This window comes from Curtobacterium sp. L6-1, from assembly GCF_018885305.1.
Lineage (GTDB): Bacteria > Actinomycetota > Actinomycetes > Actinomycetales > Microbacteriaceae > Curtobacterium > Curtobacterium aetherium.
This window is the reverse complement of sequence record NZ_CP076544.1, coordinates 2,928,529-2,984,303: the sequence shown is the minus strand read 5'-3', so window position 1 is coordinate 2,984,303 and position 55,775 is coordinate 2,928,529. Positions and strand designations below refer to the sequence as shown.

Sequence of the window (55,775 nt, the reverse complement as noted above, 5' to 3'; positions counted from 1 at the left end):
CAGGACGTGACGCTGCCGAACGACGTCGTGTTCTACTCCGCCAAACGCTCCGGGCCGTCGGGCCGGAAGGGCGACACCGTCGGCACCCTGGTCTGCCAGGACTTCCAGTGCTCGCGCAACGTCCGGCGGACCCCGCCACCGGCGTACGAGGGCCACGACGCCGCGGCGGCACGCCTCCGGCGGATGGAGGACCTGCAGCTCCGCGTCGCGGCGTTCGCCGCCGACGTCTGAGGTCGAGTCCCGAGATCGGGTCCCGGCGCGAGCCGTGACGGACGGGAGGCCCGGTACCAGCTGGTACCGGGCCTCCCGTCCGACCGGTGGTCGCTTCAGCGGCCGATGCTCGACATGTCGGGGTAGCGGTCCCCGGTCGGCAGCGGCAGGGCCGAGAGGCGCTCGACCTGGTCGGCCGTCAGCGTGACGTCGGCCGCGCCGACGTTCTCCTCGAGGCGCGAGACCCGCTTGGTGCCCGGGATCGGCACGATGTCGTCGCCCTGGGCGAGCAGCCACGCGAGCGCGACCTGGGCCGGGGTGCCACCGACCTCGTCCGCGATGCCCTTGACGGCGTCGACGATGCGCATGTTCGCGGCGAAGGCCTCCTCCTGGAAGCGCGGGTTCGCGGAGCGGAAGTCGTCCTCGCTGAGGTCGGACGGCTTCGTGATCGCGCCGGTGAGGAACCCGCGGCCGAGCGGCGAGTACGGCACGAGACCGATGCCGAGCTCGCGGAGGGTGTCGAGCACGTCGCCCTCGGGGTCGCGCGTCCACAGCGAGTACTCGCTCTGCAGCGCGGTGATCGGGTGCACGGCGTGGGCCTTGCGGATCGTCGCGGCACTGGCCTCGGACAGCCCGATGTGGCGGATCTTGCCCTCCTGCACGAAGCCGGCGAGCTGCCCAACGACGTCCTCGATCGGGATCGCCGGGTCGACGCGGTGCTGGTAGTACAGGTCGATGTGGTCGGTGCCGAGGCGGCGGAGCGACCCCTCGAGGGCCTCGCGCACGGACTCGGGAGCGCTCGAGATGCCGCGGGTCTGCGTCGGCGTCTCCTCGCCGGCCTCGTGCCTGTACAGGCCGAACTTGGTGGCGATGGCGACCTCGTCGCGACGGCCCTTGAGGGCTTCCGCGAGGAGTTCCTCGTTCGTGTACGGGCCGTACGCCTCGGCGGTGTCGAAGAGCGTGACGCCGAGGTCGATGGCGCGGTGGATGGTGCGGATCGACTCGGCGTCGTCGGAGCCGGCGCCCGAGTAGAAGGCGCTCATGCCCATGGTGCCGAGGCCGATCGCGCCGACCTGGAGGTCGGAGAGGGAGCGTGTCTGCATGCGTGGTCCTTTCGTGAGGTCCGTTGTCTGCAGGTCCCGGTGTACTCGCCCGGGCCGGGACGGAGGGAGGCACTGGCCGTGCCCGTCTGCCGGGAATGCACCGGCAGGGAGCGGGCAGGTGGCGGGAAGCGGCGGACGCGAGGCGGTCGACGACGTCGTCGTGTGTGGAGGACCTCCAACCTCCTCGCGCCCGGGCCCCGCTGGTGGTCTGATCGACCCCGTGAACCTGACCTTCCGGCTCCTGCTGCTCACCCTGCGCGTGCGCCTCACCCCGCGCCGCCGGCTGTCGCTCTGGGACGAGTCGCGGACCCCGTTCCGCGTGACGCTCACCGACCTGGACCCGCTCCGGCACGTCAACAACGGGAAGTACCTGTCGCTGCTCGACCTCGGCCGGCTCGACCTCATGCTGCGCTCCGGCTTCTGGGCGACGATCGCCGAGCACGGCTGGTACCCGGTCGTCGCCGCGCAGACGATCACGTACAAGCGCTCGCTGACGCTCGGGCAGCGGTTCGAGCTCCGGTCGCGGGTGCTCGGCGTCGACGAGCGCGCGGTCTACATGGAGCAGACGTTCACCCGCCGCGGTGCGGTCGTGGCGCGGGCGGTCGTGCAGGCCCGGTTCCTCCGTCGGACGGGAGGCACGGTCCGGTCCGACGAGCTGCTCGCCGCCGCCGGCCGGTCGCCCCGTGACCTGACCCTGCCGGACTGGGTGTCCGCGTGGGCCGACGCCGTCCGGATCAGCGGCTCGGAGGGCGACCGCGTGCGACCATGACCGCATGGAGATCGAGCCGTTCGTCGTCGCCGACGCCGCCGCCTGGCGTGCGTGGCTGCACGGGCACGAGGACACGTCCGACGGGGTCTGGCTCGTCCTCGCGAAGAAGGGCACGACCAGCCCGACGAGCCTGACCTACGCACAGGCCCTGGACGAGGCGCTCTGCTCCGGGTGGATCGACGGGTCGAAGCGCGGTCTCGACGCGGCCACGTTCCTCCAACGGTTCACCCCCCGGCGGAAGGCGTCCCTCTGGTCGAAGCGGAACGTCGGGCTCGTCGCCGCGCTGGTGGAGGCCGGACGGGTGCGGCCCCGCGGGCGGGCGGAGGTCGACCGGGCGAAGGCCGACGGCCGGTGGGACCGCGCGTACGCGGGGGCTGCGACAGCCGAGGTGCCCGAGGACCTGCGGGTAGCGCTCGACGCCACGCCGACCGCCGCCGCGCTGTTCGCGGAGCTCGACGCGGCTAACCGGTACGCCGTGCTGCACCGGGTGGTGACCGCCCCGAGCGACACCGCCCGGGCGAACCGCATCACGAAGCTCGTCGCCGGGCTGTCCCGCGGGGAGACGCCGTACCCCCGTCGCGGAGCGGACCTCCAGGAGCGCGACACCCCGGAGGCGTAGACCGGGGACATGACCACAGGCACTGACACCACGAACCGTCCGGCCGCGTCCTCCGGCACCTTCCGCATCGGCGGGGACCTCGAGGTCAACCGACTGGGCTACGGCACCATGCAGCTGACGGGCCCCGGCGTCTGGGGACCGCCGAAGGACCACGACGAGGCGATCCGCGTCCTCAAGCGTGCCGTCGAGCTCGGCGTGAACTTCTTCGACACGGCCGACTCGTACGGCCCCTACGTCGCCGAGGAGCTCCTCAAGGAGGCCCTCCACCCCTACGGCGACGACGTCGTGATCGCGACCAAGGCCGGCCTGACCCGCACCGGTCCGAACGAGTGGCCGCCGGTCGGCCGCCCGGAGTACCTGCGCCAGGAGGCCGAGATGAGCCTCCGCCGTCTGGGCCTCGAGCGCATCGACCTGTTCCAGCTGCACCGCATCGACCCGAAGGTCCCGCTCGAGGACCAGATCGGCGAGCTGAAGAAGCTGCAGGACGAGGGCAAGATCCGCCACATCGGTCTGTCCGAGGTCTCCGTCGACGACGTGAAGGCCGCGCAGGAGATCGCCACGATCGTCTCCGTGCAGAACCTCTACAACCTCACCGACCGCTCGGCCGAGGAGCTCCTCGACTGGTCCGAGGAGCAGGGCATCGGGTTCATCCCGTGGTTCCCGCTCGCGACCGGTGGCCTGACCGGCGCGGACTCCCCGCTCACCGAGCTGGCGAAGCAGAAGGACGCCACCCCGGCGCAGGTCGCGCTCGCGTGGCTGCTCAAGCGCTCGCCCGTCATGCTGCCGATCCCCGGCACGTCGAGCGTCGACCACCTCGAGGACAACCTCCAGGGTGCGACGATCGAGCTCACCGACGACGAGTTCCAGGAGCTGTCGAAGCTGCACAGCTGATCGTCGGAGACGACCAGACGGGAGGCCCGTGGCGGGATCGCCACGGGCCTCCCGTCCGTCCGTGGCCGGACCGTGACCTGCGCGGCTTGCTCGGGCATACCGGGTATGTGCATACTCGGTATGCCGAAGGAGAGGTGCTCCGGAGGCCGAGGGGGAACGATGAGCGTTCGGATGGGCGTACTCGCACTGCTGGTGGCCGAGCCCGGTTACGGCTACCAGCTCCGGGGGGAGTTCGAGCACCGCACGGGGGGCAGCTGGCCGCTGAACATCGGCCAGGTCTACACGACGCTCGACCGGTTGGAACGCGACGGTCTCGTGGCCCGCGGCGACGCCGACGACGACGGACACGTCGTCTACACGGCGACCGACGCGGGCCGCGAGGCCGTCGACCGCTGGTTCAGCGAGCCGGTGCCCTCGAAGCGCGGGCGCGACGAGCTGGCGATCAAGTTCGCGATCGCCGTCACCGTGCCGGGCGTCGACGTCCGGCACCTCGTGCAGGTGCAGCGCGCCGCGGCGATCCGGGCGCTGCAGGACCTCACCCGGCTCAAGCGCACCACGGACCCCTCGACCGAGCTGGCGTGGTCGCTCGTGCTCGAGTCGATGGTGTTCCAGGCGGAGTCCGAGGTCCGGTGGCTCGACCACGTCGAGTCGAGCGTCGCGCGGTACCAGCCCGCTCCCCGAGCCACGACGGACGCCCCCGACGACGAGGACGCGTTCGGCAGCGAGCCGACCGGCCGACGCAGCACGGAGGCCCGCCGATGACCACCACCCCGCTCCTCGAACTCGACGCCGTCGCCGTCCAGTACGGCTCCGGCGCCCAGGCCGTGACCGCCCTGGCCGGTGTCGACCTGACGATCCGCCCGGGCGAGATGGTCGCCGTGATGGGCACCTCGGGCTCCGGGAAGTCGACGCTGCTGTCGGTCGCCGGCACGCTCATGCCGCCCACGAGCGGCGAGGTCCGCATCGACGGCGAGTGGGTGTCCGACCGGCCCGCCCGCGAACTCGCCGCCCTGCGTCGCCGGGTGCTCGGCTTCGTGTTCCAGGACTTTAACCTCATCCCCTCGCTGACCGCGGTCGAGAACGTGGCACTGCCGCTCGAGCTCGACGGCTGGCGCACCGGACGGGCCCGCAAGGCAGCGGTCCTCGCGCTCGAGAGCGTCGAACTCGGGCACCGCCTCGACGCCTGGCCCGACGACCTGTCCGGCGGGCAGCGCCAACGCGTCGCCATCGCGCGCGGGGTCGTCGGCGACCGCAGGCTCGTCCTCGCCGACGAGCCGACCGGCGCCCTCGACTCGCAGACCGGGGAGGTCGTGCTCCGCATGCTCCGCCGGCACGTCGACGCCGGCGCCGGTGCCCTGCTCGTCACGCACGACGCACGGCACGCGGCCTGGGCCGACCGGATCGTGTTCCTGCGCGACGGTCGGATCGTCGACGAGACCGCCTACGCCGGCGTCGAGCTGGCCCTGCAGGACGCGCAGGACCAGCCGTGAGCGAGCGTCCCCGTCGGGACTCGCACCGACCGACGATCCACAGCCCCTCCCCGTCCACCCTCCGGCCGGCGCTCCTGCTGGCCCGGCGTCTGGCGTTCGCCCGGACCGGCCGCGCGGTGCTCGTCGCAGCGCTCATCGGGCTGCCGATCGCCGGACTCGCCGCGGGCAGCGTGCTCGTCGCCTCGACGACGCAGAGCACCGAGGACCGACTGACCGTCGAGCTCGGACGCTCCGCCACCCTGCTCGAGTCGAACGGCCCTGACCTGGTCGGCATGCGGCAGGACCCGGTCGATCGGTACGCAACCACCACGGAGAAGAAGAGCCCGCTCGACCGGTTCGTCGAGGACCCGTCGTCCACCACCGAGGGTGCGTCCGCGCCCCCGACGGCCGACCTACTCGGCTCCGTGCCCGCCGGAGCGGTCTCCGTCCCGGTCCGCACGGGTTCGGCGGTCGTCGCCGGGCCGCGTGTCCCCGTCACCGTCACCGCGGTCGAGGGGCAGACCTGGGCCGGCGCCCTGCACGGGCACTGGGACCACATCGACGGCGCGGTCCCCCGGTCCGCCGACCAGGTGCTCGTGACCCCGGCGACCCTCGACCGGCTGCACATCGCCGTCGGGGACGCCCTGCAGGTCGACGACCCCGTGCAGCGGCGGATGACCGTCGTGGGCACCCTCCGCGACCTCGGGCAGCCCGCCTCGACCATCGCGGTGTTCGGCCCGTGGGGGTCGCTCGGGCAGCGGGACGACACCGCCTCCACGCAGGTGTTCCTGCCCGACCGAACCGTGACCTGGCCGGAGATCGAGCGGTTCAACGACCACGGCATCGTCGTCGAGTCACGGTCCGTCGTCCTCGACCCGCCGTTCGCGAGCACGAGCACCCGCGGGTCGGGATCGCTCATCGGCTACGGGTACATCGGGCTCGCGGGGGCCTTCGCCCTGTTCGAGGTCGGGCTGCTCGCCGCGGCCGCGTTCCTCGTGAGCTCCCGCGCCGACACACGCACGCACGCCGTGCTCGCCAGCGTCGGTGGCGACCGGCGCTTCCTGTTCACGGTCGTCTCGACCTCGGGCCTCGTGCTCGGGGTGGTCGGCGCCGTCGTCGGGACCGCGCTGGGCATCGGCGGCGGCATCGCGGCCTTCCACCTGCTCGACTCCGGCGACCGGGCGCAGTACCCCGGCGTACACCTGCCGTGGCTCGTGCTGCTCGCGGTCGTGGCGCTCGGGGTCCTGGCCGGGTGGGCGGCGTCGCTCGTCGCCGCCCGGAGCGCGAGCCGGGTCGACGTGGACAGTGCCCTGCGTGGTGCGACCCGTCCGGCGCCCGTCTCCCGTCGACGGTGGGCAGCGGCGGCCGGGCCGGTCCTGACCGTCGTCGGCGTCGTGATGACGCTCGCGTGCGGCATCGGCGTGCTGGTGCTCAACGACCGGCCGGTGCAGGAGGACCACCTCGCGCTGGTCGTCGGGGCCGGGGTCGCGCTCGGCCCGTGCCTGGCGCAGCTCGGCGTCGTCCTCGCCGCCCGTCGGCTGCTCGGCGGCGTCGCCCAGGTCGGGGAGCGGCTCGGACTCCCCGCCCGGATCGCCGTGCGCGACGCCGTCCGGAACCCGGTCCGCACGGTCCCTGTCCTCGCGAGCGTGATGAGCGTCGTGTTCGTCGCGACGGTCGTCCTGACCTTCGCGGCCGCCTCGCAGGCGCAGACCGAGGCGCGGTACGAGTTCCGCACCGCGATGGGCGTGGGCACGGCGAGCATCACCGGCGCGGACGGTCGGACGGACGCCGACCTCACCGAGCGCGCGGTGCGGATCGTGCGCCAGGTCCTGCCCGACGCCGACGTCCGGGTGCTCGGGGCCAGCGTGGAGACCCAGTCCGACGACGAGCCGGTCACCCTCCCGGTCGACGTGCACCGGCCGGACTGCGCCAGCAGCAGCACCGGTGCGTGCGCCGCCTGGCTCGTGTCGCCGGACAGCTCGAGCCCGCACGTGCTCACCGGCAGCGTCGACGACCTCGCGACGCTCCTCGGCCACGAGCCGTCCCGGGCCGCGCGGGCAGCACTGGCACGCGGCGACGCCGTCTCCGTCCGACCCGAGTACGTGCGCGACGGGGTGGTCCGGCTCGACACCCGTCCGGCCTCCCAGTACGCGATGTACGGCGAGCCGCCGACCGGCAAGCCACTCCGGACGACCACCGTGCCGGCCGTGGTGGAGCACACCGACCAGCCCCTGCACATCGGGCTGTTCCTCACCCCGCAGGCGGCCGCGCGACACGGGCTCGAGACCGACCCGGACTTCCTGGTCGGGTCGTTCCCCGACGGCATCTCCGACGAGCAGTCCGACGCACTCGCCGCGACCTGGCAGACCAGTGTCGGACGCGACGCGGACCTCTGGTTCCCCTCGTTCGCCGTCGAGACCGGCCCGGACGACCCGTTCCGTCCGATCGCGATCGTCGTCACGATCCTGGCCGGCATCGTCACCCTCGGTGCCACGATCGTCGCCATCGGGCTCGCCCGCGCCGACGGCCGGCGGGACGACGAGGTGCTCGACGCGATCGGCGCCTCGCCCGGCGTCCGTCGCCGGGTCTCCACCTGGCAGGCGGCGGTGCTCACGCTCGTCGGCTCGCTGGTCGGAGTCGCGCTCGGAATCCTGCCGCTCCGCGCCCTCACCCTGCGGTTCACGCCCACCCCGACGGGCGTCGTCCACATGCCGTTCGCGCCGGACCCGGTGTCCCTCGCGGTGCTCGCGCTCGGCCTGCCGGTCCTGGTGACCGCCGGGGTCTGGCTCGTGGCCGGACGTCGACGCCGGGTGGCGGTCCGGCGGACCGCGTGACGGACGGGAGGCCCGTGGCAGCACCGCCACGGGCCTCCCGTCCGTCACGGCGCCGGTCGGCGAGCCGTCACTCGGTGAGCCGTCACTCCGTGAGCTTGATGAGCAGGGGCAGGAACAACCCCGCCAGCCACGAGACCACGAGGACCGACGCACCGATCGCGAGGACCCGGCGCCGACGCCGCTGCCGCGGGCTCTCCGCGACGCCCCACACGCCGGCGCGCACGAGCACGCGGTTCGCCTCGCCGACCAGGCGGCGGACCTCGGGGTCCTCCGTGTCCAGGCGACCGTGCTCGGCGTGCTCGGCGATGGCGGTGGCCTCGTCGACCGTCAGCGCGGTGTCGCCCGTCGTGCGGTCCCTGCGTCGCATGGGCACCACGGTAGCCCGCGGGTGCCCGGAGGGCCACCGGTCGCGGACGGGAGACGTGGGGCGGTCCGGCACCGCGCCTCCCGTCCGACGGGTCACTCGGGGAGCGGCTCGGCGTAGGTGCGGAAGTCGCCGCGCTCGGTGTGGATCGACCAGAGGCGCTCGGCGATCGAGGCGCCGGAGTGGTCGTCCTGCCCGTCGTCGATGCCGAACGGGATGATGAGCTGGCCGACGTGCACGTCCTCGTCACGGACGGCGTCGTGCAGCAGCTGGGCGTAGGCGCTCTCCCCGGCGAAGGCGACCGAGGTGCCGGTGACGCGGGCGCCCGGGCGGACGGCGCTGCCACCGTTGACGAACAGGATCGTGCCGTGGCCGATCGCCCGCATGCCCGGCAGGACCTGGCGGACGGCGTTCACCGAGCCGTAGACCGAGAACTCGATCGGGCCGACGAGGTCCTCGGCGGTCGTCTCGAGCACCGGGCGCATGTACTCCTTCGCGGGCAGCGGGCTGTACTGCAGCACCTCGATCGGGCCGAGCTGCTCGGTCGCCTGCTCGAGCGCCCGGCGGAGCGAATTCCCGTCGCGGACGTTCGCGGCGAACCCGGCGGCCCGGTGGCCCTGCTCACGGAGCGAGGCGGCCAGCTCGTCGAGGCGGTCCTGGTTGCGGGAGACGAGGGCGACGGCGAAGCCCTCGCGGGCGAAGCGCTCGGCGACGGCGAGGCCGAGGCCCTTGCCGGCGCCGACGATGGCGATGGTGGTCATGGAGCCCACTGAACCAGTGCTCGCCCGCGAGGAGTCCCGGGCGACGTCGGGTCAGCGCCGAGCCGACGTGTCCGTCGGTCCGCTCGGCGTCCACCCCGGTGTCGCGATCGTGCTGAACCAAAGGGCGTACTCGTCGTCGGCGCTCGTCCGCGCCTGCACCCAGACGCCGGACCGCGCGGGCACGGTGACCGGGATGCGGACGGTCCTGCCACACGTCAGGTCCGCCGCCCCGGCGACGACGCCGTCACCACGGTCGGTCCCCCGCGGGACGACACGGACCGTGACCCGGACCTCACCGGCATCGCGGCAGACGGCGAGGACCTCGTAGTCGCCCGCAGGTGTCGACGCGGAGAGCAGCCCACCCACAGCGACGTCGCCGTCCTTGAGGAGTTGGCCGCCACCGCTGTCCCAGCCGTCGGGATCGGCGACGCGGTCCGCGGTCGCGTGGAGCCAGGCCTGCGCGGAGCGCTGACGTGCCGCCTCGGTGCCGGTGCAGGACGTGAGGGCGAGCACGCCGGCCACAACGCCGACGATCACGGCGGCGCGGCCTCGCCGGGCGGTGGTCTGCATGCCCGCAGCATCCCACGTCCGACGGGGCGTGCAGATCACGACCGGACCGGCACGTCCTCGCGGGCGGCGCCGGGGGACGCGTCCGAGCCCGGCAAGCAGGCGTCACCGTCGACGAGTGCCGCGATCCGAGCCGGCCGTCGACGGCCGGACAGGTAGTCGTCGAGCGTCTCCCGCCTCGCGCGGAAGCGCCGTTCCTTCTCGAGCAGGTCGTCCCGGACCTGCTCGACCCGGGCGAGGAGGTCCGCCGGCGGCAGCCCGGTCCCGTCACCCGCCACGCAGGGTACGACGTCACGGAGGAGCCCCGACGAGAGCCCGGCCGCGAAGAGGTCCTGGATGAGCGCGACCGTCTCCACGGCGTCCGGGTCGTAGTCCCGGTACCCGTTGGGCCGTCGACTGCTCCGGATCAGCCCCTCGTGCTCGTAGTACCGCAGCGCGCGCGTGCTCACACCCGTCGCCGTGCTCAGTTCGCCGATCCGCACGCCGCCCAGCCCTCCGCTTGACCTTGACACTGACGTCAATGTCTACCGTACGAGCATGACCACTGCAGCACAGATGCGTGACCGGACGGCCCTCGTCACCGGCGGCTCGAGCGGGATCGGCGCAGCCGTCGCCGACGCCCTCGCACGGGCCGGAGCACACCTCGTCCTCGTCGCCCGGAACGGGGCGCGCCTCGAGCAGACGGCGGAGGGCATCCGCAGCCGGTACGGCGTCACCGTCACGACCATCGCCCTCGACCTGGCGGCGCAGGGAGCCGTGGGCCGGCTGCTCGAACGCCTCGAGGGCGACGGCGTCGAGGTCGAGCTGCTGGTCGGCAACGCCGCTCTGGCCCCGCGGGGACTCGTCGTCGAGGGCGACCCCGCCGTGCTCCGCCGCATGGTCGACCTCAACGTCGGAGCGCTCACGGAGCTCACGGCGGCGGTGACCACCGGGATGGTCGAGCGCGGGCACGGCTCCGTCGTCGTGATCGCGAGCACGGGCGGGTCCGCCCCGACACCGGTCCTGGCGGCGTACGCGGCCTCGAAGGCGTACGTCCTGTCCTTCACGCAGGCGCTGTGGGCAGAGACCCGGCACAGCGGCGTCCGGGTCGTCGCCGTCAGCCCGGGTCCGACCCGCACGCCGATGAACGCGACCGTCGGACGCTGGGGGCGACGTCCGGAGCAGGTCGCCGCGACCGTCCTCACCGCGCTCGACGGCTCCGGTCCGTCCGTCGTCGACGGTCGGGGCAACGCGGTCGCCGCCGCCGTGCTGCGGTTGCTGCCGACCCGCGTCGTCACCGCGCTCGCCTTGCGGGTCTTCACCCGGTAGCGGGTACCAGGGTGGTCGTGTCCGCGGGCGGACGCGGAGGAGGTCGCAGTCGCGGATGGCGTCCCCACCGCCCGTCCAGCGGTTGCGCACCTGCGCGTGGTCCGATCGACGGACACCGCACCCGGAGGCACACCATGGGGAGAACCCGTCGCACCTGGTCGGCCGCGGGCGTCGCGCTCGTCGCCCTGGCCCTCACCGCCTGCACGAGCGAGGACGGTGGCCGCCCGGCGGGCTCGCCACGGGCCTCCGCCCCGGCCGACCTGGCCGCGGGGCAGGTCGCGCCGGACGGCGCGGCCACCGACGTGGCCACCGGGCTGGAGGCTCCCTGGTCCGTCGTGCGCACCGGTGACGGCCCCGACGCCCTCGTCAGCCTGCGGGACTCGGCGGAGGTGCTGGAGCTGTCGGCCGACGGCGAGACCCGCACGGTCGGCACCGTCGCCGGGGTCCGGCACGGTGGTGAGGGCGGTCTGCTCGGGCTCGCGCTGCACGACGACGACCTGTTCGTCTACTCGACGGGCGCGGACGGCAACCGCATCGAGCGCTACGACCTCGAGGGGTCGGCCGGCTCGTACGCCCTCGGCGACGCCACGACGGTCATCGACGGGCTGCCGGCGAACACCTTCCACGACGGCGGCCGGATCGCCTTCGGTCCGGACGGCATGCTCTACGCCAGTGTCGGCGACGCGGGGGCCAGCGAGGACGCGCAGGACGAGGACTCCCTCGCCGGCAAGATCCTCCGCCTGACCCCGGAGGGCGACGTGCCCGACGACAACCCGTTCCCGGACTCGCCGGTGTGGAGCCTCGGCCACCGGAACGTGCAGGGACTCGGGTGGAGCGCCGACGGCACGATGTTCGCGTCCGAGTTCGGCCAGGACGCCCGCGACGAGCTCAACGTCGTCGAGCCCGGCGGCAACTACGGCTGGCCCGAGGTCGAGGGGACCGGCGGCGAGGACCGCGGGTTCGTCGATCCCGTGCAGCAGTGGGCGACCGACGACGCCAGCCCGAGTGGCCTGGCCGTCGTCGGTGACACGGTCTTCATCGCGAACCTGCAGGGCCGGGTGCTCCGTGGCGTCCCGGTCGACGATCCGGGGACGGCGCACGAGTACTTCGCCGGGGAGTACGGCCGCATCCGCACCGTGCTCGCCGGCCCGGACGACACGCTCTGGTTCGTCACGAACAACACCGACGGCCGCGGGGACCCGCGCGCGGGCGACGACCGCATCGTGCAGGTGCCGCTGACCACGGGCTGACCGACGCGTCGTCGCGTCGTCGCGTCAGGGGACGAGCCGCTCTGCCCGGTACCGGTCGAACAGACGGGTGAACGAGTCGAGCGTGCGGTGGTGCTCGGTGAACCCGGCGAGGCGGCTCTTCGACATGTCGGTCATGACCTCGATGTCGCGTCCGAGGTCGGCGTCGGTGTGCCACCAGGACGCGAGCCGCTCGAGGTCCGGCTCGACGAGACCGTGCTCGGCGACGATCTCCGCCCAGACCGCGGCGGCATCGGCCATCTGCTGCTCGAACGGCCGTGGTGCGGTGTCGAACCCCTCGGCCTCGACGCCGAGGTGCGCGGCGATCCGCGGCCACATCCAGCGCCAGCGGAACACGTCGCCGTTCGCGGTGTTGAACGCCTCGTCTGCTCCCGCCGGGTCGGTCGACGCCCACACCATCTGCGCGGCGAGGAGGTCGGCGTCGGTGACGTCCGTCAGGCCGTTCCACTGCGTCTCGCTGCCGGGGAACACCATCGGGCGCCCGGTGTGCCGGCTGATCGCGGCGGCGACGGCGATCGTCAGGCCCATGTTCATCGCGTTGCCGACGGCGTGCCCGAGGACGGTGTGCGAGCGGTGCACCGACCAGGTGAAGCCCTGACGCGCAGCAGCAGCGAAGAGCTCGTCCTCCTGCGCGTAGTAGAAGTTCGCGACGTCCAGGCGGGGCTCGTCCTCGTGGAAGGGGGTGTCCGGCATCGTGCCCTGGCCGTACGCCTCGAACGGACCGAGGTAGTGCTTCAGCCCGGTCATGAGGGCGACGTGCTGCACGGGTGCGGTCGCGACGGCGGCGAGGAGGTCGCGCACCATCCCGCCGTTCACCGCGATGTTCTCGGCCTCGGTCTCCTGGCGGGACCACGCCGTGAAGAAGACGTGGGTCGCGGGCACGTCGGCGAGCGCCGTGGCGAGCGACTCGGCGGACCGCAGGTCTGCGGAGCGCCAGGTGACCCCGGCACGGGTCGCTCCCGGCCGTCGTGACAGGGCGGTGACGGCCCAGCTGTCGGCGACGAGGTGGTCGACGATCGCCGAGCCGGCGATGCCGGTGGCGCCGACGACGAGGGCGTGCGGGGTCGCGGTCATGCGGGTCCTTCCGGTGGTGACGGTGATCCAGCGACAACACCTGTCGGCCTGACGTATTCCGGTGCCGGTGCCGGTGCCGGTGCCGGGTCCGGTGGTCGGCGGGTCGCGGCCGGGAGGCGCGGCGCACCTCCCACGGGTCGGCCCGCGCCGCTCCGGTCGAGGTGCAGCGTCGTGTCCGCCCACGCCACCACCGCGGGCGCGTGGGTCGCGACGACCACCGCGGCACCGCCGGCGGCGAACTCGTCGAGGAGCTCGAGCACGACCGCGGCGTTCGCCTCGTCGAGGGCGCTGGTCGGCTCGTCGGCCAGGACCACGTCCGGCTGCTTCACCAGGAGCCGGGCGAGTGCGACCCGTTGCTGCTCGCCGCCGCTCAGGTCGTGCGTGCGGTCGCTGCCCCGTCCGGCGAGACCCACCCGTTCCAACGCCGCCGCCGTGCGCGGGCCGCGTGTGCTGCGCCCGCCGCCGCGTGGCCGGGCGATGTCGACGTTCGCCTGCACGGTCAGGTCGGGGACCAGGCCGAAGTCCTGGAACAGGTACCCGAGGTGGTCCCGGCGCAGGAGTCGCGCACGACGACGACTCCGCCCGGCGCTGGTGCCCGCGATGGTCACGGTGCCGACGTCCAACGGCTCGATGTGACCGACGCAGTCGAGGAGGGTCGACTTGCCGGCACCGCTCGGTCCGGTCAGCGCGAGCACCTGGCCCCGTTCGACGTCGAACGACACCCCGTCCCAGAGCGTCCGGCCCCCGCGCTGCTTGCCGGCTCCGCGGACGACGACCGTCACGACGTCCCTCCGCGGGTCCGCACGACGGCCCGGGACGAGCGCACCGTCACGACCAGGGCTGCGCCGGTCACCACCAGGACGGCCAGCACGGCACCGACCGCCGCCGGCCCCGCGACCTGGGCTGCCGGGTCGAGCGCCGAGACCGCACCCGTCCCGTCGGCGCGGCGGTCCCACCAGTCGTCCAGTGCGACGACCGTGGCGACCACGACGAGGGCCGCCTCGACCGCCAGGAGCAGGGCGTTCGCCCGGACGAACGACCGCCCGACGGCGACGTCCACGAACAGCCGCCGCCCGTGGCGCCGGTGGTGTGCGACGACCGCGAGCGCGGCCAGCACGACCGCGACGACGACCGCGGCGAGGGTCGTGACGACACCGACGCCGAGGGTGGTCACCGCACCGCGCTGCTGCTCGGCAGCGGCCTGTCCGACGGCCACCACGGCGCTGAACTCGACGGACAGGCCGGAGTAAGCGATCGCCGCGTCGGCCGCGGCCCGGGACGAGAAGACCACGTCCCCGGTGGACAACCAGGCGCCGAGCTGGTCCGCCGAGAAGACCCGCGACGGCTCCGGGACGACGACCACCACCGCCCCGGACAGCCACGGTGCCGAGGTCCCGTCACCCGGGTACGTGTAGACCTGCTGCCGGCCGAGGACACCACCACCGACGTCGTCCGGGCGGAGGTCGGGCGCTCCCCGCAGCTCCCACGCCGTGAGGGCCTCGACGAGCGCTCGACGGTCGAGGCCGGCGGGCGTCCAGACCGTGACGGCGTCGCCCACCGTCGTGATCCGGTCCCCGCCCGCGGTGCGGAGGTCCTGCCGTCGCAGGTACCCGGCGTCGACGAACACCGCCGGCACCGTCCCGGCACCGACCCCCGTGGGGACCTCGACCGCGGCGGACAGCAGCGCCTGGTGCCGGTCGAGCGCGGCCCCCGTGAACGCGCCGATGCGGTCCCAGTAGCGCTGCGTGGTCGCTCCAGGGCGAGGGTCCGGTGTCACCCACACCTGCACGGTGTCGCCCGCCGCCCGCCGGTCCCGCTCGGTGGAACCCGACCCCGCGACCGCGGCAGCGGCACCGAGGTCGGACACGGCGGCGACGAGCAGCAGCACCGCGGGCACCCGGGCGGCCTGTGCCACGAGCACCAGCGTCCCCGGGGGACGAGCGCCGCGGAGCGCGGCGGCGACCGGACGACGGCAGGCGACGACGGTACCGAGTGCGTGGGCTGCGAGGACCGGGACGAGCAGTGCGGCGCAGGCGACCACCGCCGCCGTGGCGAAGGTCGGCCAGGCGGCGAGCCGGTCGTGGCACCAGAGGACCGCGGCGACCACCGGGCTGCCGACCGCGACGACGACGACCGTGGTGCGTGCCTCACCGAGCTCCGCGCCGACGAGCTGCAGGGTGGTCTGACCGTGCAGCCGCCCGACCGCCGTCCGCCGGGGTGCGCCCACCGTCCCGACCAGGCACAGCGTCACGCAGCCGAGCGCGAGCACCCCGACGAGCGGGGTCGCGCCGGCCACTCCCCCGGTGAGCCCGATCCGCGTCGGGAACGGGATGCGCTCGGACGTGGTCTCGAACCCGGCGGCGACCAGTGCCCGGACCGTCGCCCGCCGGGCCTGCTCGTCACCGATGACCTCGAAGGCACCGCTCGGGTCGTACCGGTCGAGGGTCGACATCGGCCGGACGGTCGTCGTGGTGCCGGGGTCGAAGTCCGCGTAGCCGTCACGGAGCCAGGTCGCTCCCGGGGTCCCCGGAACGTCGGTCACGAGGGCGGTCCGGCGGCTCGTCGGCTCCGACCGGTCCGCCACGGTCTTGGCGATCGTCGCGTGGTGCTCGTGGGCGACCTGCTCGAGCGCACGCGCGACCGCCCGGTTCGACACGGCACCCGTGCCGCTGGACACCGTCACGACGGACGACACCCCCACCAGCCCGCCCTGGCTCAGCTGGAGGCACCCCAGGAAGGCGAGCACGACGGCCAGCACGGGCGGCACCACGTACGCCAGTCGCACGCTCCGGATCGCCACGACGACCTCCTTCCGACGACGACGGCGGGCGCGCTGTCGAGCGCGCCCGCTCGACGATCAGCAGTTGTGGTAGAACGCCTTGTTGCCGCTCCGGGCCTTCGGCGTCGTCGCCAACGCGTACTTCCCGCCGCGCACGCCCGTGACGCGCTTCGACTTCAGACCGACGGCGGTCGCACCGTGGCAGCGCCGCTCACGGAAGTAGTTCGACCAGGCGTCGTCCTTCCCGACGCCCCACTGCCAGAAGCTCCCACCACCGCCGTCGTCCCGCCGCGTCACCGGTCCGGTCGATGTTCCGGACGACCCGGCGCCGTGGTCGGCGATGACGACGCCCCCGGCGTCCGGACCGGCGCCGAGGACCTCGGACGCGGATGCGTGCGCCACCGACGCCGGTCCGCCGACGAGTCCGGCGACGAGCGCGGCACCGATGACGAGTGCGACCTGCTGCTGCTTCATGTGTCTCCTGTTCGTGCCTCGGGTGAGGCGGAGCCACGGTGTCACCCCGGTCGGCCGGTCACCAAGGATCGGAGATGTCGTATGCCGGCGGCATCACGTCGCGGGCAGGAGCGGCCGCGCCACCTCGACCTCGTCGTTGTCCACGAGCCAGCGCACCGCGTCGAGCACCGTCTCCTCCGCGGTGTACCGCGGCGCGTAGCCGAGCAGGCGGCGTGCCTTCTCGATGCTGAACACGTGGCTCCGCGACAGGTGCTCCCAGCTCGCCTCGGCGTGCTCCGTCGGGACCACCTGCCGGAACCGGTCCCACGAGACGGACTCGAGCCGCGCCTCCTGGCCGAACCACGACGCGGCGAGCGCCGCGTACCCGCGCGCGGTCAGGGCGGTCGGCGCGACGACGGAGAAGTCCTCGCCGGCGGCCGCGTCGCGGTGTGCGACGGCGAGCTCGAAGGCCTGCGCGACGTCGTCGGCGTGCACGTGGTGCATGGACTCGGCGCCGAGCCCGGGGACGAGCAGGGGCTCGCCCGCCGACAGCGTGTGCCAGACGGACGGGTCGAGGTTGCCGACCGGGCCGATGGGCGCCCACCCGGGACCGCTGACGTGACCGGGGTGCAGCGAGGTCGTGACGACACCGCCTCGGGCGGTACCCTCTTTGAGGAACCGGGCGATGGCGTCCTTCTGGGTGCCGTACTCGCCGACCGGCGGGGTCGCGTTCTCCTCGGTCACCGGCAGCACGGCACTCGGACCGGCGCGCCAGACCGACCCGCAGTGCACGAGGTGCGCGTCGGTGCCGCGGAGCGCGGCGACCAGGGCCTCGGCGGACGCGAGGGTGAAGCAGACGAGGTCGACGACGACGCCCGGCCGCAGCGCCACGACGCGGTCGCCGAAGACGCCGTCGCGGTCCTCCTGCTCGCGGTCCGCCGTGACCTGCTCGACGTGCTGCCACTCGGGGGCGCCCACGTAGGCGGAGCGGGTGCCGCGGCTGATGGTCACGACCTGGTGGCCGGCGCGCACCAGGCGCGGGACGAGGAAGGTGCCGATGTGTCCGGTCGCGCCGACGACGACGATGCGCTTGCTGGTCATGCCGACACGGTACGCGCGGCGGCCCGGACGGCTGGCGGCCCGGACGCCCGGCGTCTCGGGGCCCGGGCACTCCGTCCGCCGCCTCGCGGAACGGACGAGCGGACCCGCCCCTCGGCGACCAGGGGCTACCGTCGATCCCATGCAGCGACGCACCCTGGGCCGTACCGGCCGCGAAGTCTCCTCCATCGGTCTCGGCACCTGGCAGTTCGGCGGCGACTGGGGTCCCGTCGCGGCCGAGGACGCCTTCGCCGTGATGGACGCCGCGGCCGAGGCCGACATCACCATCTTCGACACCGCCGACGTCTACGGCGACGGCCGCAGCGAGCAGCTCATCGGGCGCTGGGCCGCGGCGCACCCGGAGGCGGGCGTCACCGTCGCGACGAAGATGGGCCGGCGGGTCGACCAGGTGCCGTCGAACTACGTCGCCGCGAACTTCCGCGAGTGGGTGGACCGTTCGCGCGAGAACCTGGCGCAGGACACCCTGGACCTCGTCCAGCTGCACTGCCCGCCGACCGCGGTGTTCGACGACGACGCCGTGTACGACGCCCTCGACGCGCTGGTCGCCGACGGTTCGATCGCCGCCTACGGCGTCTCGGTCGAGACCGCCGACCAGGCGCTCACCGCGATCGCCCGCCCCGGTGTCGCGAGCGTCCAGATCATCCTCAACGCGTTCCGCCTCAAGCCGCTCGACGCGGTCCTGCCCGCCGCCCGGGAGGCGGGGGTCGCGATCCTCGCGCGCGTCCCGCTCGCCTCGGGGCTGCTCTCCGGCAAGTACACGACGGACACGACCTTCGCGCCGGAGGACCACCGCACCTACAACCGGAACGGCGAGGCGTTCGACCAGGGCGAGACCTTCAGCGGCGTCCCGTTCGACGACGGGGTCCGTGCCGCGCAGGAGTTCGCCGCGGCCCTGCCCGAGGGCGTCAGCGTCCCGCAGGCCGCGCTCGCGTGGGTCGTCGCACAGGAGGGCGTCACCACGGCGATCCCCGGAGCCCGCAACGCCGAGCAGGCCCGGTCGAACGCGGCCGCCGGGTCCCTCGCGCTGCCCGACGGGCTCGAGGACACCGTGCGGGACCTCTACGACCGCTGGTTCCGCGCGACCGTGCACGAGCGCTGGTGAACGGTCGCGATCCTGGGGCCCGCTCGGAAGGGCCTCAGGAAGCGCGACCACTTCCCATCCCGTCCCCGGCCTGAGCAGGCCGGTCGGTCCTACGGTGATGCCGTGCAACCAGGTGTCCCGCGTCCGACCGACGTCCCCCGCTCCCGTCGGGGTCCTCGTCGACACGTGCTGTGCGCCGTGGGTCTGGCCGCAACCGCCGCCGTCCTCGGTGCGGTCGCGCTGGTCCCGGGTGTCGCCACGACGGCCGGGCACGGGGTGGCCGTCGCCGCGGTGCGGGTCGGATCGGCCGTGGTGGACGGCCTCGGCCGCGGGCCCGACGTCGTCCCCGCCGCCCGGCTCGGGAGCGCGACCGGCGGGCACGTGCGCGTCACCGACGGCCGCGTGCGTCCGATCGACGGGCGACGACCGACCGGCGTCCCGGCGAGCGGCCTCCCGGGGAGCGAGGTCCCAGCGGGCACCGTCCGCGTCGACGCCGCACGCACGTGGGAACTCGACCACACCCCGCACCAGGTGCTCACCGGCCCGGTCGGCCCGGCGACGGCGGGCGCGGTGACCTTCGCGTACGCCGGCGACTCCGTCACGGCACGGCCGGGCTCGTGGCTCCGCGACCTCGCCACCGACCCCGCCGTGCACGCTCTCGACGGGTACGCCCACAGCGGCTACCGTGCCGACCAGGTCGCCGCACTGATGCCGACCGTGCCGGGCGCGGACGTGCTGGTCGTCGAGCTCGGCACGAACGACGTCAACCAGGCCGTGCCGGCAGCCCGCACGGTGGCGGCGATCGACGCCCTGGTCGCCCGGGTCGGCGCCCCGCACGTCCTCGTCGTCGACACACCGCCGTCCGACCACACCACGAGCCTGTGGGGCGTCGACCGGCGATCCGGGAACGCCGCGCTGAACCGCGACCTCGCCGTCGACGCCGGCCGCCACGGCTGGACGGTCGTCGACCCGTTCGCCGCCGACCGGACGGCGGACGGCGCCTGGACGCCGGGCACGACGCTCGACGGGATCCACCCGACGACGGCGGCGAACACCGCGATCGCGCGGGCGTTCAGCCGGGCCATCGTCGCCGCCGGGCACGCGACGGGCACCGGCTCCTGACGGGTCCGACCGCGTGTCGGGTCAGCGTCGGCGCGTCCTGCTCACGGCGTGGCGAGCAGCGCGTCGCTCGCCACCCACAACCGTGCAGCGACCTCCGGGTCGAGGGCCCACGGCTGCACGCCGACGAGCGGACGGTCGTCGGTCGCCGGCACCGCCTCGGCGCAGTCCTCGAAGTACCGCCCGCCGACGCCCTCGACGAGCGGTGACGCAGCCACGAGGACCGAGGTCGCGGCGCCCTGCTCCGGGGTCTTGAAGCCCTCGGCCGGGGATCCGTCCTCGTGGACGATGCCGATGGCGAGTGCCTGCTCGTGCGACAGATGACGGGAGAGGTCGGTGAGGATGCCACCGGGGTGCACCGCGTTCGCCAGGATCCCGTCCGCCGCCCAGCGCCGGGTGGCCTCGACCGTGAAGAGTGCGTTCGCGGTCTTCGACTGCCCGTAGGAAACCCACGGGTCGTACGGGCGGCGCTCGAACATCAGGTCGTCCAGGTCGACCCCGGCGGTGTGGTGGCCCGCGGAGCTCAGCACCACGACGCGCGCGGCACGTCCGGTCCGGTCCGCCCCGGCGAGCAGGGCGCCCCGGAGGCCGGTGACCAGGCCGTGGTGACCGAGGTGGTTCGTGGCGAACTGCAGCTCCCAGCCCTCCGCCGTGCGGCGTTCCGGGGTCGCCATCACACCCGCGTTGCCGATGACGACGTCCACCGGCCCCGCCCACTCCGCGGTGAAGGCCCGGACCGAGCGGCGGTCGGCGAGGTCGAGCAGCCGGACCTCGACCGAGGCGCCGGGGACGTCCGCACGCAGCCGCTCGGCCGTGCGTTCCCCCTGCTCCGGCCGTCGGACGGCGAGGACGACCGACGCTCCGGCACCGACGAGGGCCGCCGACGTCGCGGCGCCGATGCCGGCCGCACCGCCGGTGACGATCACCCGCACACCCGCGAGGTCGGTGCCGCGCAGGACCTCCGCGGCGGTGGTGGTCGCGTCGAACGGGGTCGTGATCCGGGACATGGCACGAAGCCTACGCGACAGGTGTTGCACATCCCGGCTCGGCGGCACGCGGGTGCTGACCAGACGACGGACGGGAGGCCCGGCGCACGTCGCGCACCGGGCCTCCCGTCCGTCGGGTGGTGGCGTCAGCCGGCGCGGACCACCGCGCGCGACCCGGCGATGACGGCGACGTCCTCGGCGACGGCGACGACCGGGTCCGGCAGGACCGTGCCGACGGCCTTGCGGGCCGCCCACGCGACGTAGGAGCCGACGAGGGCACCGATCGCGCCGACGATGGCGCCCTCGATGCGGAGGTCCGACTTGCCGGACTTGGTGGTGGTACCGAGCGCGAGGCCGACGAAGGCCCCGGCACCGATGCGGCCGAGCAGGGCCGGGAATGCGATGCGGTTCGGGGTCTTCGGCATCTTGTCGCCGATGATCTCGCCCGCGGCACCGGCGACGAGGCCGGCGCGACCGAGGGACGAGTCGAAGGTCTTCCACTTCTGCCAGTCACCCGCCAGGTGCTTGTCGTCCTGGTGCAGGCCGAGGACGGCGAGCGGCGTGGCGGAACGGCCGCCGCTGAGGATCCCGAGCAGCAGGGCGCGAGTGAGGGTGCTGGTGGTCCGGCTCTTCTTCGACATGACGGTGGTCTCCTTCGTTTCCCTGCCGACGGTACTCAGCGTGGCTGGCTGCGGCTCAGCCCTCGGCCGCGCCCGTCGACCCGGTGCCGGTGTCGTGCCCGACCGCGCCGGGGTCAGTGGTGTGCGGGCAGCGCCTCGGCTCCGGCGCTCCGGGCGTCGTCGGGGACGAGGTCGCCGGTGGCCGCCTCGTCCATCGCGGCGATCATGTCCTCGAAGAAGGCGCTCATCTCGGTGAGGGTCGTCGGTGCGAGCCGGTCCGCGGCCGCGATCATCCGGGCGTGCACGGCGGTCAGGTGCGAGCGGACGGTGTCGTCACCGGTGTCGGTGGCGACGAGCAGGAACCCGCGTCCGTCGCTCGGGTCGGCGCGGCGCTCCACGTGTCCGGCGGCGATCAGTCGCTTCACCAGGGCCGTGGTCGACGCCGTCGTGATGCCGAGGTGTGCGGCCAGACCGGTCGGCTTCACCGCGGTGCCGAGCTGGCGGGCCTGCAGCAGGTAGCGGACGGCAGCCATGTCCGTCGCGCCGAGCTGCATGGTGTCGCGGGTGCGCTGCCGCATGGCGACCTCGGCGGACCGGTACCGACGCATCGCGTTGAGGAACTGCACGCCGGTCGTCGTCGAGCGGTCGGGGTACCAGTACCCGGACTCGTCGTAGGTCCTCACGTCGACCATGGCGTCCCACCTCGTCCTCGGCCGCGTGGCGCGACCGATGTCCCAGGAGTACCAGCCCGTCGTGGTCGCCGGTCCAGCACCTCCGCGGACTTGTCCCCCGACCCCACGGGATGCGCGCGACGGGATGCGCCCAACGGGAATGCGCGCAGCGTGCCGCGTGTACAGATGATCACCTCGACGAAAGGAGTCCGCCGTGATCGACGACGACCGCACCCCTGGCCAGCGCACCGACGTGGCCCAGCACCCGCAGTTCCGCCTGCAGGACGACGAACCGACGGGCTTCGGCCGCTGGCTCGGACTCATCAACGCCGGAGACTGATCCGGTCGCACGCACAGGAGGCCCGGGGCCGGTCCGCGGGACCGGCACCGGGCCTCCTGTGCGTTGCCCCCGTGACCACCGTCCTGTCCCTGGCCGCGGGTACGGTCGGAGCGTGCACGGGATCGGTGTGGTCGACGAAGCCGGGCGGCTGCGGCTGCTCGGCACCGCCCTGGCCGGGGCGGCGTTCGCCCTCGTCCTCACCATGCTCGTCACGTCGTCGTTCCGGACCGCGACCCCGCAGCTGCTCGTGTCGGTGGGGCTGCCGGCCGCCCTGCTCGGTGCCGCGGTCGCCGGGTGGCTGCTCCTCCGGTCGTGGCGTGCCGCGGGCGGCTACGAGCAGGTCGTCATGGTCGAGCGCTGGGTGACCGACCGGCACGTGCCCGCCGAGGTGCCGGCCGAGGTCTGGGTCCCCCGGCTGCAGGCGCAGGCCGAGCTGCAGGTCGGCGGGTGGGGAAAGATCGTGCTCTGCGTGTTCTGGACCGCGATGACGTGGTCGATGCGCGACCAGCACGGCACGGTCATCACCCTGCTGCTCCTCGGGCTGTGGGCGGGCCTCGGGCTGTGGAGCGCGCTCTGGGTCATCCCGCGGTCCCGCATCGCCCGGGACATGCTGCGCCAGGGCGTCGTCGCCCGCGACTGACGTCAGCCGAGGGTCGCGGAGGCGGCCCGGAGCTCCTGGAGGACGGCGAGCGCGTGTGGTGCGAGCCCGTCGGCGTCGCCGCGGGCGCTCTCGGACCAGCGGGCGTACCCCTGCTTGAACGCCAGGACGCCCATCTCGCTCGCCAGGTGCGCGGTCGTCGTCGGGACACCCCGCTGCACCAGGGCGTCGGTCATCGCGGCGGCCATCCCGACGCTCTTCAGTGCGTCGCGCTCCTGCAGCTCGGCGCTCGCGGCCACCGCTGCCTTCAGCCGCGGTCCGAGGTCACGGTTCTGCGGTCCCATCGCTCCGGAGGCGCGTTCGAGTCCGAGCGCGACCGCCTCGAGCGGACCGGCACCGTCCGGCGCGTCCGCGATCCCCTCGGCGAGCAGTCGGCTCAGCGTCTCCTGGCCGGCGACCAGGAGCTCTCGCTTGTCCGGGAAGTGCCGGAAGAACGTGCTCTTGGTGACCCCGGCACGCTCGGCGATCTGGGTCACGGTCGTCTCGTCGTAGCCCTGCTCGGTGAACAGGTCGACCGCGGCGACGACGAGTCGCTCGCGTGCTCCCGGTTCCCATCGCGCCATGCCCGCAATCCTACTGACGGGACTCCTGTCCCGTCAGCGCAGGTGACGGGACAGGAGTCCCGTCACGGAGCTACGGTGACGGGACACACGTCCCATCACCTTTGGAGGAACCATGCTCGTCTTCGTCACCGGCGGCACCGGCACGATCGGCACCGCCGTCGTCGCCGAACTGCTCGCCCACGACCACACCGTCCTCGGGCTCGCCCGGTCGGACGCGTCCGCCTCGACCCTCGCGGCCGCCGGTGCCGAGGTGCTGCGCGGATCCCTGACCGACCTGGACGTCCTCCGCGCCGGCGCGACCCGGGCCGACGGCGTCGTCAGCCTGGCGTTCAGCCGCGACTACGGCAGCGCCGACGCACTCGAGCGTGGCCTCGCCGAGGAACGCGACGCGATGGCCGCCCTCGGCACCGCACTGCTCGGGACCGGCAAGCCGATCGTCACCGTGTCCGGGACGCCCTGGGTCCCCGGGCGTGCGGCGACCGAGGAGGACCCGCTGCCACTCGAGGGTCCGGTCGCCAGCCGTGCGGTCGCGGTCACGGACCTGCTCGCGCTCTCGGCTCAGGGCGTCCGGGCCTCGGCGGTCCGGATGCCGCGCACCGTCCACGAGCACGGCGAGGGCGGGTTCGCGGGCCTGCTCACCGAGGCCGCTCGACGCTCCGGCATCGCCGGACACCCGGGCGACGGTGAGCAGCGGTGGCCGGCCGTGCACGCGCGGGACGCCGCCGCACTGTTCCGCCTCGCGCTGGAGTCCGCGCCGGCCGGGACCGCCTGGCACGCCGTCGCCGAAGAGGGCGACCGCGTCGTCGACATCGCCACCGTGGTCGGTCGACGCCTCGGGCTGCCCGTGCAGTCGGTACCGGACGACACCTTCGGACCGTTCGGACCGATCTTCGCGATGGACCAGCCGGCCTCGAGCGCGATCACGCGCGAGGCGCTCGGCTGGGAACCGACGCACCCGTCCTTGCTCGAGGACCTCGAGGAGTTGCGTCCCTGACGGCGTCGGCTGCACGACGGACGAGAGGCCCGGGACCAGTCGGTCCCGGGCCTCCCGTCCGTCCGGTGGTCGCACCTCAGCGGACCGAGGCGGTCTCCTGCTCGGTCGGCACCGTCTCGGCAGCCGCCGTGCGCCGCTTCGCCCGCTTGCGCATGAGGACCGACGCGCCGTAGACGAGCACCAGCGACACGACCAGCGCGACGACGACGGCGAGCTGTCCGCCTGCGCTGCTGAGGTGGCCGAGGACCAGCCCGACGATGCCGAAGTCGGCGTCCGAGAACGTCGAGTTCGACAGGCCGACGTTGCCCAGGACCGGCAGGAGCAACAGCGGCAGGAACGTGATCGCCAGGCCGTTCGCGAACGCACCGAGCACTGCGCCGCGGCGACCGCCCGCTCCGTTGCCGATGACGCCCGACGCCGCGCCCGTCATGAAGTGGGCGACGATGCCCGGGATGATGATGGCGGTACCGCTGAGGGCCATCACGACCATGCCGACGATGCCGCCCGCGAAGCTCGACAGGAAGCCGATGAGCACCGCGTTCGGCGCGAAGGTGAACACGATCGGCACGTCGAGCGCCGGCTTCGCGTCCTTCACGAGCCGCTCGCTGATGCCCTTGAACGCGGGGACGATCTCGGCGAGGACCACACGGACGCCGGCCAGGATGATGAACACACCGGCCGAGAAGGTCGCGGCCTGCATGATCGCGAAGAGCAGGTAGCTCTGACCGTTCGACAGCTCAGACTGGATGTAGTCCGGGCCGGCGAAGAGCGCGACGATCACGTAGATGACCGCCATCGACAGGGCGACGATCACGGTGGTGTCACGGAGGAACCCGAGGCCGGAGGGGAACGCGATGTCCTCGGTGGACTTCGACGGCTTGCGCTTGCTCCGGGTGACGGTGGCGACGAGGCCGCTCAGCGCGATGCCGGCGCCGCCGGTGTGCCCGAGGGCGACGTCGTCGGTGCCGGTGACCTTCCGCATGAAGGGCTGCACGATCGCCGGCGACATGGTCATCACGATGCCCTGCGCGATGGAGCCCCAGAGGATGACCTGCCAGGTGCTGAAGCCCGCGACGCCGAAGATGACCGCGATCATCGCCGCCATGTAGAAGGCCACGTGACCGGAGAGGTAGATGTACTTGAACTGCGTGGTCGCGGCGAGCGCCACGTTGACGATCATGCCGAAGAAGAAGATCAGCGCTGCGGCGGAGCCGTACTCGACGAGCACCTGACCGACGATCGCCTCGTTGTTCGGTACGACGCCCTGCACGTTGAACGCGTGCTCGAATATCTGGCCGAACGGCGAGAGTGCACCGCTGACGACACCGGCGCCCGCGGCGAGGACCAGGAACCCGACGAGCGTGCGGACCGTGCCCTTGAAGACATCGCTGCCGCTCTTCCGCTGGATCGCGAGGCCGATCAGGGCGATGAGCGCGACGATGATCGACGGCTGCCGGAAGACGTCGAGCAGTACGGAGAGGACGCCGTTCACGACGGGACCTCGATGCCGTGGCGCGTGGCGGCGTCGGCGACCTTGGTACGGATCTCGTTCATGTCGATGAGGCTGTCGAGGACGACGACGTCCCCGAGGTGCTGCGCGGCCTCGGCGATGTCCCGCCCGACGAAGACGGCGTCGGCGTCGGCCGGCCCGGTGGAGCCGAGGTCGGCGTGGTCGACCTCGACGCCGGTCACGCCGAGCTCCTTGAGGGCCTTCTCGATGTTCATGTGGGTCATGAAGCTGGAGCCGAGGCCGGTGCTGCAGACGGCGAAGAATTTCATGCGTTCTGTCCTGTCTTCGAGAGGGCCGCGGTGACGTCGGCGGGGGTGGTGGCGGCGAGGAGTCGCCCGCGGGCGTCGTCGTCGGTGAGGAGGGTCGCGAGTTCCTGCATGGTCTGCACGTGCTCGCTCGAGTCGGTCGCGGCGAGGCAGAGGAACAGGTCGATGGGGTGTGCGGGGTCGTCGGCGAGCAGGACGCTCGGTCGGACCCGGAGGGAGGACAGTGCCGGGCGGACGACACCCTGTTCGGGGCGGGCGTGGGCGAGGGCGATGCCGAACCCGAGGTCGACGTAGGTGCCGCCAGGGCCCGCGATCGATGCGGTGACGGCGTCGACGTAGTCGGTGGTGATCGAACCGTCCGCCACGAGGGGCTCGGTGACGAGCTCGACGGCGCGCTGCCAGGTGAGGACGTCGTCCGCGAACCGGATGCGGTCGGGGGTGAGGTGGTCGGTGAGCATCAGCGGTAGTCCGTTCTGTCGATCAGCCGTGCAGTCCGAAGAACAGCTCGGAGTTCTGCGGGGTGAAGTCGGAGGTGCCGGTCGCGACGGCGCGGTCGTCCTGGTCGTAGACGGTCGAGGCCACGCGGAGCAGCCGGTCGCCGCGTTCCACGAGGAGCGCGTCCGCGGTGAACGAGTCGGCGGCGGCGATCGACACGAGCAGGTCGTTCCGTTCGAGGGTCAGGTCGTACTCGTCCCGGAGGAAGCCGTAGAGCGAGGCCGTGGAGAAGTCGGCCGTCGCCGTCGCCGGGAACCGGTCGAACGGCAGCCAGGTGAAGGCCAGCTGGTGCAGTGCGCCGTTGACGTACCTGAGGCGCACCAGCTCGACGACGCGATCGGCGGGGTTGACGTCGAGTTCGGTCGCGACTCGCTCTCCCGCTGTGATGACCTGCTGGCGGAGGACCTGACTGGTGACCCGGAAGCCCTCCTCGGTCTGCTGCGCGTGGAAGCCCTTCACGGAGTCGGCGAACCGCTCCCGGTAGTGCGTCCGGAACTGCGGTTCGGTGACGAACGTGCCGCGGCCCTGCTCGCGCACCAGGTGCCCGTCGGCGATGAGCCCGTCGACCGCGTGCCGGAGCGTGATCCGGCTGACGCCGTACTCGTCGCAGAGCACCGGTTCGGGCGGGAGGCGTGTGCCGGCCTCCATCTGCAGGATGCGCGACAGCAGGTGCTCGCGGACGGCGACGTACTTGCTGGTGCCGGAGACGGTGCGCATGGATCCTCCACGTCGTCGTGTGGACCGGACGTCGTGCCCGGCGGGGTGTGTTCGACAGGTCGTCATGACGACTTGTGCTCGGGCACCGTATCCCGGCCATCAGTCGTCGCGCAAGTCAGAGCCGAGCCGCACGGCGACGCGATTCATCTCCATTCATCATGACGACATGACTTGACGCCGTAGCGTGGAGCGGGCACGGGTGCCGCACGGGTCCCGCGCCACCGAAGGAGCACCTCGATGGTCACCGATGCCGACCGTTCCGCGATCGACACCGCCCGCATGCTCGCCCTCGACGCCGTCCAACGCGCCGGTTCCGGTCACCCCGGTACGGCCGCTGCGCTCGCCCCGGTCGCGCACCTCCTCTTCCAGCAGCACCTGCGCCACGACCCCGCGGACCCGGACTGGCAGGGCCGCGACCGGTTCGTGCTGTCCTGCGGTCACGCGAGCATCCTGCTCTACACGCAGCTGTTCCTCACCGGGTACGACGTCACGCTCGACGACCTGAAGGCCTTCCGTACCCTGGGCTCCCGCACTCCGGGACACCCGGAACTCGGGCACACCCCGGGCGTCGAGATGACGACCGGCCCCCTCGGCCAGGGCTTCGCGACCGCCGTCGGCATGGCGATGGCCCTCCGCCGCAGCCGTGACCTGGCGGAGCCGGACCGCGGGCGGGTGCACGACCAGCGCGTGTTCGTGCTGGCGTCGGACGGTGACCTGCAGGAGGGCGTCTCCGCCGAGGCCGGCGCCCTCGCCGGCCGGCACGAGCTCGACAACCTCGTCGTCGTGTACGACGACAACGACATCCAGATCGAGGGCAGCACGACGCTGACCTCGTCCGAGGACACGGCGATGCGCTTCACCGCGCAGGGCTGGCACGTCGACCGGGTCCCGCTCGCTGCCGACGGTGACGTCGACCTGGACCTGCTCGACACCGTGCTCACCCGCGGCACCACCCCGGGCAAGCCGCACCTGGTCGCGCTCCGGTCCCGCATCGCGTGGCCGGCCCCGAACGCCACCCACACCGCGGCTGCTCACGGCGCCCCGCTCGGAGCCGACGAGGTCGAGGCCACCCGGGTCCGCCTCGGCGTCCCCGGTGGCCCGTTCGACGTGCCGGAGGCCGTGCTCGCCACGACCCGCGCCGCTCGCGCTCGCGGCGCCCGTCTGCACTCCGAATGGGACGAGCGGCACCGGGCCTGGTCCGGACAGCACCCGGAGCGCGCCGCGCAGGTCGCCCGCGCCCGCGCCCGCGAACTGCCCGCCGACCTCGCCGATCGCGTCCCGGTGTACGAGCCGGGCACCGTGCTCGCCACCCGCGACGCCTCCGGGCAGACCATCCAGGCGCTGGCCGCCGCGCTCCCGGAACTGTGGGGCGGATCGGCGGACCTGGCCGAGCCGAACCGCACGGCGATCGTCGGAGGTGGGTCGAGCCTCCCGTCGGACCGGGGCGGGCGCAACGTGCACTGGGGTGTGCGGGAGCACGCGATGGCCGCGGCGATGAACGGGATCACGCTCGTCGGCGGATCGCGGTTCTTCGCCGGGACCTTCCTCGTCTTCTCCGACTACCAGAAGCCCGCCGTCCGGCTGGCCGCCCTCATGCAGCTGCCGGTGACGTACCTGTGGTCGCACGACTCGGTCGCGCTCGGTGCCGACGGGCCGACCCATCAGCCGATCGAACACCTCGCGGCACTCCGCGCGCTGCCCGGGTTCGCGGTGGTCCGGCCAGCGGACGGCAACGAGACCGCAGCCGCCTGGCTCACCGTGCTCGAGCGTGGAGCTCCTGCCGGCATCGTCCTGGCCCGACAGCCGCTGCCCGTCGCGGACGTCCCGCTCGACGTGGTCCGCGACGGCGTCCGCCGCGGCGCCTACGTCGTCCGCGACGTCGCCGACCCGGAGGTCGTCGTGGTCGCCACCGGCAGCGAGGTCGCGCTCGCGCTGGCCGCCGCCGACGCGTCGGACCGGGCGGTCCGCGTGGTGTCCATGCCGTGCCGGGAGTGGTTCAGCGAGCAGGATGCGGCCTACCGGGAGGCCGTGCTCCCGTCTGCCGTCACCGCTCGCGTGGTCGTCGAGGCCGCCACCACCTTCGGCTGGGAGGGCGTGGCCGGCCCGGCCGGCGTCGTGGTCGGCATCGACGAGTTCGGGGTCTCCGCCCCCGCAGCGGACGCCCTCGTGGCCCGTGGGATGACGGTCGATCGGGTCGCCGCCGCGATCGGCGCCGTCGGACGGGTGCGGGCCGCCGGCTGATGCCGTGACGGACGGGAGGCTCCCCACCAGCTGGTGAGGAGCCTCCCGTCCGTCAGGTGGTCGCGTCGCGACCGCCGGTCAGTTGTAGCTGGCCACCCGGTTCGGCGAGGTGTTGCCGGCCGGGGTCGGGACGGCGCCGCCGACGCCGTTGATGACGCTCGAGATGGTGCCGACGTCACCGAGGGACACCGTGACCAACCCGTGCGCCTTCACGCCGGCCGTCTGCGGCACCTCGAACGCGCGGTCGGCGTGCACCGACGGGTTCGTGTTGAAGAAGCAGTAGACACCGCCGCCCCAGATCTCGTGCTTCGTGACGTTCGACGCGACCTTGTACGCCGCGTACCCGGCGCCGGTCGGACTCTGCCACGAGGCGTTGTCCGGCACGTCGTACGGCATCTCGTTCTGGAAGAAGATCGTCCTGCCGTTGTTGCCGTTCCACTGCACTTCGTACTTCTGGTAGTGCTCGACGAAGAGTCCGGTGGCCAGGACGTCGTTGCCGTTCACCTCGACGCCGGTCGCGCCGGTGTTGACCGTCCAGCCCGTGGCCGCTCCGCCGTGGTCGGCACGCCACGCCCAGATGTGGTCGACGAGGGTGTCGTCGGCGTTGACCTGCAGCGTCGTCGTCGCCTTGCCCTGGATGCTCGAACCGACGCGGAAGAAGACGTCCTGGATGCTCTGCGGGTCGGCCGCGTGGTCGACGTGCGAGCCGGTCGTGCCGAGACGGACCAGCTGCGCGCTGTTCTGCGGACCGGCGTCCACGACGAGGTTCGACACGTTCACGCCGGCCACGTCGGACGAGGTGAGCACCGCGTTGCCACGGGTCGGGACGAGCGTCGGGAAGCCGATGCCCGTCACGACGGTGTCGGGACGGGTCACGGTGATCGCCGAGTCGAGCTGGTAGGTGCCCGGCGTGAAGAACAGGTCGAGGCCCTGCGACAGCGCGCTGTTGATCGTGGCCGCGGAGTCGCCCGGGTGCGCCACGTAGAAGTTCCGCATCGGGATGTCGGTGCCAGCGGTGTTCGGCCACGTGGCGCCGCTCGAGTTCTGCTTGAGCGAGGGGACGAACACGTGGTACTTGTTCGACGAGTCCACGTACAGGTACGGCTTCTCGCGCGTCGTCGGCGTGGTGGCGAGCGTCGTGTAGCTCTTCGAGAAGTCGTTCGCCGGAGCGCCCTGCACACCGGAGAACGTCATGTTCCAGTTGCCGCCCTGCCACGAGCCGAGCGTGGAGTTGCGGGTGTACCACTGCTGCTGCGACCCCGAGGTGACGGTACCGTCGACCTTGCTGTCCGCGATGTAGCCGCCGGACGAGTAGCCCTGGCCGCCGTCCTGGTTCGACGGGCCCATCGTCAGGTTGCCCTTGATGTGCACGCGCCGCATCGGGGCGGCCTGGGACACGGCCCACCGGTCGGTGCCGCCCTCGGGGACGACCGCGACGTTCTCGACCGACCGCCAGAAGTTCTGCGTGGCGTTCTTCTCGTCGCCGGCGTTCCACCCGGAGTCGACGTTGACCGCGCCGGTGATGGTGACGTCGTCGGGGTTCTTCCCGAGGCCGGCGACCGTCGTGTAGAAGCCGAGGTTCGCCCAGACGCGGTTGTAGCTGCCCGGCTTGAACAGGAAGACGTGCCGCTGCGACCCGAACTGCGCCGTGGTGCTGCGGAGCTGCGCGTTGAACGCGGCGTCGACATCGGCCTGGATGGTCGAGGTCGGGGTCGATGGGCTGTAGACCTTGACGTTGCTCCCGAGGTCCGGGGTGTCACTCGTCGTGACCGCCTGGGCCGAGATCGCCGGGACCAGGGCCCCCACGACGCCCGCACTCACGGCGAGGGCGACGAGACTTCTCATCCGTCGTTGCATGATGCTCGATTCATGACCGGTGCGGCGTCGTTGCCGCACGGACGCGACGGTAGACCCGATCGAGCACGCTCCGCAGTCGGACGAACGGCGGACAAGCGCCTGCGACGACGGAGGGCGTTCGGCCGCCTGATCACCACCCGAAGGCGACCAGGCGACCAGCTCACCACCCTGGGTGAGCGAGCGGAGCGCGGATACCCGGTCCACGCCCGTACGACCATCATGTCGGAGCCAGGAGCGCTCCACCGCCCCCACTCCACGGGGGAGAACGGTTGTTCTCAGCGGGGACGGAGCCGGGGCCGGGTCACGAGCGTGATGGTGGTGACCCGCGCCTCCCGGCCGGGGTCAGGGCGCGGGAGCGACCGGGATGTCCCAGTAGGTCGGCTGCTCGTAGTGCTCCGACCATCCACGGCGCATGCGGGCGGCGGCGCGGTCGAACGCGTCCACCGGATCGGTGTCCGTCGTCAGCAGGGCCTGCAGGCGCAGCCCGTCGTACAGGGCGAGCAGCTGCTGCGCACCCCGCTCCGGGTCCATCGTGGCGGGCTCGCGGCCGTCCCGGACGTCCGCGGCGAGCGCCGTGCGGATCGTCTGCCGGAACTGGCCGTAGGCCGAGCGGTAGTAGTCGGCGCCGTCCACCTTCGGGTCCGTCGCGGCGGCGAGCGTCGACGCGAGCAGCCGCATGAGACCCGGCTCCTCGACGTGCGCCGCGAGCAGGGTGTGCAGGAACGCCACCGTGCCCTGCGTCGTGATCATCGGCAGCAGCGGCGCCGACACCGCCTGGGTCCAGCGCTCGACCGTCGCGGCGAGGAGGGCGTGCCGGTTCGGGAACAGCCCCTCGATCTCCGCCACGGACAGTCCGCTGCGCTCGGCGACCGCCTCGATCGAGAAGCTCGTCGTGCCGCCGTCGTGCAGGACCGCGATCGCGCCGTTCAGGGAACGGGTGCGCGGGACCTCGTCGTCGGCGGCGTGCTGGTTCGTCAGCGGGGCGAGCGGGTGCTTGCGGAACCACTCGAGCAGGGCGCGGGCCCGCGAGGCGCCGAACTCGGCGTCGGACGGGCGGGGAGCGTCGAACAGGTCGCTGAACCCCGGCACCTCGCGCATGAGCGGGTCGAGCGGCTGGAACGCCATCGACCAGTCCGGGAACGAGCGCTGCTGCACCGGGTCGTCGCACAGCACCCGGACGTTGGTGTGGCGCGGGTCCAGGCGGATCTGCTCGAAGCGCTCGTGGACGACGTCGTCCTCGCCCTCGATGATGCCGATGCAGTTGCTGTCGCGGTGCGCGAGCATGCCGGTGACACCGAGGCGCGTGTTCTTCTCGCGGCCGACCGCCAGGATCTGGGCGAGCTCGGAGTCCGAGATCGGTCGGGTCTGCGTGCTGGTGTAGACGAGCGAGCGCATGGCGGCCTTCCTGGTCGAGGGTGGACGGTCTCCGACGAGTCAAGCGCCTGACTGCGTCGCACACCACCCCGTCTTCGGGTCGCGGTGGCGCGGTGCGCCGGACGGGAGGCACGGGCCGAGCGGGTGGCGTGCCTCCCGTCCGGCGGGTGGCCGGTGGCCGGTGGCCGGTGGAGCAGCCTGCGCTGCTGGCTCGCGTCGATCAGGGTGCAGCGGGGGTGCCGCTCTCCTTCTTCCGCTCCTCGACGGCGCTGCCCGCCGCGCACTCGGAGACGCCGACGACGCTGAACCGACGCTGGTCGGCGAGGAAGTCCATCGAGGTCGACGGACCGCCTCGGCCTCGGACACCGACGATCGGGTCGGCGGCCCCCGTGCGGTACCGCTCGGTCGTGATGCCCTTGTCCTTCCACAGCTGCTCGACCGCTGCGACCGCCCGGGCCGGATCGGCGGTCGGTGCCTCCTGCATAACGATGGTCGTGTAGGTGAAGCCGTCCCCGGCGCCGTCCCCGCACGACTCCGCGGTCGGCTCGCTGTAGACGGACCACTCCCCGCCCACGGCCGTCGTCGTCTCGTCGACGATGCTGAGGATGGACTTCTTCGCTTGTGCAGGTTCCACGTTCGCACTTCCGTTGCAGGCGGTCAGGAGGAGCACCATCGCGGCCGCCGAGGCGACGGAGAGACCGCGGAGGCAGGTCGTCGATCGGTGTCCGAGGGTCATCAGTCTCCGTTCGCGAGACGACCGAACAGGGCGTCTCCGAGGTCCAGGTCGTGCCGGTGGTAGGCCGAGAGCTGCTCGGGCTGGCCGGTCGTCGCGAAGGCCACGTTCTGCAGCGACTCCGTGCCGCGGTCGAGGTACCCGGTGTCCCCCGCGACGTGCACGCCGTGGTCGGTGACCCCGGCGAGGCCGTCGCTGCCGTCCGCGCCGAACGGCGTGGCGCCGAAGCCGGGCGAGGTCGGGTCGATGTGGTGGTCCTCGCTCAGGTTCCGCCCGATGACGGCGTACTGGTCGCCCTGACCGTGACCGATGAGCGGGATCGTGCCCTGGCTCGGAGCCCAGACGTTGCGCGCCTGCCCGGCGTAGAAGTGGTCGGCGTGCACGGCGTCCGCGGTGGGCAGGGAGTCGGGGATGCCGGCCGAGGCGATGGTCGTGAAGGTGTCCACGTGGACACCCTCCTCTGCCAACCCGTACGCCGCCGTGGTCGACCCGTACGAGTGCGCCAGCACGTTGACCGTCGGCATGTCGTCCGCGCGGGTGGCGTCGAGCCCCCGGATCGTCGCCGCGAGCTTGGGCCCTCCGGCCTTCGCGTGGTCACTGTGCAGCACGTCGAGGTTCCCGATGGGCAGGGCCGGCGCCTCGTAGCCCATCCACGCCACGACTGCCCGGTCGGGCGGGCCGCCGACGCGCAACTGCTCGTCGTACACGTGTTGCGACGCGTCCACCCAGTCGAACATCTCCTCGGAGGACGAGGTCATCCCGGGTACCGAGACCGTGACGTTGCTCGCGGTGTCCAGGTCGCCGATCGACACGCCCGCGAGCGGGGGTTCGTCGTCGGACAGGAGGACGAGCGACCGGGGAGCCGAACCGGTGCCGGCGAGGAGTGAGTCCTTGATGCTCTCGAGTGCCGTCAGGTTCTCCGCGTCCCGCCGCGCCTCGGGGCTGTAGACCCGTCCCGGCTGGTCCAGGTCGTCGAGGAACTCCTTCGCCGATGCGATGCGGCGGTCCAGCACGGACACGTTCGCCGAGCTCCGCGCCCAGTACGGGACACCCTCGAGGTTGCCGAGCACGCGGAGCAGGGACGTCGGGAGTGCCGCGAGCCCTGCGGCGTCGTCGCGCGTGTACCCGAGCCCGGACCACCGATCCGCGACCTGCGCGGGGGTGAGGTCGTCGGTCAGCAGGGCCTGGAGCTCGGTCGAGACGTCCTGGGCGATCGTGGCGTCGACGGAGGCGTTCGCGAGCGCACCGCTGCCGCCCGCACGCTCGAAGGCCTCGGCGATGCGCGTGACCCACGCGGCGTCGGCACGGTTCTCCTCGAGCAGGCGTTCGAACCCCTGCACGAACGACACGTCGCCGACGGGGGTCCAGGTGCACGACGTGCGGAACCGCGACAGCGCACTCGCGACGGCTTCCGCCCGGGACCGAGCGGTGTCGTCCGCGATCGTGCTCGAGGCGGCGAACGCCCGGAGGCGCACCGGATCGGCAGCGCTCCGCCCGTGACCGGTGCCGCCACCCGTCCGTGTCCGACCGCGCGCCGCGAAGGCGGCTTCGATGGTGGCCGGGACCGTCGCCTGTTCGGAGGGCTTCGGGTCGAACACCTCGGGGAGTGCCGACGGCGCGATCAGCGAGTCCGCCGCCGACCGTCGACGCTGCTCGTCCCGTTCCGTCCAGGCGGCGACGTCCCGCAGGCGTTCCCGTTCAGCCGCTGCGTCACGCTTGGCCTGTCCGACCTGCTCGACGAGGTCGTCGAGCACCGCGGCGAGCTTCGGCCGGTCCGCCGCCTCGATCCCCACCGACTCGAGGAACCGGTCGGCGTACGCGCCCGCGAAGTCGACGGAGGCCTCCTCGGCGGCACTCCGGCGACCAGCTCCCTGGCTGCGGAGTTCGGTGCCGGCATCGCGCGCGCTCCGGATGAGTCCGTCCGCCGCTCCGTCGTCGAAGTCGATCGATCCCATGCCTGTCCCCCCTCGGGCGCACCCCGTGCCCGGTCCGACGCTACCGCCCGCCGACGACGTCCGTCCACCCACCCGACACCCGTCGCCGGCCCGGGGGTGCAGCGGTCCCGTGCGCAGCCGGACGACGGGGCGCCCCACGACGGAGGGCGGGGGGTCCCAGGACCACCCGCCCTCGTCGATCAGGTCGGTACTACTTGCGGATGCGTCCCGACATCGCGGTCGTCGTCCCGCTCGTGGAGCCGGACTTCTTCGCGGTGACCGTGACCGTCAGCCGTTCGCCGACGTCCTTCGACGTCGTCTTGTAGGTGGCCTTCGTCGCCCCGGGGATCGACTTCCCGTCTCGGGACCACTTGTAGCTGAACGTGATCCCGCTCGTGTTCCAGGAGCCGGTCTTCGCGGTGACGGTGCCGCCGACCTTCCACGACCCGACGACGGTCGCCCGGCTGCCGGGCTTCAGCGCGAGCTTCGGTGTGGCCGGCGTCGTGACGACGGTGACGGTGGCCCGGGCCTCCCGGCCGGAACCCGCGCCGACGGCGGACACGGCGAGTGCACCGAGGTCGGCGTCGGCCGGGATCGGCAGCGTGCCGGCGACCGCGCCGCTCGACCCGGCGACGGCCGTGTCGACGACCGTCTCTCCGGAACGGAAGGTCACTCCCTCGCCCTGGCGGAAGCCGGTGCCCGTGAGCAGCACCGACCCGCCCCGCACGACCTTGGCCGCGGAGGTACCGAGCGCCACCGGTGCGGAGGCAGCGGCGCGCTCGGCGCACACGTCGCCCTGCTTCCCGACCGGTGCGATCGCCTTCGCCGGCGCCGTGACGCCGTCGTCCTCGCGGACCGTGAGGTTCGTGAACGCGGACGCGCCCATGACGGCGTTGCTGGTGTTCGTGACGCTCACCTTCAGGGCGGAGCTGGGCGTCGCCGAGGCGGTGGTGTTGCCGGCCGTCGGCACGGTGACCGCGCGGCAGGTCTCGCCGGGCGCGAAGGTCACGCGTTCCATGCCGACGCCCACGGTGCCGGTCGCCGAGCCGAGGACGCTGACGTACGCGGTGACGGGACGGGTCTCGGCACGCGACAGGGAGACGGCGACGTCGGCGGTGCCCGGGCCGGCGCCCTCCTCCACCGCGGTCGGGGTGACGTCCACCGTGGTGCGCGTCCGGGCGACCGCGGTGCCGACGCTGGGGGTGTCGAACGCCAGGTCGGACAGGTAGACCCCGCCCGTGCCGGTGCCGTCGGCGCCGACGCCCGCGGTGAGGCGGACCTCGCGGACGTCGGTGAGGTCCAGATCGGTCATCGACGACGTGGGGATCGTGAGCTGCTGCAGGACGATCTTGTTGAGCGTCGTGTTCGTGCCGCCGGGCATCCGGTTGACGGCGAGCGGGTTGATCGCCGAGGCGGCGGTCGACCAGCTGCCACCGGAGCCGTCGAGGACGGTGATCCGGAAGTCGGTGCCGGTGGGCACGGCCTCGTCGGGCGCGGTCTTCAGCGTGAGCTGCGTGCTGTCGGAGACGTTGCGTGCCGCAGCGGGGACCGAGACGCGGAGTTCACCGGTGCTCGGCACTGCCGGGTCGGTGGCGGAGGCACCGGTCCACAGGAACCGGGTGGTCGGGAACGCGGGGACGTTCGGCGCGAACGAGCCGGGCGTCCAGTGCGGGACCTGGGCCGAGGCCTTGGTGGTGGCACAGAACGGGTTCGACTGCGGCAGCGTGCGACCGGTCAGGTTCGAGCAGACCGCGGCCGTGGCACCCCCGACGGTGCGGACGAGTGAGCTCGACTTCGTGAAGTCGGTGACGAGCTTCGTCTTCGAGGTCGGCTGCGTGGCCGTGGTCCGGACGTCGGCGAACGGCGTCGCGGTGGTCGCGGGCTTGACCGAACCGTCGAACATCGACTGGAACTGGGTCTCGCCGCCCATGGTCAGGCGGAAGAAGCCGGTCATGTAGCTGACGCCGACCTGGTACTGCTGCGCCGCGGTGAGGCGGGTGGGGTCGGTCGTCGAGCAGGTGGAGGTGGTGTCGCTCGTCCGCCAGTCGTCGCCCGTGGCCGCCGGGTACAGGCCCGGGGTCCACACGGTGTTGAAGAAGTTGTGGTTCGCCCCCATCACCCACACTGCGGAGCGGAGGACCTCGTCACCGAACGCGTGCCGGGAGTCGTCGATGAAGTGCTGCCCCTGCTGGTTCGACACGTCGCCGTCGCAGTACGGCAGGAAGACGGCCGTGGGCACGTCCGGCAGCGTCATGCGGCCGAAGTCGACGGGGGCGAGCGGCAGGACCGCCTCGATCCCGAAGGGCTTCGGGAGCGCCTCGTTGAGGGTGGCCGCCGAGACGACGCCCTCACCGCCGCGGGAGTGGCCCATGATGCCGACGTGCGTCAGGTCGAAGCGACCGCGGAGCGAGGCTGCCGTCACGCCCGAGGCGGCGGCCGGCTGGTCGGTGCGGGTGGTCGCGCGGGCGAGGGCGTCGTCGAGCGTGCGGGTCGTCGTCGTGCTCGGGGCCGCGTCCGTCGCGGTCGTGACGTCGTCGTACGCGACGGCCCCGCCTGCGTCGGCCGTGCGGAGCATGCTCAGCGTGTCGAGGACCAGCTGCCCACGCGCCTGCGCGCCGTAGTCGAGCGCGAGCTGGTTGTCGTTCGAGTTCACCGCGTTGGCGGCGATCGAGACGACGTTGTACCCGCGGGTGGCGAGCGCCCGCGCGGTGCCCTCGTACCCGAGGTACGACCGGACGTTCATCTGCGTCGGACCGCACGGCCAGCGGAGCGGGTTCGCGCCGGTGCCGGAGCACGAGGTGTGCCGACCGTGCAGCAGCACGACCGTCGGCCGCTTGCCCGCGGCGCTCGTCAGGTACATCTTCCCGGTGAGCTCGCCGCGGATGCCGCCGATCGCCGCGAGCGGGACCGCCTGGTCGCCGAAGTCGTACTCGGCTTCGGTCACCGTGTAGGCGCCGGGGGTCGACGGGTCGTCCACTGCGGCCGGGGTCGCGAGCGACTTCATCTGGCGCCGCAGCGTCCGGTTCTCGGGGACGGGCGGCGTGACCGGAGCCGTCGTCGTCTCGGTCGCCTTCTCGGCGTCCCCGCTGGACCACGCCTTGGTCACGTCGGACGCACCGGCGACGGACCGATCGGTGGTGAGGACCTCGAGCGTCTTCCCGTCCGCCGACTCGGTCGCGAGACCGACGGGTTCGCCGTCCACGACGAGCGTGGGGGCGTCGTCGACCATCGGCAGTGGTTCGTCCAGGTCGAGGGACACGAGGTACCCGCCGGGTGTGGTGGTCACGTCCCAGCCGTCACCGGAGGCGACGACGGGATCAGGGGCGGGTGCCGCGAACGCAGGGACTGCGGTCAGGGCCAGGGCGGGAGTCAGCATGGCGGTGATCGCCAGGGCGGCGAGCCGGCTCCGGGACAGGGTTCTGGACAAGGGGCTCCTCGTGTGAAGGGGTTCTCATGAGGAAGCTTCGAGGAGCATCGGTGCCGTGCGGGCGTGGGAAACCGGCTCGTAACCAACACTTGACGGCCGGGAAACACTGCCACTCGGGCTGGTCCGCAGAACGCAGACCGACGGACGCCGTCGGGCGCTGCGACCGGCGGACCGGCGCGGGCTCACCCCGCGGCGAGCAGCGCGTCCGTCTCGGCGGCCGTCGGCGCGGTCGCCGGTCCGCGGCGGGTCACCGCGAGCGCCGCCGCCGCGTTGGCACGTCGGACCGCGTCCAGGAGGCCCGCCCCACGTCCCAGCGCCGCCACCAGTACACCGGCGTGTGCGTCTCCCGCCCCGTTCGTGTCGACCGCGTCGACCGGGAACCCCGGGACCAGGACGGGCGCGCTGCCGGCGTCGACCACCCAGCACCCGTCGGCGCCGTCCCGGACCAGCGCGGTCCCCCGCGCGGCCGCGGCGATGGCGGTTGCGGCCTCGGCGAGGGTGGCCGACATCGGGGACATGAGCCGCGCCTCCCGGCTGTTGGCACTGACCACGTCGGAGCGGGCCGAGACCGTCGCCAGGACCTGCGCCGGCAGGGCGTCGACGAGGGGTGAGGGGTCGAGGACGACCCGCACCGACGGCGGTACCGTCTCCAGCCAGGACGCGATCGCGGCACCGTTCGCCGGGTGTGCCAACCCGTAGCCGGAGACGAAGACGACGTCGTCGGCGCGGAGGTCGACGCGGTCGAGGTCGGTCCGGGTGAGCTGCCCCTCTGCGCCGACGCTCGTGACGAAGGTGCGCTCGGTCGTGGCGTCCACGAACGCCACGCAGTACCCGCTGTCGACGTCCGGGAGCCCGGGCTGCACGACGGTGACGCCCGATTCGGTCAGTGCGCGGCGGACGACGTCGCCGAACGGGCCGGTGCCGTACTGGCCGGCGAAGACGACGTCCGTGCCGTCGCGCCGGGCGGCGACCATCGTGTTCAGGCCACCGCCGGCGGTGATCTCCGAGCCGTCGGCGATGACGTCGCCACCGGGCTCGGGCAGTGCGTCGATGCGCATGACGATGTCGACGACGACGTTGCCGACCGAGACGAGGCGGCTCATCGGACGGTGTGCTCGGTGTGCGGGAGCGGGGCGGACTCGTCGGGCTGCTCGTGCAGCGTCCCGCGGGGGCCGCCGGTGAGCAGGTAGACGGCGGCCGCGACGATGAACGTGACGACCCAGCCGAGGCCGTTCGCGCCGATCCACGTGTCCGAGAACGCGCCGACGAACACCGGGTCTGCGTCGCCCACCTGGACGTTCGTGAACAGGAAGCCGACGACGATCGCACCGACCCAGGCGACGACCGCGCGCCAGGCGACCCCACCCCCGTACCAGTAGCGGCCACCACGGCCCAGGTCGAGCAACGCTGCCGGGTCGTACCAGGTGCGGCGGAGCATGTCGGCGATGAAGACGCCGAGCCAGGCCGTGATCGGCACGGCGAGCACCGAGATGAAGGTGATGAACGGGGCGTAGAAGCCGTCGGCGACGAGCATGAAGTACATGGCGCCGAGCGTGGTGATGACGACGTCGACCGCGACCGCCCACACGCGGGGCACCTTCACGCCGAGGGTCAGCGTGGTGAGGCTCGCCGAGTACACCGACAGGTGGTTCGAGAGCAGCAGCCCACCGAACGCGGCGATCAGGTACGGCACCGCCATCCAGCTGGGCAGCATGTCGCGGATCGCGGCGACCGGGTCACCGGCCTGCGCCAGGGTCGGGTCGCCGGCGGACACCAGCGAGCCGAGCCCGACCAGGACGACGAGCGGGATGCCCGCACCGGCCGCACTCGCGGCGACGAGCTTGCCGGCGCGGACGCTCGTGCGCGTGTACCGGGCGATGTCGGCGCCGGCGGTGGCCCACCCGATGCCGGTCCCCGCGGCGATGGTGCCGATCCCGATCACCATCGCGGCGACGGGACCCGCGGGCTGCGCACCGACGACGTCCCAGTCGATCCGGGCGACGAGGAACACGGCCACGAAGACGTTGAGGGCGCCGAAGACCCACGTCGCCCACTTCTGCACGGCGACGATGAACGCGTGCCCGAGCCCCGAGATGAGCACGGTCGCGGCGACGAACACCAGGATCGCCACGATCGTGACCACCGGGTGTGCCTTCGACCCACCGTCGGTGCCGAACAGGATCGCGAACAGCGACAGCAGCACGAACGCGGCCGTCGTCGTGTTCACGGTCTCCCAGCCCAGGCGGCTGAGGAGCGAGACGGCGGTCGGGCCGACGTTCCCGCGGACGCCGAACACCGCGCGGCTCAGGGTCAGGCCGGGTGCTCCGCCGCGACGACCGGCGATGGAGATGACGCCGACGACGGCGAACGACCCCGCGGCGCCGATGACGGCGACGAGCAGCGCCTGCCAGACGGTCAGGCCCTGGAACGCGACGAGGGTGGCGCCGAGGGGCAGCCCGAGGATCGAGATGTTCGCCGCGAACCAGACCCAGAACAGCGCCCCGGGCGTCCCCGTGCGTTCGGCGACCGGGACGGGCTCGATGCCGCGCTGTTCGACGGTGGTCAGGGTGCCGGAGCGGGTGCCGGCGTCGGTCGGGGTGATCGTCATCAGGTCCTCTTACGTCATCGGAAGGGTGCGAGGGGGAAGCCGGGCGGCGGCAAGGGGGGAACCGCCGCCCGGCGGTACGGGGCGCTACCGGCCGGAGCTGGAGCGGAGGTCGAGGAGCTGCGTGGTGAGCGCCTCGAGCTGCAGGTCGTTGACTGTCTCGACCTGGCGGACGGCGTCGGCGGACCAGGCCTCGGCGCCGTGGACGGCACCGAGGACGGCACCGGCCATGGCCGCGATCGTGTCGGTGTCGCCGCCGATGCCGGCCGCCGTGCACACGGTCTGCCACGGGTCGAGGTCGAGCGCGACGAGCGCCAGGGCGGCGACGACGGACTCCTGCGAGGCGACGCTGGTGCCGATCAGACCGGACACCGCGTCGGTCCGCTGGGCCGCCGGGACGGTCGGCAGGTGGCCGCGGGCCCAGTCGACGCGCTCGGCGATCGAACCACCGGCGACCCAGTGCCCGCGGGTCGCACCGATCCGGGCGGCGGCGACCGCGACGTCGAGGGCCTCGGCACGCGTGGCTCCGTCGATGCCGGCCGAGACCGCTGCCGCGACGGCGCTGGCCCCCGCGATGCCGAGCCCGGTGTCGTGCGTGACCCGGCAGGCGTCCTGCACGGCGTCCACCAGCGCGGTCAGCCCGGCTGCGCCGACGCCGAGCGGTGTCGCGATCCCGACCGGGGTGATCCGCATCGCGGCGCCGTTCGTCGTCCCCGTCGAGCCCGCGTCAGCCGCGGGGACACCGTCGAGGATGCGCTGCACGGCGGTCTTGGTGCTCGGCCCCAGCAGGTCGAGGGAGCCCTTGGCCGCCATGGCACGCTCCCAGTCGATGAGCGCACGGGCGAAGTCGACGGGGTCCAGCCGACCCTGCCCCTGCACGAGCAGCTCGGCGACGAGGACGGCCTGCTCGGTGTCGTCGGTGATGCTGCCCGCCGGCATGCCGTGGGCGATGCGCTGGTTCGGCCCGGCATCGACGAACCCGCTGATCGTCCCGTGGTCGGCGCGGATCTGCTCGAGCGACATCGACTGCGTCGGCATGCCGAGCGCGTCGCCGATCGCAAGGCCCCGGAAGGCGGCGAGGGCGTGCTCGGCGGCGGTGCTGGTCGTCGTCATCGTGCGCTCCCGAACGTCATGTGGATGCGGAACCGGCTCGGGTCGAGCAGGCTGTCGACAGCCTCGACGAAGGTGCCGTCGGCCGTGCGCGAGACGCGTCGGCTGTGGAGGAACGGCTCCCCCGCCGTCCTGTGGAGGAGCACCGCGTCCTCCTCCGTCAGCGGGAGCACGTCGACCCACTGCTCGGCGAGCGCCGGCACGAGGCCCGTCTCCGCGATCGTGGCGGTGAGCGACCCGTCGACCAGACCCTCGTCGACGGCGCGGGCGAGCCTCCCGACCGGCGGCACCAGGCTGCGTTCCAGGGAGATGTCCGGACCACCGACCACGTGGCGGACGCGGTCGACGGCGACGAAGTCGGCGTCGTCGAGCCCGAGCTCCGCGGCGAGGGCCGGGGCGCTCACGGCGGCGATGCGGAGGACGCGGACGGCGACCTCCGTCCCGGTCGCCTCGAGCGAGCGGGCCCATCCGCTGCGCGGATCGAGCGCGGCACCGTCGAAGGTGACGACCGAGCCGATGCCGCCGTGGATGGCGATGTACTCCTCGTCGGCCAGGTCGGCGAGCGCGGCGCGGACGGTGCCCCGGCTGACGGCGAACCGCTCGGCCAGGTCGTGCTCGCCGGGGAGGCGCTGGCCCGTCGCGTACCGACCGGTCGCGATCGCGTCGCGCAGGGCGTCGGCGACGAGGCGTCGCTTCGGTGAAACGGGCATGCCGAGGAGACTACATGTACAAGACTTGTACAGGGAGCGCAGCGTCCGTGGTGTCCGGCTCCCGTCGAGGTCGACGTGCCCGGACAGGGCTGCAGCGCCCGGTCACACCCCGTCGGTCGGGCTCAGGTTCTGCGCCGCCCACCGCGTGAGTTCCGTGATCGCCGGCCGCATGGCAGCGCCGCGCTCCGTCAGTTCGTACCTGACCGGCCCGTCGTCCGACACCGTGCGCGAGACCAACCCGAGGTCGACGAACTCGCCGAGCCGCTCGGTGAGGACCCGGTCACTCATCCCGGGGACGGCGCGCTCTCTCGGTCGGACCGGGGCTGGCGGATCACGCGGCTCGTCCAGCACCTGTCGTGGACCGACGCTCCGCCGGCGGGCATGCCCGCGTGAGCAGTCCGGACGGTCGAGGTCAGTTCCCCCAGACGTTGGGGACGACCTCGTGCAGCGCCGTCGGCCCCCGGTCGGTGTAGCCGTCGGACACCAGGGAGACCCGGTGTCCGTCGTCGCCGTCCATGGTCACGAGCACCTCCGCGGCCGGCACGTGGGTCCCGCCGCACATGCCGTAGTCGTCCGGGCTGTCCTGGTCCACGTCCAGGGCGATCAGACATGCCCCACCGTTCGAGGCCGCCGCCACCCAGTAGGTCGTGCCGTCCCGCTCGCCGGCGCGACGCTGGCTGTTCGGCACGACCTCCTCGAGCGTCGACGCAGCGACCTCGGACTCCGGGAACGCGTCGGTCGCGGCGAAGGGCCGGTGCAGGATCGCCAGGTGCTCCGGCAGCCCCGGCGACGCGGACGCCGTCGGCCTCGCCGCGATGGCTGACGGTGTCGTCCCGCCGTCGGGTGCGTCGGTGCACCCCGTCGTGCCGATCGTCACGGTCGCCAGTACGACGGCTGCGCAGAGTGTGGTCAGTGTCCGCATCGTGTCCCCCCCGGGTCCGTGGTCGCACGGTAGCAGGCACTGACTGCCCCGGGGAAGACCCGGTCCGGCGGACCCGAGCGGCCCGGCGACCGCTCACGGGATCGGGATGGGGTCCCACGCGCCGTTCAACCGGAGGGTGAAGCGCAGCGGCTCGTCGTTCGGCCGGAACGACGTGCTGGGCCCGAAGTCGAGCCCGTCCGTCTTCGCCACGTCGGCCCCGACGCTGACCCGCTGGGACGCGTCCACGGGGTCGACCGAGTCGGCCGCTGCGATCTTCTCCTGGAGCTCCCCGACGGACGTGTCCGGCAGGTCGAGCTGCTCGAGGACGTCGCGGTACCCGTCGACGCCGGCCTCCGCGCCCTCCACCGGCACGGTGTTCACGCGCAGGTGGAACAGCCGCCCCTCCGGCAGGACCACCTCGCCCGACCGGTCCGTCACCTCCTGCGCGTTGTCGAGCGCGTCGAAGATCACCTGGGTCGCCTGCACCCGGACCTCCTCGCCGCCGGGGAGCAGGAACCGCACCGGGCGTCCCCCGCCGGACTCCGAGGCGTACGCCCCGACCCGGGTCCGCGCTCCCCCCGGGACGTCGGTGTCGATCCCGAACGCCTCGACCGAGGGCGGCACCGTCAGGTCCCAGGTCTCGACCCCGTCCTCGACCGTCATCGCCGTCGGCTCGGGGCCGACGTGGCTCACACCGTGCCGACTCGCTCCGGCGGTGCACCCGGCGAGCAGCGCGACCGCGACAGCAGCGACAGCCGCGACAGCAGCCGAACGCGCGCTCCTGGTCGACGCCCCAGCGACGGCATCGTTGGTTCCGACCCCCATGCCGGGCATGCTATCTGCGTCCGGCGCGGACGTCAGGCCGGATCCGTTCAGCGCTCGGGACGCGGACCGCCCCTGACGATGAGCACCACCAGGAGCACCGCCGCCCCCAGCAACAGGAGACCGAACGGCCCCGCTGCCCCGCCGAAGCTCGCGGCGACACCGAGCCAGACGATCCCGCCCACCCCCGTCAGCACGGCCAGGACGCCCGCCCCGGCATCGAGCAGTCCGCGGGGGGCGGGCACCACCACCAGCGCGATGACCGTGAGCACGGCCGCTGCCGGCGCACCCCACGTGAGCAGCCCGTACGCGATCCCGTTGTACGAAGCCAGTCCGAGCGGGTGGCTCACGACCACGAAGGGCAGCGGCAGGACCATCAGCACGTCCAGGACCAGGACGAGCAGGGCGAACAGCCGCCAGCGGCGACGGACGTGCGGTCGCGGTTCCGACATGGTCTCCCCCTCGTCACCGCGCACGGTCGGCGCGGCCCCCGCCTGCAGTCTGCCCGACCGGGCCGGTCACGGCCAGGAGGCCCGTGGCGGTGCCGCAGTGCGCCTCCCGTCCGCACTGTGGTCGCCGTCGGACGACCGGGAGCGGGCGACGGGCGAGGGCTGGCCAGCGGCGGGCCCCGGCCGACGGGCGGCGTGCACCGAGCGACGCCTCGTCAGGCCGCGAGGAACCGCAGCACCGCCAGCACCCGCCGGTGGTCGCTCGGCGCCGCCTCGAGGCCGAGCTTCCCGAACACCGCCGTGACGTGCTTCTCGACCGTGCCGCCGGACAGGAACAGCGTCTCGGCGATCGCGGTGTTCGAGCGCCCCTCCGCCATCAGCCGCAGCACGTCGGTCTCGCGCGCCGTCAGTCGTTCGAGCCGGTCGTGCAGGGGCCGCGGTGCCTGCACGAGCGCCGCCGCGACCTCGGGGTCGAGCACGACGTTGCCCGCGGCGACCTGCTGCAGCGACTCGATGAACGTGGCGACCTCGGCGACGCGGTCCTTGAGCAGGTACCCGACGCCGACGGTGGCGACGTCGAGCAGCGTCCGGGCCCACCGCACCTCGGCGTACTGGGAGAACAACAGCACGCCGACGTCGGGCCGTGCGGCCTTGAGGCGGACGGCGGCCCGCACCCCCTCGTCGGTGTGCGTCGGCGGCATCCGGATGTCCATCACCACGACGTCGACGGTCGCCGTCCCGAGCGCGGCCAGGGCGGCGAGCGCGGCGTCCCCGTCGCCGACCGCGGCCACGACCTCGTGCCCACGGCCCTGCAGCAGGGCGGCCAGCCCCTCGCGCACGATCGTGTTGTCGTCCGCGATGAGCACCTTCACCGTGCGGCCCCGAGCGGCATGGTCATCCGCACGGTGGTCGGTCCACCGGTGGGGCTGTCGACGTCGAGCCGTCCGTCGACCGCGCGGAGCCGCTCGAGCAGTCCGGCGAGTCCGGTGCCGTGACCGCCGTCGGTCCCGAGCGCGACGTGGGCACCGCCGCGGCCGTCGTCCGTCACCGTGACGACGAGCTCCGTCCCGACCTGCCGCACGTCGACCGTGGCCGTGGCGGCCTCGGCGTGCTTCGACACGTTCGTCAGCAGTTCGAGCACCCCGAAGTAGGCGACGCCCTCGACGACCGTGGACGGCCGCTCCGGCAGGTCGACCGTGAGCCGCACCGGGAACGGGGTGCGGGCGCAGGCGGAGGTGAGCGCCGCCTCCAGGCCCGCGTCGAGGACGGGCGGGTGGATCCCGCGGGCGAGGGCGCGGAGCTCGACGAGCGCTTCCTTCGTCGAGGTGTGCGCCCGGGCGACGAGCGCCTCGACGTCGGCTGCGTCCTGTCCGGTCTGCAGCCGGTCGCGGGCGTCGCCGAGGGTCATCGCGAGGCCGACCAGCCGGGCCTGCGTACCGTCGTGCAGCTCCCGCTCGATGCGGCGCAGGGTGGCGTCCGCGTCGACGACGGCGGCGTCGCGGGAGGCGGTGACCTCGGCGAGGCGACGGTCGCGGGCGGTGGCGCCGAGCATCGAGCGGACCACCACGCGCTGCAGGGCGCCGAGGCCGTGGTTGACCGCCGGCCAGACCGCGACGAGCAGGACGAGTCCGAGGGCGGCGAACGCCAACTGCAGCGGCGTGGTGTCGACGAAGACGCCGAGCACCTGGGCACCACGGTGCGGCAGCCCGTCGTTCCCGACCTGCTCGGGCAGGTACCGCCCCCACACACTGTGGGTGAGCGCCCCGAGCGCGGTGAGCAGGACCGCCAGCGACACGGCGGCGGCGACGGTCGTCACCACGAAGCCGACGAGCAGGTACGCGAAGGCCCGCCAGAGCCCCGCGTCACGCAAGTGCGCCGTCACCCAGCCGACGACGCCCGGGCGGTGCGGGCGGCGGGGCGGTGCGGACACGGGCTGACCGAGGAGCGCGGCGGACATGCGGCGCGTGACCGCGGCGAACCACCGTGACCCACCGAGCAGGAAGGCGCTGACCACCAGACCGATCCACGTGACGCCGAGCGGGATGCCGGCCGACAGGGTCAGCGTGAACCAGGTCACCGCCCCGACGGCGATCGGCAGGTGCGCCAGGTGGAAGGCGAATTGCCGCCAGGTGGCCCCGTCGACGAGGGCGCGCACGGGACGGAACCGCGGGGCGGCGACGTGCGTGACGGCGGGGGCGGGGACTGCGCGGGACATGTGACCTCTTCTGTCGGTGCGGGCTGGTGCTGTGACACCAGCCTCGCGACGCCGGGGCTCCGGCACACCGGGGCCAGCCCCCGCGGTGGTGGGGGCCGTCCCCCGGTTTCCCACCGACGGACGGGAGGCGCGGCGCACGTCCGCAGCGCGCCTCCCGTCCGGTGGGTGGTGACGCCTACAGGACGACGACTGTGGTGCCGGCGGACGTCGCCGGGCGGTCCATCGCAGCGAGCGCCTCGCCGGCCTCCTCGAGCCCGATCGTCCGGCCGACGAGCGGTGCGGGGTCGAGGGTGCCGGCGGCGATCTCGGCGAGCATCGCCGGGTACTCGTGGGCGGACATGCCGTGGCTGCCGAGCAGTTCGAGCTCGAGGCCGATGACGCGGCCGAGGTCGACCTGTGGGGTGGCGTCCTCGCCGGCGAGGAGCCCGACCTGCACGTGCCGACCACCGGGCCGGAGGGCGGCGATGCCCTGTCGGACCAGGGAGGCGCGTCCCAGGGCCTCGACGACGACGTGCGCGCCACCGTCGGTCGCCGTGCGGAGCTGGCCGTCCACGTCGTCGGTGCCGGCGTCGACCGTGGTGGTCGCGCCGAGGGTCCGGGCGAGGGCGAGCGCGTCGGCCGAGACGTCGACCGCGGTCACCTGCGCGCCGCGGGACACGGCGACGACGATCGCGGAGAGCCCGACTCCCCCGCAGCCGAACACGACGACGTGCTCGCCGGCGGCGGTGCGGGCACGGTTGACGACCGCGCGGTAGGCGGTGGCGAACCGGCAGCCGAGGCCCGCGGCGGTGGCGTCGTCGATGGCGTCCGGCACGGCGACGAGGTTCGTGTCGGCGTGGTGCACGACGACCCGCTCGGCGAAGGACCCGGGGCGGTCGAACCCGGGCTGGGTCTGGTTCGGGCAGATGCTCTGGCGTCCGGCGACGCACGTCGGGCAGGTGCCGCACGCGTTCACGAACGGAGCGGTGACACGGGCGCCGGGCTGCCACTGCCGGACGTCGCCGCCGACCTGCTCGACGACGCCGACGAACTCGTGGCCCGGCACGTGCGGCAGCGCGACGGTGTCGTCGTGCCCGTGCCAGGCGTGCCAGTCACTGCGGCAGACACCCGTCGCGACCACACGGACCACGGCGGCGTGCGGCGGGCACTCCGGGTCGGGGACCTCGGTGACGGCAGGGGTCGCGGAGAAGGTGTCGAAGGTGACGGCGCGCATGGGCACGATCCTCCCATCCCGGCCCGTAGTGTCGACGGCGTGGTGACCGCCAGGACCTTCCCGTTCTCCCCGCGCAGCGCCACCGCGCTCCGGGTCGGGGACCTCGTCCCCGTGCAGGGCGAGAGCGGGTGGTGGTCGTGTCTGCAGGTCCTCGAACTGCAGCCGCGCGTCCGTGTGAACCTCGTCGTCGGGGTCCTCGACTGGCGGGCGGACGGGCCGCCGACACCGGAGACCGTCAGCGGCGTCGCGCCGCTCGAGCGCGCCGCGACCCGGATCGAGGTGTTCACCGAGGGCGGCCTGGAGGTCGTCGGATCGGTGCCTCCTAGTGACGCCGGACAGGAGCCCTGGTTCGGCCCGGCGTACATCGGCAAGCGGACGCATGTGTGGGGCTGGATGGCCACCATCCGGCTGGCTCGCGGGTACGCCGACACCGGGGTGCTGCCGTACCGCTCCTCGGGGCCGGCCGGCGAGGGCGACCCGACGGTCAGCACTCCGGGTGGTCGCTGACCGGACGCGTGGCCGAGGTGTGCACACCCGGCGCCGGGGTCGCACGCTCCCGCACGAGCGTGGACACCTCGTCGATCGTCTCGGCCAACGACCGCTCCCCGGCCCCCGCCGCCCACTGTTCGAGGGCGACCTGGAACACGAGGACGCCGAGTTCCGCCACGACGGTCGCCTGCAGCGGGGTCTCCCCCCGCTCGACGAAGGCGGCCTGCGCGGCACGCACCAGGTCGGACCGCTTGCGGGCGTCCCGGTCGCGGAGCTCGTCGTTCCCCTCGATGATCCGGCGCCACGCCGCGGTCTGCTCGTGGTTCCCGTCGAAGCGCGCCGCCGCGACCTGGTGCAGCACGCGGCGGACCACCTGCATCGGCTCGAGGTCCGCCGGTGCCTCGACGATCAGCCGCGCCGCGGTCTCGGGGATCTCGGACCCGGCGAAGACGACCTCGCGCTTGTCCCCGAAGTGCCGGAAGAACGTGCGGGTGGTCAACCCGGCCCGGGCGGTGATCTGCGGAACCGTCGTGGCGGCGAACCCCTGCTCGGCGAAGAGCTCGAACGCGGCACGCTCGAGCCGTCCTCGTGCATCCGGAGCCCATCGCATCGGCCGATCGTACCTGACGACACGGCGTGCCATCGGGCGTACGATGACATCACGTGTCATCAAGCACACGGCCCACCGGAGCGAGGAGCTCGCATGGCAACCCCTACCCCCGCCAACGAAGCACTGTGGCTGCTCGGCCCGCGCGGCCCGTTCGAGGTCCGTCCCACCCCGGTGCCGACCCCCGCCGCCGGACAGGTCGTCGTCCGCGTCCGTGCCGTGGCGGTGAACCCCGTCGACGCGATCACCGGCCCGCTCCGGCGCCTCGTGACCCCGTGGGTGCGCTTCCCCACCGTCCTCGGCAGCGACGTCGCCGGCGAGGTCCTCGCCGTCGGGACGGACGTCACGGACCTCGCGGTGGGCGACCGGGTGACCGCGTTCGCCGCCGGACAGGAGAAGCCGCGGAACAGCGCGGCCGAGGGCGGCTTCCAGCGGATCGTGACGGTCCTCGACCGCGTCACCACGCGCCTCCCGGACGACCTGTCGTTCGAGCAGGCCGCCGTCCTGCCGCTCGCACTGGCGACGGCGGCGGCCGGCCTGTACGAAGCCGACCAGCTGGCACTCCCCCTGCCCGGCGACGGGGCGGACCGGAGCGACCAGGTCGTCCTCGTCTGGGGCGCGTCGACGAGCGTCGGGAGCAACGCCGTCCAGCTCGCCCGCGCGAGCGGCTACACGGTGGTCGCGACGGCCGGACGGTCGAACCACGACCTCGTCCGCTCCCTCGGTGCCGAGGCGGTCCTCGACTACCGGGACGACGACGTGGACGGCGAGGTGGCCGCGGCACTGCGGGGACGTCTGCTCGCGGGCACGATCGCCATCGGCAGCGGGTCGCTCGGGCACGCCCTGCGCATCACCCGGCGCGCGTCCGGGACGAAGCGGATCGCGTCCGCCTACCCGGACCCGGTGACCGCGGTGCGCTCGCGGATCGCGCGCCTCCGCGGCATCCGCGTCTCCGCCATCTGGGGCGGGACCCCGGTGGTCTCCCCCGTCGGTCCGGCCGTCTTCCGCGACTTCCTGCCCGGCGCGCTGGCCGACGGACGCTTCCGCGCGGCCCCGGAGGCGATGGTCGTCGGACACGGACTGGAGGCCCTCCCCGGCGCCCTGCAGACGCTGCGGGACGGCGTCTCCGCCCGCAAGGTCGTCGTCGGGATGGACGACTGATGCCGCAGCAGCGCACGGTCCTGGTCCTGGGCGCGACCGGGCAGACCGGTCGCCACCTCACGTCCCTCGCCCTGGAGGCAGGTCACCGCGTCCGCGCCCTCGCTCGGACACCCGCGAAGGCCGGTCCGTCCCGCCCGGGGTTGGAGGTGCGCCGGGGTTCCATCACGGACGAGCTGGACCTGGACGGGCTGCTCGACGGCGTCGACGCCGTGGTGTCCCTGCTCGGGGACGTGCAGGCGCAGCGGACCAGGCAGGTCAACACCGGATTCGTCCGACGTCTCGTCCCCGCGATGCGACGGACCGGCGTGCGGCGGTTCCTGTACCAGGCCGGTGCCCTGAGTGCGCCGCCGCACCAGCGCCTGTCGCCGGTGCTCTGGGCGATCCGGAACACCGTCGCACGCTCGTACGACGGCCAGCACCGGGACAACGAAGCCGTCATGCGGTACCTGGCAGACGAGGCGATGGACCTCGAGTGGACGGTGCACCGAGCCGGGATCGGGTCGGACGGTCCGTCGAAGGGCGTGCTCGAGCGGACTCAGGGCACGCCGGGCATCGGGACGTTCGGGGACTGCGCCGCGTACGACCTGCGGTTGCTCGACGATGCGGACGCCGTGCACACGTGCGACCTCAGCGCGTACCGGAAGAACCCGCTCGGCTGACCAGGGGCGGCCGCCCCCCTGCGCCACCCGTCGTCCGACGAGTGTCCCCGAGGCGCAGGCCACGGAACGCGGATCGTGCATCGCCGACCGTGCCGAGGGGAGTCGACGGGAGCGAGACAACCCCGAAACTGAGCGGTCCTGCAGGTATTACCGACCCTGTCCACCCCCCGAAGATGGGTGGCACCGCCGGGCGGACGCCGACCTACCTTCCGTCGTGAGAGTCACGCAACGGAAGGAACACCATGCAACGACGCGTGGGAATGCGGGTCGCCGCGATGTCCATCGCCGCCGGGACCGCCCTGGGAGGCGCGCTCGTGGTCGCGAGCCCCGCCGCGGCCGCACCTGGGGACGCCGCCGCCGTCGGGATCAGCGCCGACGTCGCGGTACCGACCCTCGCCGGCGTCGCCGCGGTCACCGCCGACGTGTCCGCCGGTGCCGTCTCGGTCGCCGGATCGGGGACCGACGAGTTCGACGGCGCCGCCTCGGCCCTCGTCCAGGCAGCGGCCGCCGACATCGGAGCGGACGTCGTCACGACGAGCGCGAGCAGCGACGCCGCCCGGTCGACGGCGTCCGCGGAGATCGCCGGAGCCTCGGTCGAGCTCTTCGGGCTCGACGTCCTCACCGCCGACGCGGCGACCGCCACCGCGGTCTGCCCGGTCGGCGGCACCCCGACGAGCGACGCGTTGCTCACCGGTCTGACCGTGCTCGGGCAGGGCGTCACCCTGGACGCCGACACCCCCACCTTCTCGACCTCGGCGGCGCTCACGGGTGCCCTGGCCAACGTCACCCTGACCGTCGACCTGGCACGCACCACGACCACCACGGGCACGACCGCCACCGCCACCGCGGTCGTCGCCACCGTCACCCTCGACGGTGACGCGGCCGGTGTGCCCCTCACCGACGACACCGTCGCCACCGTCGTCCTGGCGCAGGCGAACTGCGAGACCCCGACCGCTGCGGCAGCGCCGGTCACCGTCACCGACCTCACGCCCGGCACCGGCCCCACCACCGGCGGCCAGACCGTCACGATCACCGGCACCGGCTTCGGGACCGACACGACCGTCACCTTCGGCGGCGTCCCGGCCACCGACGTCACCGTCGCCGCCGACGGCACCTCCCTCACCGCGGTGACCCCGGCCGGGACCGCGGGTACGACCACCGCGGTCGTGTCGAGCGGCGGCACCGTCGTCGGCCTCCCCTACGTCTACGTCGCCCCCACGGTCACCGCGCTCTCCCCCGCCGAGGGCCCGACCACCGGTGGCACGCCCGTCACCATCACCGGCACCGGACTGCAGGCCGCCGACGAGGTGCGCTTCGGCGACACCCTCGCCGAGGTGCAGTCCGTGTCCGACGACGGCACGACGATCGTCGTGACGGCCCCCGCCGGTACCGGCCTGGTCGACGTCACCGTCGGCTTCCCCGGTGACACGGCCCTCACCGCACCGACGCAGTTCCGGTACGTCGCGCCCGCAGCGGCGACGACCGTGACGGGCGTGAGCCCCGCCTCCGGCCCGACCGCCGGCGGCCAGACCGTCGTCGTCAGCGGCACCGGTCTCGCCGGCACCACCGAGGTCACCTTCGACGGCGTCCCCGCCACGATCGTCGGCACCCCGACGGACACGAGCGTCACCGTCACCACGCCGGCCGGCACCACCGGGACGGCCGACGTCGCCGTCACCGGCCCGGACGGCACGACCGTCGCCGAGGACGCCTACGCCTACCTGCCCGTCCCCGCGATCACCGGCACCACCCCCGGCACCGGACCCACCACCGGCGGCACGACCGTCACGGTGGCCGGTGACGGCTTCGTCCCCGGAGCCACCACCGTGACGATCTGCGGGATCACCATCGAGGCGGCCGACGTGACCGTCTCCGAGGACGGCACCGTGCTGACGTTCGTCACGCCGGCCTGCGAGGAGGGCGACGCCGCCGTCACGGTCGGCACCGCCGGCGGGACGAGCGGCGAGGCGGCCTTCGGCTACCGCGAGGTCGGTGACGTCACGGACGGCGGCACCGGCGGCACGGGCACGGTCGGGAACGGCACCGGTTCCACCGGCAGCCTCGCCTTCACCGGTTCCGACCCGCGGCCGGGCATCGTGGCCGCGATCGCGCTGCTCCTCCTGGGCGCGGCGACGGCGGTGTTCGGGTCCCGCCGACGCCGATCGGTCTGACCCGGGGCACACCCCGCGTCGACCGACACGAGGGCCGGTCCGCACCCGTCAGGGTGGGGCCGGCCCTCGTGGCGTGCGCGGACAGCAGCCCGCGGGCGGACGGACGGGAGGCGCGGTGCCAGCCGGCACCGCGCCTCCCGTCCGGTGGTCAGACGCCGAGTCGGGTCTCGATGCGGTAGCCGTACCCGTCGGCCGCGAGCGGCCGGTGCAGCCGCGCGTGCGTGGCCGACCACATCTGCCCCAGGTAGCGGAGTCGTTCCGGAGCCATGCCACGGACGGTCAGGTCCACGTCCTGGGCTCCGGAGTCCTGCAGCACCAGGGTGCGCAGTGTGCCGGTCGGGTCGAGGGTGACGTGCTTGGCGGTGGTCATGGTGGAACTCCTTCATCGCGCTCCGCACCGGGGACCGGGGTCCCCGGGACCCGGAGGGTCGGGGGCGCTGTCTCCACGATCCTCTGCCGGGGGTGCGCGCCGACACAGGGCGTCCGCGGCGGTCGGACGAGGTCGCCCCGTCAGCCCACCACGCAGTGCGTGACGGCGTCGAGCCTGAGTGTCGATGCCTCGTGTCCGGGCGGTGCGACGGGGTACGACACGTCGACGAACAGGTCACCGGCGCGCGTCGAGACGACCAGCTGCGAGACGCCACCGGTGTCGTCGTCCGTCTCCACCTCGACGGAGCGGCCGTGTGCCTCGGCGTCCCGTCGGATGGCGTCGAGGGCGGCCTGGACGTCCTCGACCTCGTGCGACTCGAGGCTCACACTCACCCAGTCGACGCCGTCGTACCCGACGGACAGGTCGCAGATGTCCCGCCGGCCCCAGTCCACCTCGTCGGACGGTTCGCTGCCGGGCTCGGCGGCGTACCCGGACTCCGGCTGTTCCGGCAGGGTGGCGAGGGCGTCGGCGAAGACCTGCTCCAACTCGTCTCGCATCGCTTCCGGGTCCTGCCGTTCCGCGGGCATCGTGCGGTCGAGCGCGGCCTGGTACTCCTGCGCGTCCGGGATGCGGGTCGCGAAGAGCGCCGGCGCCAGCAGTGCCGTCACGAGCAGACCCGAGGCGCCGCCGACGAGCGCGCCCACGACGGACGGGGACCGCCGGACGGCGCAGAGGACGGCGAGGACGACGGCGGCCGCCATCGGGACGAGCCCGCCGAGGACGATGGCGACGATCCAGACCTGGAGGAACTCGGACGCGTTCGCGTTGCCCCCGGTCGAGGAGTCGAGGTCGAAGCCGACCAGGACGACCAGTGCGACGACCGCCAGCACCGGGCCCAGGACCGCCAGGGCGACGGACCACGGCCGCAGCGACCGCCCGTCCGTCCGAGGCACCAGGTCGTCGCGCTGCACGTTCGTCATGATCCCCCCGACCAGTCAGTGGCTCCACCGTAGCCAGGGAGCACGCTCGTTGTCCGTCCGGCGCCGGCTGAACGCTCCCGCAGCGGTGGTGTGGCGTTCCCCCAGCACGTCCTGGGAC

56 protein-coding genes (1 of these 56 running past the window's edge) are annotated in these 55,775 nt (G+C 73.4%); 19 read left to right on the top strand and 37 right to left on the bottom strand.

All coding sequences use genetic code 11. The annotated features are described in order from the left end of the window. On the top strand, positions 1–231 hold the 3' end of the coding sequence (locus KM842_RS13815) for an FBP domain-containing protein (RefSeq protein ID WP_216259244.1). The gene continues 249 nt to the left of window position 1, outside the view; the window shows 231 of its 480 coding nt (coding positions 250–480); the start codon falls outside the window, past its left edge; the stop codon is at positions 229–231. Positions 232–326: 95 nt separating this feature from the next. Here the strand turns inward: KM842_RS13815 and KM842_RS13810 are convergent, their stop codons facing one another. Then, positions 327–1,313, bottom strand: a complete 987-nt coding sequence (locus KM842_RS13810) for an aldo/keto reductase (protein ID WP_216259242.1) — start codon at positions 1,311–1,313, stop codon at positions 327–329. Positions 1,314–1,533: 220 nt separating this feature from the next. On the opposite strand from KM842_RS13810, the gene KM842_RS13805 reads away from it, so the two are divergent. From KM842_RS13805 to KM842_RS13780, 6 genes are all read left to right on the top strand, one after another. After that, complete coding sequence (locus KM842_RS13805) at positions 1,534–2,082, top strand: acyl-CoA thioesterase (RefSeq protein ID WP_216259240.1); 549 nt, start codon at positions 1,534–1,536, stop codon at positions 2,080–2,082. A gap of 4 nt (positions 2,083–2,086) precedes the next feature. Next, positions 2,087–2,701, top strand: coding sequence for a YdeI/OmpD-associated family protein (locus KM842_RS13800; protein ID WP_216259238.1), 615 nt, complete (start codon positions 2,087–2,089; stop codon positions 2,699–2,701). A 9-nt stretch (positions 2,702–2,710) separates the two neighbouring features. After that, complete coding sequence (locus tag KM842_RS13795) at positions 2,711–3,592, top strand: aldo/keto reductase (protein ID WP_216259237.1); 882 nt, start codon at positions 2,711–2,713, stop codon at positions 3,590–3,592. A gap of 171 nt (positions 3,593–3,763) precedes the next feature. Beyond that, positions 3,764–4,354 carry a PadR family transcriptional regulator gene (locus KM842_RS13790; RefSeq protein ID WP_253206137.1) on the top strand — a complete coding sequence of 197 codons (591 nt, stop codon included), beginning with the start codon at positions 3,764–3,766 and terminating at the stop codon, positions 4,352–4,354. Continuing rightward, positions 4,351–5,082, top strand: coding sequence for an ABC transporter ATP-binding protein (locus KM842_RS13785; RefSeq protein WP_216259235.1), 732 nt, complete (start codon positions 4,351–4,353; stop codon positions 5,080–5,082). The genes KM842_RS13790 and KM842_RS13785 overlap by 4 nt, the downstream gene beginning before the upstream one ends. Beyond that, positions 5,079–7,895 carry an FtsX-like permease family protein gene (locus tag KM842_RS13780; RefSeq protein ID WP_216259232.1) on the top strand — a complete coding sequence of 939 codons (2,817 nt, stop codon included), beginning with the start codon at positions 5,079–5,081 and terminating at the stop codon, positions 7,893–7,895. Before KM842_RS13785 ends, KM842_RS13780 begins: the two co-directional genes overlap by 4 nt. An 82-nt stretch (positions 7,896–7,977) precedes the next feature. Here KM842_RS13780 and KM842_RS13775 read toward each other — a convergent pair whose 3' ends face one another. The 4 genes from KM842_RS13775 to KM842_RS13760 all read right to left on the bottom strand — a co-directional run bounded on the left by KM842_RS13775 (position 7,978) and on the right by KM842_RS13760 (position 10,069). Next, on the bottom strand, positions 7,978–8,262 hold the full coding sequence (locus KM842_RS13775; protein WP_216259230.1) for a hypothetical protein: 285 nt from the start codon (positions 8,260–8,262) through the stop codon (positions 7,978–7,980). A gap of 92 nt (positions 8,263–8,354) precedes the next feature. Then, positions 8,355–9,020 (bottom strand): SDR family NAD(P)-dependent oxidoreductase, encoded by a 666-nt coding sequence (locus tag KM842_RS13770; protein WP_216259226.1) that lies wholly within the window; start codon positions 9,018–9,020, stop codon positions 8,355–8,357. A gap of 51 nt (positions 9,021–9,071) precedes the next feature. Then, complete coding sequence (locus KM842_RS13765) at positions 9,072–9,590, bottom strand: hypothetical protein (protein WP_216259224.1); 519 nt, start codon at positions 9,588–9,590, stop codon at positions 9,072–9,074. Between the two features lie 35 nt (positions 9,591–9,625). After that, positions 9,626–10,069, bottom strand: coding sequence for a MerR family transcriptional regulator (locus KM842_RS13760; protein WP_216259222.1), 444 nt, complete (start codon positions 10,067–10,069; stop codon positions 9,626–9,628). A gap of 55 nt (positions 10,070–10,124) precedes the next feature. Between KM842_RS13760 and KM842_RS13755 the strand changes: the two genes are divergently transcribed. Together KM842_RS13755 and KM842_RS13750 are read left to right on the top strand one after the other, a co-directional pair. After that, positions 10,125–10,895 carry an SDR family NAD(P)-dependent oxidoreductase gene (locus KM842_RS13755; protein ID WP_216259220.1) on the top strand — a complete coding sequence of 257 codons (771 nt, stop codon included), beginning with the start codon at positions 10,125–10,127 and terminating at the stop codon, positions 10,893–10,895. Between the two features lie 134 nt (positions 10,896–11,029). Beyond that, on the top strand, positions 11,030–12,145 hold the full coding sequence (locus KM842_RS13750) for a PQQ-dependent sugar dehydrogenase (RefSeq protein ID WP_216259219.1): 1,116 nt from the start codon (positions 11,030–11,032) through the stop codon (positions 12,143–12,145). A gap of 24 nt (positions 12,146–12,169) precedes the next feature. Here the strand turns inward: KM842_RS13750 and KM842_RS13745 are convergent, their stop codons facing one another. The 5 genes from KM842_RS13745 to KM842_RS13725 all read right to left on the bottom strand — a co-directional run bounded on the left by KM842_RS13745 (position 12,170) and on the right by KM842_RS13725 (position 17,570). Continuing rightward, positions 12,170–13,237 (bottom strand): SDR family oxidoreductase, encoded by a 1,068-nt coding sequence (locus tag KM842_RS13745; protein WP_216259218.1) that lies wholly within the window; start codon positions 13,235–13,237, stop codon positions 12,170–12,172. Then, entirely contained in the window at positions 13,234–14,019 is a 786-nt protein-coding gene (locus KM842_RS13740) for an ABC transporter ATP-binding protein (protein ID WP_216259217.1), read from the bottom strand. Before KM842_RS13740 ends, KM842_RS13745 begins: the two co-directional genes overlap by 4 nt. After that, a complete protein-coding gene (locus KM842_RS13735) occupies positions 14,016–16,037 on the bottom strand; it encodes a bacteriocin-associated integral membrane family protein (RefSeq protein ID WP_216259216.1) in 2,022 nt (673 codons plus the stop codon). Before KM842_RS13735 ends, KM842_RS13740 begins: the two co-directional genes overlap by 4 nt. Before the next feature lie 57 nt (positions 16,038–16,094). After that, on the bottom strand, positions 16,095–16,490 hold the full coding sequence (locus KM842_RS13730; protein WP_216259215.1) for a lactococcin 972 family bacteriocin: 396 nt from the start codon (positions 16,488–16,490) through the stop codon (positions 16,095–16,097). A gap of 93 nt (positions 16,491–16,583) precedes the next feature. Then, the gene (locus KM842_RS13725) at positions 16,584–17,570 is read right to left on the bottom strand and encodes an NAD-dependent epimerase/dehydratase family protein (protein WP_216259214.1); all 987 of its coding nucleotides are present in this window, start codon (positions 17,568–17,570) and stop codon (positions 16,584–16,586) included. Positions 17,571–17,709: 139 nt separating this feature from the next. Between KM842_RS13725 and KM842_RS13720 the strand changes: the two genes are divergently transcribed. Continuing rightward, positions 17,710–18,690, top strand: a complete 981-nt coding sequence (locus KM842_RS13720; RefSeq protein WP_216259212.1) for an aldo/keto reductase — start codon at positions 17,710–17,712, stop codon at positions 18,688–18,690. Between the two features lie 177 nt (positions 18,691–18,867). Beyond that, on the top strand, positions 18,868–19,791 hold the full coding sequence (locus tag KM842_RS13715) for an SGNH/GDSL hydrolase family protein (protein ID WP_216259210.1): 924 nt from the start codon (positions 18,868–18,870) through the stop codon (positions 19,789–19,791). Between the two features lie 41 nt (positions 19,792–19,832). Here the strand turns inward: KM842_RS13715 and KM842_RS13710 are convergent, their stop codons facing one another. The 3 genes from KM842_RS13710 to KM842_RS13700 all read right to left on the bottom strand — a co-directional run bounded on the left by KM842_RS13710 (position 19,833) and on the right by KM842_RS13700 (position 22,086). Continuing rightward, positions 19,833–20,795, bottom strand: a complete 963-nt coding sequence (locus KM842_RS13710; RefSeq protein ID WP_216259208.1) for an SDR family NAD(P)-dependent oxidoreductase — start codon at positions 20,793–20,795, stop codon at positions 19,833–19,835. Between the two features lie 125 nt (positions 20,796–20,920). Then, the gene (locus KM842_RS13705; RefSeq protein WP_216259206.1) at positions 20,921–21,415 is read right to left on the bottom strand and encodes a DUF4126 family protein; all 495 of its coding nucleotides are present in this window, start codon (positions 21,413–21,415) and stop codon (positions 20,921–20,923) included. 113 nt (positions 21,416–21,528) lie between these two features. Further along, positions 21,529–22,086: a MarR family winged helix-turn-helix transcriptional regulator gene (locus KM842_RS13700; RefSeq protein ID WP_216259204.1), complete on the bottom strand. Its 558-nt coding sequence runs from the start codon at positions 22,084–22,086 to the stop codon at positions 21,529–21,531. 193 nt (positions 22,087–22,279) lie between these two features. On the opposite strand from KM842_RS13700, the gene KM842_RS15985 reads away from it, so the two are divergent. Together KM842_RS15985 and KM842_RS13695 are read left to right on the top strand one after the other, a co-directional pair. After that, a complete protein-coding gene (locus KM842_RS15985; RefSeq protein ID WP_258366233.1) occupies positions 22,280–22,405 on the top strand; it encodes a hypothetical protein in 126 nt (41 codons plus the stop codon). Positions 22,406–22,517: 112 nt separating this feature from the next. After that, on the top strand, positions 22,518–23,045 hold the full coding sequence (locus KM842_RS13695; RefSeq protein WP_216259202.1) for a hypothetical protein: 528 nt from the start codon (positions 22,518–22,520) through the stop codon (positions 23,043–23,045). Between the two features lie 2 nt (positions 23,046–23,047). Here KM842_RS13695 and KM842_RS13690 read toward each other — a convergent pair whose 3' ends face one another. After that, positions 23,048–23,626, bottom strand: a complete 579-nt coding sequence (locus KM842_RS13690) for a TetR/AcrR family transcriptional regulator (RefSeq protein WP_216259200.1) — start codon at positions 23,624–23,626, stop codon at positions 23,048–23,050. A gap of 112 nt (positions 23,627–23,738) precedes the next feature. On the opposite strand from KM842_RS13690, the gene KM842_RS13685 reads away from it, so the two are divergent. Next, a complete protein-coding gene (locus KM842_RS13685) occupies positions 23,739–24,620 on the top strand; it encodes an NAD-dependent epimerase/dehydratase family protein (protein WP_216259198.1) in 882 nt (293 codons plus the stop codon). A 76-nt stretch (positions 24,621–24,696) separates the two neighbouring features. Here KM842_RS13685 and ulaA read toward each other — a convergent pair whose 3' ends face one another. From ulaA to KM842_RS13665, 4 genes are read right to left on the bottom strand one after another with little or no spacing between them, the layout of a single operon-like run. Further along, a complete protein-coding gene (gene ulaA / locus KM842_RS13680; protein ID WP_216259196.1) occupies positions 24,697–26,112 on the bottom strand; it encodes a PTS ascorbate transporter subunit IIC in 1,416 nt (471 codons plus the stop codon). Continuing rightward, entirely contained in the window at positions 26,109–26,399 is a 291-nt protein-coding gene (locus KM842_RS13675; protein WP_216259194.1) for a PTS sugar transporter subunit IIB, read from the bottom strand. The genes ulaA and KM842_RS13675 overlap by 4 nt, the downstream gene beginning before the upstream one ends. Then, a complete protein-coding gene (locus KM842_RS13670; RefSeq protein ID WP_216259192.1) occupies positions 26,396–26,854 on the bottom strand; it encodes a PTS sugar transporter subunit IIA in 459 nt (152 codons plus the stop codon). The genes KM842_RS13675 and KM842_RS13670 overlap by 4 nt, the downstream gene beginning before the upstream one ends. Before the next feature lie 22 nt (positions 26,855–26,876). Continuing rightward, entirely contained in the window at positions 26,877–27,608 is a 732-nt protein-coding gene (locus tag KM842_RS13665; protein WP_216259190.1) for a GntR family transcriptional regulator, read from the bottom strand. Between the two features lie 237 nt (positions 27,609–27,845). Between KM842_RS13665 and tkt the strand changes: the two genes are divergently transcribed. Next, on the top strand, positions 27,846–29,849 hold the full coding sequence (gene tkt, locus KM842_RS13660) for a transketolase (RefSeq protein WP_216259189.1): 2,004 nt from the start codon (positions 27,846–27,848) through the stop codon (positions 29,847–29,849). Between the two features lie 78 nt (positions 29,850–29,927). Here tkt and KM842_RS13655 read toward each other — a convergent pair whose 3' ends face one another. The 16 genes from KM842_RS13655 to KM842_RS13580 all read right to left on the bottom strand — a co-directional run bounded on the left by KM842_RS13655 (position 29,928) and on the right by KM842_RS13580 (position 49,220). Next, positions 29,928–31,694 (bottom strand): pectate lyase-like domain-containing protein, encoded by a 1,767-nt coding sequence (locus KM842_RS13655; protein WP_216259187.1) that lies wholly within the window; start codon positions 31,692–31,694, stop codon positions 29,928–29,930. A gap of 354 nt (positions 31,695–32,048) precedes the next feature. Next, positions 32,049–33,101: a BLUF domain-containing protein gene (locus KM842_RS13650; RefSeq protein ID WP_216259185.1), complete on the bottom strand. Its 1,053-nt coding sequence runs from the start codon at positions 33,099–33,101 to the stop codon at positions 32,049–32,051. 199 nt (positions 33,102–33,300) lie between these two features. Next, positions 33,301–33,816, bottom strand: a complete 516-nt coding sequence (locus KM842_RS13645) for a hypothetical protein (protein ID WP_216259183.1) — start codon at positions 33,814–33,816, stop codon at positions 33,301–33,303. Continuing rightward, on the bottom strand, positions 33,816–35,768 hold the full coding sequence (locus KM842_RS13640) for an alpha/beta hydrolase (RefSeq protein WP_216259181.1): 1,953 nt from the start codon (positions 35,766–35,768) through the stop codon (positions 33,816–33,818). The genes KM842_RS13645 and KM842_RS13640 overlap by 1 nt, the downstream gene beginning before the upstream one ends. A 190-nt stretch (positions 35,769–35,958) precedes the next feature. Continuing rightward, positions 35,959–39,174, bottom strand: coding sequence for an alpha/beta hydrolase (locus tag KM842_RS13635; RefSeq protein WP_216259180.1), 3,216 nt, complete (start codon positions 39,172–39,174; stop codon positions 35,959–35,961). A 182-nt stretch (positions 39,175–39,356) separates the two neighbouring features. After that, positions 39,357–40,277 (bottom strand): PfkB family carbohydrate kinase, encoded by a 921-nt coding sequence (locus KM842_RS13630; protein ID WP_216259179.1) that lies wholly within the window; start codon positions 40,275–40,277, stop codon positions 39,357–39,359. Then, complete coding sequence (locus tag KM842_RS13625; RefSeq protein ID WP_253206136.1) at positions 40,274–41,782, bottom strand: purine-cytosine permease family protein; 1,509 nt, start codon at positions 41,780–41,782, stop codon at positions 40,274–40,276. Before KM842_RS13625 ends, KM842_RS13630 begins: the two co-directional genes overlap by 4 nt. 84 nt (positions 41,783–41,866) lie before the next feature. Then, positions 41,867–42,892, bottom strand: coding sequence for an ADP-ribosylglycohydrolase family protein (locus tag KM842_RS13620; RefSeq protein WP_216259178.1), 1,026 nt, complete (start codon positions 42,890–42,892; stop codon positions 41,867–41,869). Continuing rightward, entirely contained in the window at positions 42,889–43,599 is a 711-nt protein-coding gene (locus tag KM842_RS13615) for a GntR family transcriptional regulator (protein ID WP_216259177.1), read from the bottom strand. The genes KM842_RS13620 and KM842_RS13615 overlap by 4 nt, the downstream gene beginning before the upstream one ends. 102 nt (positions 43,600–43,701) lie before the next feature. Continuing rightward, positions 43,702–43,950: a winged helix-turn-helix transcriptional regulator gene (locus KM842_RS13610; protein ID WP_301183801.1), complete on the bottom strand. Its 249-nt coding sequence runs from the start codon at positions 43,948–43,950 to the stop codon at positions 43,702–43,704. Positions 43,951–44,011: 61 nt separating this feature from the next. Beyond that, on the bottom strand, positions 44,012–44,521 hold the full coding sequence (locus tag KM842_RS13605; protein WP_216259175.1) for a hypothetical protein: 510 nt from the start codon (positions 44,519–44,521) through the stop codon (positions 44,012–44,014). 93 nt (positions 44,522–44,614) lie between these two features. Next, positions 44,615–45,346, bottom strand: coding sequence for a hypothetical protein (locus tag KM842_RS13600; RefSeq protein WP_216259174.1), 732 nt, complete (start codon positions 45,344–45,346; stop codon positions 44,615–44,617). A 47-nt stretch (positions 45,347–45,393) separates the two neighbouring features. Continuing rightward, complete coding sequence (locus KM842_RS13595; protein WP_216259173.1) at positions 45,394–45,795, bottom strand: hypothetical protein; 402 nt, start codon at positions 45,793–45,795, stop codon at positions 45,394–45,396. A 212-nt stretch (positions 45,796–46,007) separates the two neighbouring features. Beyond that, complete coding sequence (locus KM842_RS13590; protein WP_216259171.1) at positions 46,008–46,664, bottom strand: response regulator transcription factor; 657 nt, start codon at positions 46,662–46,664, stop codon at positions 46,008–46,010. Next, positions 46,661–48,007: a sensor histidine kinase gene (locus tag KM842_RS13585; RefSeq protein ID WP_216259169.1), complete on the bottom strand. Its 1,347-nt coding sequence runs from the start codon at positions 48,005–48,007 to the stop codon at positions 46,661–46,663. The genes KM842_RS13590 and KM842_RS13585 overlap by 4 nt, the downstream gene beginning before the upstream one ends. A 175-nt stretch (positions 48,008–48,182) precedes the next feature. Then, positions 48,183–49,220 (bottom strand): alcohol dehydrogenase catalytic domain-containing protein, encoded by a 1,038-nt coding sequence (locus KM842_RS13580; protein WP_216259166.1) that lies wholly within the window; start codon positions 49,218–49,220, stop codon positions 48,183–48,185. A 39-nt stretch (positions 49,221–49,259) separates the two neighbouring features. On the opposite strand from KM842_RS13580, the gene KM842_RS13575 reads away from it, so the two are divergent. Further along, a complete protein-coding gene (locus KM842_RS13575) occupies positions 49,260–49,727 on the top strand; it encodes a hypothetical protein (RefSeq protein WP_216259165.1) in 468 nt (155 codons plus the stop codon). Here the strand turns inward: KM842_RS13575 and KM842_RS13570 are convergent. After that, complete coding sequence (locus KM842_RS13570) at positions 49,705–50,319, bottom strand: TetR/AcrR family transcriptional regulator (protein WP_216259164.1); 615 nt, start codon at positions 50,317–50,319, stop codon at positions 49,705–49,707. The two genes, KM842_RS13575 and KM842_RS13570, sit on opposite strands and share 23 nt — an antisense overlap. 93 nt (positions 50,320–50,412) lie before the next feature. Here KM842_RS13570 and KM842_RS13565 point away from each other — a divergent pair, with 93 nt between their 5' ends. The 3 genes from KM842_RS13565 to KM842_RS13555 all read left to right on the top strand — a co-directional run bounded on the left by KM842_RS13565 (position 50,413) and on the right by KM842_RS13555 (position 54,307). Then, the gene (locus tag KM842_RS13565) at positions 50,413–51,477 is read left to right on the top strand and encodes a zinc-binding alcohol dehydrogenase family protein (protein ID WP_216259163.1); all 1,065 of its coding nucleotides are present in this window, start codon (positions 50,413–50,415) and stop codon (positions 51,475–51,477) included. After that, positions 51,477–52,136, top strand: coding sequence for an NAD(P)-dependent oxidoreductase (locus KM842_RS13560; RefSeq protein ID WP_216259162.1), 660 nt, complete (start codon positions 51,477–51,479; stop codon positions 52,134–52,136). Before KM842_RS13565 ends, KM842_RS13560 begins: the two co-directional genes overlap by 1 nt. A 242-nt stretch (positions 52,137–52,378) precedes the next feature. After that, positions 52,379–54,307, top strand: a complete 1,929-nt coding sequence (locus KM842_RS13555; RefSeq protein WP_216259161.1) for an IPT/TIG domain-containing protein — start codon at positions 52,379–52,381, stop codon at positions 54,305–54,307. 148 nt (positions 54,308–54,455) lie between these two features. Here the strand turns inward: KM842_RS13555 and KM842_RS13550 are convergent, their stop codons facing one another. Together KM842_RS13550 and KM842_RS13545 are read right to left on the bottom strand one after the other, a co-directional pair. Then, on the bottom strand, positions 54,456–54,677 hold the full coding sequence (locus KM842_RS13550) for a hypothetical protein (RefSeq protein ID WP_216259160.1): 222 nt from the start codon (positions 54,675–54,677) through the stop codon (positions 54,456–54,458). Between the two features lie 140 nt (positions 54,678–54,817). After that, positions 54,818–55,657, bottom strand: a complete 840-nt coding sequence (locus tag KM842_RS13545) for a hypothetical protein (protein ID WP_216259159.1) — start codon at positions 55,655–55,657, stop codon at positions 54,818–54,820. Positions 55,658–55,775 lie beyond the last annotated feature (118 nt).

Excerpts from the sequence above, each read along its gene's own strand:
- KM842_RS13665 (WP_216259190.1), bottom strand. The coding sequence starts at position 27,608 with ATGCGCACCGTCTCCGGCACCAGCAAGTACGTCGCCGTCCGCGAGCAC.
- KM842_RS13745 (WP_216259218.1), bottom strand. The coding sequence starts at position 13,237 with ATGACCGCGACCCCGCACGCCCTCGTCGTCGGCGCCACCGGCATCGCC.
- KM842_RS13750 (WP_216259219.1), top strand. The coding sequence starts at position 11,030 with ATGGGGAGAACCCGTCGCACCTGGTCGGCCGCGGGCGTCGCGCTCGTC.
- KM842_RS13555 (WP_216259161.1), top strand. The coding sequence starts at position 52,379 with ATGCAACGACGCGTGGGAATGCGGGTCGCCGCGATGTCCATCGCCGCC.
- KM842_RS13550 (WP_216259160.1), bottom strand. The coding sequence starts at position 54,677 with ATGACCACCGCCAAGCACGTCACCCTCGACCCGACCGGCACACTGCGC.
- KM842_RS13790 (WP_253206137.1), top strand. The coding sequence starts at position 3,764 with ATGGGCGTACTCGCACTGCTGGTGGCCGAGCCCGGTTACGGCTACCAG.
- KM842_RS13585 (WP_216259169.1), bottom strand. The coding sequence starts at position 48,007 with ATGTCCCGCGCAGTCCCCGCCCCCGCCGTCACGCACGTCGCCGCCCCG.
- KM842_RS13620 (WP_216259178.1), bottom strand. The coding sequence starts at position 42,892 with ATGACGACGACCAGCACCGCCGCCGAGCACGCCCTCGCCGCCTTCCGG.
- KM842_RS13785 (WP_216259235.1), top strand. The coding sequence starts at position 4,351 with ATGACCACCACCCCGCTCCTCGAACTCGACGCCGTCGCCGTCCAGTAC.
- KM842_RS13545 (WP_216259159.1), bottom strand. The coding sequence starts at position 55,657 with ATGACGAACGTGCAGCGCGACGACCTGGTGCCTCGGACGGACGGGCGG.
- KM842_RS13800 (WP_216259238.1), top strand. The coding sequence starts at position 2,087 with ATGGAGATCGAGCCGTTCGTCGTCGCCGACGCCGCCGCCTGGCGTGCG.
- KM842_RS13725 (WP_216259214.1), bottom strand. The coding sequence starts at position 17,570 with ATGACCAGCAAGCGCATCGTCGTCGTCGGCGCGACCGGACACATCGGC.
- KM842_RS13700 (WP_216259204.1), bottom strand. The coding sequence starts at position 22,086 with ATGGTCGACGTGAGGACCTACGACGAGTCCGGGTACTGGTACCCCGAC.
- KM842_RS13685 (WP_216259198.1), top strand. The coding sequence starts at position 23,739 with ATGCTCGTCTTCGTCACCGGCGGCACCGGCACGATCGGCACCGCCGTC.
- KM842_RS13605 (WP_216259175.1), bottom strand. The coding sequence starts at position 44,521 with ATGCGGACACTGACCACACTCTGCGCAGCCGTCGTACTGGCGACCGTG.
- tkt (WP_216259189.1), top strand. The coding sequence starts at position 27,846 with ATGGTCACCGATGCCGACCGTTCCGCGATCGACACCGCCCGCATGCTC.
- KM842_RS13565 (WP_216259163.1), top strand. The coding sequence starts at position 50,413 with ATGGCAACCCCTACCCCCGCCAACGAAGCACTGTGGCTGCTCGGCCCG.
- KM842_RS13625 (WP_253206136.1), bottom strand. The coding sequence starts at position 41,782 with ATGACGATCACCCCGACCGACGCCGGCACCCGCTCCGGCACCCTGACC.
- KM842_RS13630 (WP_216259179.1), bottom strand. The coding sequence starts at position 40,277 with ATGAGCCGCCTCGTCTCGGTCGGCAACGTCGTCGTCGACATCGTCATG.
- KM842_RS13730 (WP_216259215.1), bottom strand. The coding sequence starts at position 16,490 with ATGAAGCAGCAGCAGGTCGCACTCGTCATCGGTGCCGCGCTCGTCGCC.
- KM842_RS13645 (WP_216259183.1), bottom strand. The coding sequence starts at position 33,816 with ATGACCCTCGGACACCGATCGACGACCTGCCTCCGCGGTCTCTCCGTC.
- KM842_RS13560 (WP_216259162.1), top strand. The coding sequence starts at position 51,477 with ATGCCGCAGCAGCGCACGGTCCTGGTCCTGGGCGCGACCGGGCAGACC.
- KM842_RS13755 (WP_216259220.1), top strand. The coding sequence starts at position 10,125 with ATGACCACTGCAGCACAGATGCGTGACCGGACGGCCCTCGTCACCGGC.
- KM842_RS13650 (WP_216259185.1), bottom strand. The coding sequence starts at position 33,101 with ATGCGCTCGCTCGTCTACACCAGCACGCAGACCCGACCGATCTCGGAC.
- KM842_RS13770 (WP_216259226.1), bottom strand. The coding sequence starts at position 9,020 with ATGACCACCATCGCCATCGTCGGCGCCGGCAAGGGCCTCGGCCTCGCC.
- KM842_RS13775 (WP_216259230.1), bottom strand. The coding sequence starts at position 8,262 with ATGCGACGCAGGGACCGCACGACGGGCGACACCGCGCTGACGGTCGAC.
- KM842_RS13705 (WP_216259206.1), bottom strand. The coding sequence starts at position 21,415 with ATGTCGAAGAAGAGCCGGACCACCAGCACCCTCACTCGCGCCCTGCTG.
- KM842_RS13795 (WP_216259237.1), top strand. The coding sequence starts at position 2,711 with ATGACCACAGGCACTGACACCACGAACCGTCCGGCCGCGTCCTCCGGC.
- KM842_RS13675 (WP_216259194.1), bottom strand. The coding sequence starts at position 26,399 with ATGAAATTCTTCGCCGTCTGCAGCACCGGCCTCGGCTCCAGCTTCATG.
- KM842_RS13720 (WP_216259212.1), top strand. The coding sequence starts at position 17,710 with ATGCAGCGACGCACCCTGGGCCGTACCGGCCGCGAAGTCTCCTCCATC.
- KM842_RS13690 (WP_216259200.1), bottom strand. The coding sequence starts at position 23,626 with ATGGCGCGATGGGAACCGGGAGCACGCGAGCGACTCGTCGTCGCCGCG.
- KM842_RS13600 (WP_216259174.1), bottom strand. The coding sequence starts at position 45,346 with ATGGGGGTCGGAACCAACGATGCCGTCGCTGGGGCGTCGACCAGGAGC.
- KM842_RS13580 (WP_216259166.1), bottom strand. The coding sequence starts at position 49,220 with ATGCGCGCCGTCACCTTCGACACCTTCTCCGCGACCCCTGCCGTCACC.
- KM842_RS13765 (WP_216259224.1), bottom strand. The coding sequence starts at position 9,590 with ATGCAGACCACCGCCCGGCGAGGCCGCGCCGCCGTGATCGTCGGCGTT.
- KM842_RS13595 (WP_216259173.1), bottom strand. The coding sequence starts at position 45,795 with ATGTCGGAACCGCGACCGCACGTCCGTCGCCGCTGGCGGCTGTTCGCC.
- KM842_RS13810 (WP_216259242.1), bottom strand. The coding sequence starts at position 1,313 with ATGCAGACACGCTCCCTCTCCGACCTCCAGGTCGGCGCGATCGGCCTC.
- KM842_RS13570 (WP_216259164.1), bottom strand. The coding sequence starts at position 50,319 with ATGCGATGGGCTCCGGATGCACGAGGACGGCTCGAGCGTGCCGCGTTC.
- KM842_RS13655 (WP_216259187.1), bottom strand. The coding sequence starts at position 31,694 with ATGAGAAGTCTCGTCGCCCTCGCCGTGAGTGCGGGCGTCGTGGGGGCC.
- KM842_RS13640 (WP_216259181.1), bottom strand. The coding sequence starts at position 35,768 with ATGGGATCGATCGACTTCGACGACGGAGCGGCGGACGGACTCATCCGG.
- KM842_RS13615 (WP_216259177.1), bottom strand. The coding sequence starts at position 43,599 with ATGCCCGTTTCACCGAAGCGACGCCTCGTCGCCGACGCCCTGCGCGAC.
- KM842_RS13710 (WP_216259208.1), bottom strand. The coding sequence starts at position 20,795 with ATGTCCCGGATCACGACCCCGTTCGACGCGACCACCACCGCCGCGGAG.
- KM842_RS13670 (WP_216259192.1), bottom strand. The coding sequence starts at position 26,854 with ATGCTCACCGACCACCTCACCCCCGACCGCATCCGGTTCGCGGACGAC.